A 56,644-nucleotide genomic window follows, 5' to 3' on the forward strand; every position below is an offset into this window, starting at 1 on the left:
CCGCGCGCACCCCGTCGTCGTACACGAACAGCGGCACGACCTCGTCGGCCTCGCGGACGGCGGCGTGCAGGGCGGGGTTGTCGTGCAGCCGCAGGTCGGCGGTGAAGAGCACCACGGAGACGGTCATCCGCTCATCCTCCGCGAGCGCCGCCGGGGAGGAGGGGAAGCGCGGCCGGTGGCCTCGGGCGAGCCGCCCTCCGCGAGTCCCGCCCGCGAGGGCGAGTCCCCCTCCGCGAGTCCCGCTCCGAGGGGGGCGCGCGGCCGGGGCCCGGGCCGCGCCACGGACCGCGCGGGCTCTCAGCCCCGCCACCCCTGTTCGCGCAGCACCGCCGCCACGTCCGGGGCCCGGTAGTGCTCGCCCTTGAGGACCTTGCCGTCGGCGCGCAGCACGGGGCGGCCGTCGGGGCCCAGCTTGGTCATGTTGGCGCGGTGGATCTCCGCGAGGACCGCGTCGAGGTCGATGCCGTGGACCAGGGCGGTGCCGTACGCCACGTACACGACGTCCGCCAGCTCATGGGCCAGGTGGTCCAGGGGGCCCTCCACCGAGACCTCCGCCGCCTCGGCCGCCTCCTCCACCAGGAGGTCGCGGCGGTGGGCGGCCAGGTCCGCGGGGACCTCGGCCGGGGTGGCGCGGGCGTCCAGGCCGAAGGCGGTGTGGAATTCCCGGACGAGGGACGCGGGGCTCGGCGCGACGGAGGAAGCGGAGGCTTCGGTTCGCTGTACGGGGGTGCTCATCCGTCCCACTTTACGTTCCCCGGCCCACCCCAACCGGTCCCGGCGGTACGCCCGTTACCCGCTGGTCAGGAGGGAGGAGATCTGTGCATCTGCTATCGGTGCGGGCCGCCTCGCGGTCCCCCGCTGCCCGGTTCGGCGGGGCCGGGAGGAGGGCCGCCGCGTACACACGTACGCACGCGCTATCGGCGGGGCGACTGTTCCTGGCGCCTGACTCGGTGTCATAATGTATGGGTAGCCCTTCGTGCATCCCCCGTCGCGAAGGGCTACATCCCTGTCCGGGCACCGCCGAGCACGGCCGTGCGCACCTCTGCCCGGTTCCGGGCATGGCGTGGCCTTCACACGGGCAAGGGACTCCCCTCGTGGCCCCCTGCCCGTGTTTTTTCGAGTTAACAGTGGCGTAGAGTGTTTGTGCAAGCCCAGTTCCGACCAGACGGGGTGGGGGGACAGATGGAAGACCGCACGCCTGAGTTGACGACCTTGCAGCAGAAGGTCGCCTACATGGTGGAGAAGACCTTCCCCGGCGAGAACGTCTCGGGGCGGGCGTTCTCCGACCTGGTGAAGGAGCGCGGCGGGCATCTGTCGCACAGCTACTTCTCCAACATCCTCGCGGGCAAGGTCACCCACCCCTCCGAGGACATCCTCAAGGCGCTCGGGCTCGGCTTCGGAGTCGACTGGCGTTTCTTCAAGGAGGAGTCCGAGGTCGTCGACGACGTGGTGGCCGGGCTCCAGTTCCTCGCCAAGCGGCGTACGGGCGAGATCAGCGGCCTCGCGGGGCGCGGGCTCGACGACGAGGGCCTCTCCGCCGAGCTGCTCCAGTTCGCCCTCTCCCTCCTTGAGGAGACCAAGGAGGGCAAGGAGACGAAGGGGAGCCGGGGGGCCACGGGGAACCAGGAGCCGGGCGGCCCCGGCGCCACCGGCCCCGCGCGGTAGCGGCGGCCCCCGGCAGCCCTGGGCGGCAGCCACGACTTACCCCCGGTCACCCGGTCCTGACCATGGCCGTGTTCATGCCCGTTCGTTAAGATGCGCCGATCCATCGCATGCCATACGACCGCGTGACCACGCCCCAGAGGGACCCAGAGGCCGACATGTCCATGCGCGAGCTGCGGAGAGAGTGCGAAGCGGGGCTGGCGGACCTGCCGATCCCCGCCCCGTTCAGCATCCCCGCCCTCGTCGCCAACATGGAGAAGGCCCGGGGCCGGACCATCGTGCTGCGGGAGCTGCCCGAACGCCTCGCGCGCGTCAACGCCGCCTGCGGACTGCGGCTCAAGGCCGGCGGGACCAGTCTCGTCCTCTACCGGCGCCGCCCCACCGACTACCAGACCCAGCACGTCATCCTGCACGAGCTGTGCCACGAGTGGTTCGACCACGGCACCTCACTCGACGCCGACCGGCTCGCGGCGCTGCTCCCGGTCTTCGACAGCTCCCTGGTCGACCGGATGCTGCAGTCCGGCGCCACCGTCCAGGCCCGTGCCCAGTACGACACCCACGACGAGCGGGTCGCGGAGTTCGGCGCCTCCCTCATTCCCCGGATGGCCCTGGACGTGACCAGCGACGACATGGTCGGACGGCTCTCCGACTCGCTCTCGCGGCCGGTCGCCCACCGCCGCCGGGGCTTCTTCCGCCGCGACTGACCCCGCGACCGCCGCCACGGCCGGCCCCCGATCGGCCCCGCCCGGCCCCAGCCACCCCGACCGGCCCGCCCGGCGCCCTGGAAGTCCCGCTCTCCCCGCCCCCGCCCCCCCCCACGAAGGAACCCGTGAGCCCCCTCGACCTCGCCGGCTACCTCATAGCCGCGCTGATGACCGCCGTCGCCCTGTGGCGTATGCCCGCAGCCCTGTGGGGCGACGAGGAGGACAAGCGCCGACGCGCCCTGTGGGGCTGCTACGCCGGGTTCGCCGTCGCCCTGTGGACCAAGACGAGGTTCGTACGGATCACCCTCAACGACAGTGAGGTCACCGACCTCGCCGTCCTCATCAAGCACTACACCGCCACCATCGCGATCCTGGCGATCCTCAGCTACATCGTGGCGATCTACGGCCACTTCCCGGACGAGGGCGCCGTCCCCCGGCACGTACGGTTCGCGCGGACCGTGCAGCGGGTCGCCGCCAAGGCGTCGGCGGCCACGCTGGTCCTGCTGACCGTGCTGTTCTTCACCGTCGTCGACCGGTCCGTGCCCTCCGACCGGTTCGTCTCCGACCACGCGGGCCAGTGGGGCGCGACGCTCTACATGAGCGTGTTCTACCTGTACTTGGGCGCTTCCTCGGCCGTCTGCGCCTACCAGTGGGCGCTCGCCACCGGCAACGCCAAGGCGCGCCATCTGCGCCTCGGGCTCGGCATGATGACGTTCGCGATGTTCATCGGCGTCGCCTACACCCTCAGCCGGACGCTCTTCCTGTGGGTGAGCGTCGTGGACCGGCCGGGCAAGTCGTTCGCGCTGCGCTTCGACGAGATCACCGAGGCCTCGCAGATCGTGCTGTTCGCGTTCTTCGCGCTGGGCGCCTCCATCCCCGCGTGCCACAAGGGCTGGCGGCGGGTGCGGCTGTGGCGGGCGCAGGCACGGCTCCACCCGCTCTGGTACGAGCTGATGACGGCCTTCCCCGACCAGCCGTTCGAGCCGCCCCGGCCCTTGGTGCGGGAGCTGACGCGCTTCGACACCCCGGCCGACCTGCGGATCGACCGGTGGGCCGCGGACATCGCGGACGCGGTGGAGAAGCTGCGCCACTATGTGCCGGACGAGCTCCTCGACGCTGCGAAGCGGGCCGCCGGGGCGGGGGCGGCGAGGGCCGGGACCGGGGGCGCCGGGAGCGAGGAGGCCGGCGTGAGCGAGGCCTCCGGTCCGCTGGCCGACGCCTACTGGATCAAGGCGGCGCTCGCCGCCAGGACCGACGGCTGCCCGGCCGGCCGGGCAGCCGCCATCGAGCCGCAGCACGCCACCGACCAGGACGGCGAGGTCGCCTGGCTGGTGCGGGTGGCCGCCGCGTACCAGACGATTCCGCACGGCCGGGCCCGCGAGGTCCTGGCGTCGGCGCGGACCGAGACCCGGGAGAGCACCGCGTGACCGGCACCACCGAGAGCAGCGCCATCGAGAGCCGCACCGCCGGTCTCGACGACCCGACCCGGCGGCCCGTCGCCCTGGCCGTCACCAACGTCCTCCAGCCCCGCAACTGCCTGCTCGTCGGCATGCTCGGCATCGGGTTGGCGGCGGCGGGCGACTGGACCGGACTGCTCTGGGGGTTCCTGGGGGCGCTGTGCGCGGGTCTGATCCCGGCCGGCTACATCGAGTGGGAGCGCGGGCGCGGCACCTGGGGCGACCGGCATGTGGTGGACCGTACGAAGCGGGCGCCGATCTTCTTCGTCATCCTCGGCTCGATCGGCACCGGCTCGCTGGTCATGGTCCTCGGGGACGCGCCCGTCGGCATCCTCGCGGCGATGCTCGCGCTGTGGGTGATGACGATCGGGCTGCTCGCGGTGAACACGGTGTGGAAGATCTCGGTGGACGCGTCGGTGGCGTCGGCGGTGGTGGCGCTGCTCGCGGCGGTGCGGCAGGAGCCGTTGTGGCTGCTGGGGTATGTCCTCACGGTCGCGGTGTGCTGGTCGCGGGTGGCTCTGCGGTATCACACGGTGGGGCAGGTGGTGGCGGGGGCGGGGCTGGGGGCGGCGACGGCGCTGGCCTTCATTTTCACCTGACCGCACCCCGTTTTGGCCCGGTCTTTGTCTGCGGGTTGGTGGGGGCCGGTCGCGCAGTTCCCCGCGCCCCTGGGAGCCTGGGGCCGAGCTGCGCTGTTGGGTGCAGGCGTACTGCCCAGGGGCGCGGGGAACTGCGCGGGCAACCCACCACCACCCGCAGACGAACACCGGACACCACAGCCCCCTACCCAGGGGCGCGGGGAACTGCGCGGGCAACCCACCACCGGCCCGCGGGCAAAACTCCGCGGGGTCACATATGAATGGGACCCGCGTCCCCGCCCTCCGTGGGAGGCGGCCGCGGCGGTCCCTTGCGGTACAGGATCACCGTGACCAGCAGCCCGAGCGCGAAGAAACCCGCCGACCACCAGTACGCCGTGGCGTAACTGTGCAGCTGGGCCTTGGCCAGGACCGGCGGGGTGGGCCGCCTGCCGACGAGGTAGTGCGTGGCCGCGCTCGTGGCCAGCGTGTTCAGGAGCGACGTCCCCACCGAACCCCCCACCTGCTGGCTGGTGTTGACCATCGCGGAGGCCACACCCGCGTCGTGGGCCGCGACCCCGGCCGTGGCCAGGTTCATCGCCGGGGCGAAGATCAGACCCATGCCGCACCCCATCACCAGGAGCGGCGGCAGGACGTGCGGCGCGTACGTGCTGTCGACGTCCAGCGCCGTCATCCACACCAGGCCCGCCGCGCCCAGACCCATGCCCAGCGGCACGATCGGCTTGGCGCCCAGGCGGGGCACGAACCGGTTCTGCGCGATCACCGAGGACGCGATCATGATCACGACCATGGGGATGAAGGCGAGCCCGGTCTTCACGGGCGAGTAGCGCAGCACCTGTTGCAGGTAGTACGTCAGGAACAGGAACACCCCGAACATCCCGGCGCCGGAGATGAACATGGCCAGGAACGAGGCGCCCCGGTCCCGGTCGAGGACGACGCGCAGCGGCAGCAGCGGATGCGCGGCGCGCAGCTGCCACAGGACGAACGCCATCAGCAGGACCCCGCCCGCCACCAGGAAGCCCCAGGTCTGCGGGGAACTCCAGGAGTGCTTCTCGGCGTTGGAGAAACCGAAGACGACGCAGAACAGGCCCGCCGAGACCAGGAGCGTGCCGGGGATGTCGAGCTTGGGGCGGTCGGCCGGGGCCCCCGGGTGCAGCAGCCGCAGGGCGCCGAGGAAGGCGAGCGCCGCGAAGATGAGGTTCACGTACAGACACCAGCGCCAGTTGAGGTACTCGGTGAGCAGACCGCCGAGCAGCAGCCCCACAGCGCCGCCGGTGCCCGCGATGGCGCCGTAGATCCCGAAGGCCTTGGCGCGTTCCTTCGGGTCGGTGAACGTCGTGGTGAGCAGGGAGAGCGCGGCCGGTGCGAGCAGCGCGCCGAAGACGCCCTGGAGGGCGCGGGCGAGGACGAGCACGGTGAAGCTGGGCGCGGCGCCGCCGATCGCGGAGGCCACCGCGAAGCCGACCAGGCCGGTCAGGAAGACGGCCTTGCGGCCCACCAGGTCCGCGACGCGCCCGCCGAGCAGCAGCAGCGAGCCGAAGGCCAGGGCGTACGCGGTGACGATCCACTGGCGGTTGCCGTCGCTGAAGCCGAGATCGCTCTGCGCGGAGGGCAGAGCGATGTTCACGATGGTGGCGTCCAGCACCACCATGAGCTGGGCGAGGCCGATGACGGCGAGGACCAGCCAGCGGTGTTCATGGGCGGCGCCCTGGTGGCCGGTGCGCCCGGCGGCAGCGGCGGCGGCCGTGGCCGCGCCCTCACCGCGCCGGGGCGGCCCCGCGGGACTCGCCCCGCCCGCCGCCGCTCCGGCACTCTCCCGGGGTGCCGAAGCGGCGGCGATGCGCTCCGCCCTGCCCTCTTCGACGGCATCCTTGGTGTGACGACCCATGGCGTACGTCTCCTTACGAGGGGATACGCGCCCTTCATCACGCTAAGGGGAGGTACGGGGTTCCGCCACGCGAGTGACGCGGGAGGCCGGAGGGGTGAACACCGAGCGCGGCCGATCCCGCGCGCGGAGCGACGCCGCCCCGTCCCGGAGCGACCGCGAGCCGTTACGGGGCCGCCGCCAGGCCGCCACCCGCACCCGGGACCGAGCCCGGGACCGAGTCCGGGCCCGAGTCCGAACCCGCACCCAACAGCCGGGCGCGCAAAGCCACTTCAAGCTCGAAACGGGCGTCCGGGTCCTCCAGCGCGGTCCCGAAGAGCTGTTCGATCCGGCGCAGCCGCTGGCGTACGGTCTGCGGGTGCAGCTCCAACCGCTCCGCCACCTCGGGCGCGCTGCCCCGGTGGCACTGGAGCCACACCAGGAGGGTGGTGGCGAGGCGGGTCGCCTGCTTGGGCGTGAGACCGTCCAGCGGTCCGAGGCGCCGGTCGGCGAAGAGCCCCACCAGCGGCCGGTCCCCCAGGAGCAGCAGCTCCGGCAGCCGTTCCTCGCAGCGGACGATGCCGCGGGGCCGGTCGAGGCGTGCGAGCAGGGTGCGCGCCCAGCGCAGCGAGTCCGCCGCCATCACGAGCGGCACGGCCGGCCCGACCACCGCGCCGCGCGCGTCGAGCGCCCCGGCGAACACCTGGTCCCGGAAGGCCGTCCCCGGCTCCGGGACCAGCAGGAACGGCTCCGGTCCCTCCAGATCCGCGAGGACGTCGGGCAGCAGCCTGCGGTGGATGCGGTCGCGCTCGGCGGGCGGCCCGAGCGCGACGCACGCCACCGCCTCCGGCAGCGTCCACCCCGCCGCCGCGGCGGCCTGTTCGAGGGCGGCCCCGGTGGCGCGGGAGACGATCCGCTCCAGCAGATGGTGGCGCCGCCGCCCGAGCGCGCCCGCCTTGTCGGCCTGGGCCTCGGCGTAGCCGCGCACGGAGACGGCGGAGATCTCGTCGATGTGCGCGAACACCGCCTCGGCGAGCAGGACGACCTGGTCGGCCCCGACCCCGGCCCGCCGCGCCGCGCGCGCGTACCGCCGCCAGGCGACGCGGGCCCCGAGCCGGTACGCGGCCTGGAGCGCGTCCAGACTGCGGCCCTCCGCGAACTCGCCGCGCCCCAGCACCCAGTAGACCCGCCACCGCTCGCCGCCCCGGTCGGCGGAGGCGCTGTCGCCGCCCTCCACCAGATCCGCGAATTCGGCGAGAGCGGTTTCCACGCCCATCTGGATTCCGTGCCCGAATTTCCCGTGCAGCGGCCTGGAGAATTCCGGCACGTGCTGGCGTATCTGCCGGATCACCTCGGCCGCCGTGGAACTCTGTTCCTTTCGCAGCTCCGCGGCGAGCGTACGCGGCAGAGCGGCCCATGGCCCGGCCATGCGTGCGAGTATGAGTGGTGGTTACTGGCCAGTCAATAGCCCTGACGTGCCGGTTCGTTGGCCGCGACGTACGGTCCGTCAGCGGTGACGTGCCGGTTCGTCGCCCGTGACGTGCCGGTTCGTCGCCGTGACGTACCTATTGGTCGAGGGCCGGGGGGAATACCTTTGGCGAATTACCCACCCCACGACCCTCCCCCCACCCCTCATCGCGGCGCGGCTTCCCGAGAGGGAATTCTTGAAATCGGCAGGTGAATGCCCGCCTCCTAGCGAAAACCGCCCATCGCGGCCCGCACTTCGTCGAGGGTGGTCTCGGCGACGGCATTGGCGCGTTTGTTGCCCTCGTGGAGGACTTCTCGTACGTACGAGAGGTCGCGCGCGTACTCGGCCCGGCGCGCGCGGAGCGGGGCCAGCCGGGTGTTGACGGCCTCGGTGACGGTCCGCTTGAGCGCGGCGGCGCCGCCGTCCCCGATGTCGGCGGCGACGGCGTGCGGGTCGCGGTCCTGGCAGAGCGCGGCGAGCTGGAGCAGGCCGGAGACGCCGGGGCGGGCCGCCGGATCGTAGGTGATGCGGCGGTCGGCGTCGGTGGTGGCGCGGCGGATGAGGGCGGCGGTCTCGTCGGCGGTGGCGGAGAGCGGGATGGAGTTGGAGCGGGACTTGCTCATCTTCGTACCGTCGGTGCCGAGGAGGACGGGCGCGGCGGAGAGCATGGCCTCGGGCTCGGGGAAGACGGCCCCGTACCGGTCGTTGAAGCGGCGGGCGATGGTGCGGGTGACTTCGAGGTGCGGGACCTGGTCCTGTCCGACGGGGACGACATCGGCCTTGCAGAAGAGGATGTCGGCGGCCTGGTGGGCCGGATACGTGAACATCAGCCCGCTGACGGCGGACTGGCGGGAGTGCGCGATCTCGTCCTTGACCGTGGGGTTGCGGCCGAGCTCGGCGACGGAGACGAGGCTGAGGAAGGGGAGGAGGAGCTGGTTGAGGGCGGGGACGGCGCTGTGGGTGAAGACGGTGGCGCGGCCCGGGTCGATGCCGGCGGCGAGATAGTCGAGGACGAGGCGGTGGGTGTGGCCGAGGAGGTCGTCGGCGATGTCGCGGTCGGTGATCACCTGGTAGTCCGCGATGACGACGAAGATCTCGGCGCCGCTGTTCTGGAGCCGGACGCGGTTCTGGAGGGTGCCGAAGTAGTGGCCGAGGTGGAGGGGGCCGGTGGGGCGGTCACCGGTGAGCATGCGGGTCATGTGTCCGTGCCGTTCTGGGGAGGTGGGTGGCGGCCGTCGCCGCGGCGGACGGCCGTCTCCCTGCCTCTTCGCCGCCTCCTCGCCGCCTCCTCCCGGGAGGGGCGGGCGGGCGGGGCGGGGCGGGCATGCGAAAGGGCCGTCCGAGTGACGAACGGCCCTTTTCGTAAACCCGCGCGCGCAGGTCCGATGGCCGCTCCTAGGAGGAGCGCCAGCAGGTGCGGGGGTGCGCGGGGGGCATGGGGAGAGTGTATCGGGGAGTGGGGGGTTGGGACGGGAGGATTTTCGGCTTCCGCCTGCCTGCTGGGGGGGAGAGGGATACGCGCGGAGTTTCTGCCCCCGCGCCCCTACAGGGCGGGCACACCGGACTTCGAGGCACGGCCGGCCGACCCGAGGGCGCGCAATTCCCCGCGGATCGTGGGGGGTTGCTCGCGCAGTTCCCCGCGCCCCTGTAGGACACCCCGGACCTCACGGCGCGGCCCGGCCCGCCCTGGCCGCCCAATTCGGCTGCGGACCGTGGACGGTTGCTCGCGCAGTTCCCCGCGCCCCTGTAGGGCACCCCGGACCTCACGGCGCGGCCCGGCCCGCCCTGGCCGCCCAATTCGGCTGCGGACCGTGGACGGTTGCTCCGCCCCTTGAGCAGGGGACCGTGCCCGAGCTGGATGTTCCGGCTGCGGGGACCACCCCAGGGGCGCGGGGAACTGCGCGAGCAACCCCCACCGGCCCGCAGCCGAAGGACTGTCCGACGACGGTGGCGCGCCGGACGGCGGAAGTTAAGGCAGGCAACCCCGCAGCAGGCGGGCGGGTGGGCAAGTGGGGTCGCCGACCACCGGCCCGCAGACGCCCACGGCCGGAACCACCCCGTAGAGGCCCGGGCCCACGCAACCCCGCCGAACGGGTGGGCGGGTGGGCAAGGCAAAGCTGGGCACCCCGGGGGCCCGCCCCCCTAACCCCCCGGTGACGCAATCGCCCGAGCCGCCCGGACCTCCTGGCGAAGTGGTCCGAGCACACTCTCCTCCGGCCCCGTCAGCGACGCCCGTACCTCCACCAGCGTGGACGACGCCCGCAGCCCGTCCGCCAGCCCGCGCAACTCCCGTACCGCCGCAGCCACTTCCGCTCCCGAGGGCGGGGCCGCGCCGTGGTTGACGCGTACCCGCGCCGCCGTCGTCGCGTCCACGATCCGCTCCACCGCCACCACCAGCGGCCACCACGCCGCCGCCCGCGCCCCCGTCGGCGGCGGCTCGGTCAGCGCGCGCTGGAACTCCGAGCGCACCACCGACAGGTCGCGGTAGATCCGGCGGCGACGGCGGACCCGTTCCGCGTGGTCCTCGCCCGCCCCGGCGAACGCGCACTCCACGTACCCCGCCGCGTCCTGCACCGCGTCCGCCAGCCGGTCCCCGATCCGGGTGTGCCAGCTCTCCGGCCACAGCAGATAGCCCGCCACCAGCGAGATCCCGCAGCCGATCAGGCTGTCCCACAGACGCGGCAGCACCAGACCGAAGCCCTGGTGGTTCAGGAGGTCCGACAGGAGCAGGATCACCGGGGTGATGGCCGCGGTCTGGAAGGCGTACCCCTTCGCCGAGAACGCCGGGATCAGGGCGGCCAGCACCACCATCACCGGCACGTCCCACCACCCGCGCGGCACCTCCGCCAGCACGGCCGCCGCCGTCACCAGCCCCACCGCCGTCCCCAGCGCGCGCAGCACCGCCCGCGAGAAGACCGACCCGAAGTCCGGCTTCAGGATGAACGTGATGGTCAGCGCCACCCAGTACGAGCGCTCCACCGCCACCAGCGACACCAGCGCCTGGGCGAGCCCGATGCAGAGCGCGAGCCGCAGCCCGTACCGCCAGGACGCCTGGGAGAACAGCACGTTGCGCGCACCCCGCCGCACCCGGATGCGCAGCGCGGCCGGGCGCCCGAGCCGGTCGTCGACGTTGTACGGGTCGGGGTCCGGCTTGTGGACCACCACCGCCGCGTGCCGCAGCGCCGCGTCCACCGCCCGCTCCGAGGGCGCGGCGGCCTCCGGGAGCGCCAGGTCGGGCACCGGCCCGGTGTGCGCCCGCTCCACCGCCGTCGCCAGCTCCCGTACGGCCGAGGGGATCGCGGGCGGCAGCGGGCGCCCGCGCAGATGCGCCGCCGGGGCCGCCTCCACCAGCGGGATCACCACGTTCAGCTGGGCGAGCAGCCGCACCAGCGGGCTGCGCCGTCCGTGGTCGCGGGTGCGGCGCGCGAGCACCAGGTCGTACGCCGTGTTGAGCGACTGCGTGACCGTCTGCCGTCTGGCGTCGTACGCCGGGGTGCCCGCGGCTTCGAGGAGGTCGGCCACCGCCCGGTAGGTGGAGGCGACGGCCGTACGCTCCGGGACGCGGTTGCGCAGCGGCCAGCCGAGCAGGGTGAGCAGGAGGACGAAGAGGCCGCCGAGGGAGAGCAGCAGCGGCGCCTTCCACCAGGGCGAGGGCATCGGCAGCCCGGCCCCGACCACGGCGTTCAGCAGGAGCAGCAGCCCGGACACGGACGCCACCGCGCCGATGGACGAGATCATTCCGGAGACGAGCGCGACCAGGGTGAGCGCGGCGACCGCGAACCAGCCCTCGCCGTACACCAGGGTTCCCAGGGTGACCCCGATCGCGCCGAAGAGCTGCGGCACGGCGATGTTGAACACCCGCATCCGGTACGCGTCGGCGGTGTCGCCGATGACTCCGGAGAGCGCGCCCATGGACACCAGCGCGCCGTACGTCGGCTGGTCGGTGGCGAAGCCCACGGCCAGCGGGGCCGCCAGCGCGATGCCGGCCCGGGCGACACCGGGCCACACGATCGGGGTGCTCTGCGGGCGCAACCCGCTGACCAGCCACTGCGGCGGCGCGAGCCGCCCCCGTCCCCGGCCGCCCGGGCCCTTGTCCACGTCGAGCTGTGCACCCATGGCATCAGTATGCGATCACGGTGAATAGAACCTTTTGGGTGGGTCTTCCACTCAGTGGCTCTTGAGGTGGCGCACACCCTTCCGCGCCACCGGCCCAGCTATCGCCACCCACCCGCCGAATATTTATCCACACCCTGTGGACAACATTTCGCCACCGAGACCACAGGACAAACACCCACAAACCAGTCCCACCCCCTACGGCAGGAACAGCGTCTTCCCCCGCGCCCCACCCACCCGATTCCGCTCCATCGCCTCCGGCACCTTCTCCAACGGGTATTCCGCCTCCACGGGTACGTGCACCTCGCCCGCCAGTGCCGCGGCCGCCAGCGCGTCGAGCAGCGCGCCCGACGCCCTGAGCTGGAAGTTCACGCCCCTCCCGGACGGGGCCGCGCCCCGGGTGCTCACCGCCGCGCCACCCGGACGCATCAGCCGGGCGTACGCGTCGAAGGCCTCCGCGTCCGCCGACACCAGGTCCACCACCGCGTCCACCCCGCCGGGCACGGCCCGTTCGCACGCCTCGCGCACCGGCTGCTCGGTGGAGTCGATCGCCAGGGCCGCGCCCAGCGCCCGCATCCGCTCCCGCTCGTCACCCCGCACCACCGCCACCACCCGGACGTCCCGCGCCGCCGCCAACTGGGTCAGCGCGCTGCCGACCCCGCCCGCCGCACCCACCAGGAGCATCGAGTCGCCCGGTTCGAGGGCCACGCCCGTGCGCAGGATCTGGAGCGCGGTCATCCCGGCCGTGGGCAGGGCGGCGGCGGCCCGCAGCGCGAGCCCGTCCGGCACCCCGGCGATGGTCGAGTCGTGCGGCACCGTCACGTACTCCGCGAACGTGCCGGCCCCCACCGGCGGCCGCGCCGCCTGCCCGTACACCGCGTCGCCCACCACGAACCGGTTCTCGCCGGGCCCGACCACGTCCACGCGTCCGGCGAAGTCGACGCCGAGGACCAGCGGGAAGACGTGCGGGGCCCGGCCGTCGAGGAGGCCGTCCGCGACCTGCCAGTCGAACGGGTTGAGGGCCGCGTACTCGACCTTCACCAGCACTTCGCCGGGGCCGGGCTCCGGCTTGGGGACATGGATGACCTCCGGCATGGCCCTGAAGGCCTGGACCGCGACAGCGCGCATACCTTGACGCCTCCTGCTCGGCCCCCCTGCAACCAGGCTTCCGGACGGTCCGATCCTCACCCAGGAGCGCGCCGCGCGCACCCCGGGAAACCCCGCCCGGACCCGTCGCGGACCGGTGGCCGCCGCCGGGGAGCGGTGCGCGGCGGGCTCAGCCCGTCAGCCGGTCGCGCAGGGCCGCGTTGAACTCCTCGGGCCTTTCCAGGTTGGGCAGATGGGCCGCCCCTTCCACGACCACCAGGGCGGACCCGGGGATCGCGGCATGCATCGCCTCGGCGTCGGCGACCGGGGTGTACGTGTCGTCGCGGCCCACCACGATCAGGGTGGGGACGGTGACGGTGGTGAGCAGCTCCCGGTAGTCGGGCCGCTCGGCGCGCCCGCGCAGCGCGGCGGCGGCGCCCTCGGGGTCGGTCGCGGTCATCATCCGGTGCGCGTGCGCCTTGACCGCCGCGTCCGCGTACGGCGCCACCATCTTCTCCAGGACCTCGTCGGCGTACGGCTTCATGCCCTCGCGTACGAGCCGGTCGGCCGCCTCGCGGCGGGCGGTGCGCCCGGCCGGGGTCTCGGCGGCGGGGAAGGTGTCCGCGAGGAGCAGACCGCTGATCCGCTCGGGGAAGAGGCGGTAGCACTCCATGACGATCTGGCCGCCCATGGAGAGCCCGCCGAGGATGAAGCGGGCGAGCCCGAGCCGGTCGGCGAGGTCCAGGACGTCCCCGGCGAAGTCGGAGAGGAGGGTGGTGGTGGCCCCGGGGGCGACGGGCGCGCTGCCGTAGCCGCGCAGATCGGGGGCGACGACCCGGTGCGAGCGCGCGAACTCCTCGGTCTGCGGGTCCCACATCGTGCGGTCGAAGGGGTGGCCGTGGACCAGGAGCAGGGCGTCGCCCGTGCCCCGGTCGGTGTAGGTGGTGGGCATGTCAGGAGGCTAGGCGGGCCCAACTGCTCGGTGCAATAAGATCTTTGCTCTCGGTGCAATGTGGTCGGGCGGGGCTCTGGAGGCGGGATGGACTATCTGCGGCTGGCGGACGGGGTCGCGGCGGCGATTGCCGACGGAAGGCTGCGGCCGGGCGACCGACTGCCTCCCCAGCGGACGTTCGCGCGCCGGCACCGGGTGGCGGTCTCCACCGCGATCAGGGCGTACGGGGAGCTGGTGCGGCGGGGCCTGGTCGTGGGCGAGGTCGGGCGCGGCACGTTCGTACGGGCGGCCCCGCCGCATCCCGGGTCGGTGCTCGCGGAGGACAGCGGCCGCACACCGGTGAACCTGGAGCTCAACTACCCCGTGGCGGAAGGCCAGTCGGAGCTGATGGGGCGTGCTCTCGCGGGGCTGGCCCGTCCGGACGTGCTGCTGGAGGCCACGCGTCCGGCGGCGGCGGACGGTACGCCCGGGACGCGGGCGGCGGCGGCCCGTGCGCTGGCCCGCCCCGGCTGGCGCCCGGACCCGGACCGGCTGCTGTTCGCGGGCAACGGCCGCCAGGCGATCGCGGCCGCGCTGTCCTCGCTCGCCGGGCCCGGGGCCAGGGTGGGCGTGGAGGAGCTGACGTATCCGCTGGTCAAGGCGGTGGCGGAGCGGCTGGGGATCTCCCTGGTGCCGATCGGGACGGACGGGTCGGGGATGCTGCCGTCGGCCCTGGAGGCGGCGCACCGGCGGACGCCGCTGAGCGCGGTGTACGTACAGCCGACCCTCCACAATCCGCTGTCGCTGACGATGCCGGGAGAGCGGCGGGCGGAACTGGCGGCGGTGCTGCGGGAGTCGGGGCTGACCGCCGTCGAGGACACGACCTGGGCGTTCCTGGCGGACGGGGCCGGGGTGCCCGCGCCACTGGCCGCGTACGCCCCGGAGCGGACCCTCCTCGTCGACAGCCTCTCCAAGCGGCTGGCACCGGGCCTGACGGTGGGGTTCCTGAGCGTGCCCGAGGCGTACGGGGAGGAGGTCGCGCGGGCGCTGCGGTCGGGGGCGTGGACGGCGGGCCGGTTCAACCTGGAGGCGGCGGCGCGGTGGGTGGAGGACGGGACGGTGGAGGCGGTGGCGGCGGCCAAGCGGGCGGAGGCGGCGGCGCGGCAGGCGCTGGTGGCGCGCCACCTGGGCGGCTTCTCCGTCGTTGCGGACCCGAGCTCCTTCTACTGCTGGTGGGAGCTGCCCGCGCCGTGGCGGGCGGAGACCTTCGCGGCGGCGGCGGTACGGGAGCTGGGGATCGCGGTGACGCCGGGGGCGGCGTTCGCGGTGGGCGCGGGGTCGGCGCCGGACGCGGTCAGGGTGGGTCTGGCGTCCCCGCCACGGCCGGTGCTGGACACGGCGCTTCGCCGGCTGGCGGAGCTCGCCGCGCGCGACCGCTGAGCCAGGCCGTCAGCGCCAGCGCGAGACCGGCGGCGACGGCGCCCCAGGCGGTGGTGCGCAGCAGGGCCGTGAGGGCGTCGTACACGCCCGCCGCCGTGCCGGGGTCGGCGCGGGGCGGGAGGTCGGCGAGGGTGAGGACCCGGCCGAGGGCGACCAGCGCGCGCAGCCCGAGCCCGCCTGCGGCGATGCCGAGGCCGACGGCGGTGACGTGGGTACGCACGGGTCCAGCCAACCCCGGGTTGCCGGGTGGGGCGCGCGGGTGTGGGCTGTATGGGGGAAGTGTCGTGGAAGGAGCCCGCCATGTCCTCACACGCAGCGATGCCGAGGAGGCACCCGTCGTCGGGGCGGAGCCCCGCCTCCACCCGGCCCGCCCGGCGCGGCCTGCCGCGCGCCCTGATCGCGCTGCCGATCGTGATCGGCGTCTTCTACGGCTTCTGGGCCGCGTCCATCAGCCGCAGGGGCGGGGAGGTGACGGGCGGGAACATCGCGCTGGGCCTGGTGTCCGGGGCGGTGATCGCGGCGCTGGGCCTGGGCCTGCTGCTGATCCAGGGCCGCCTGCCCCGCGAACTGCGCGCACTGGCGTACGGAACGCTGTTCGGCGCGGGGACGGGGTTCCTGTACGCGCAGTCGGGCGAGAGTGTGCTGGGGGCGGCGGGGATGGGGGCGGTACTGGGGGGCGGGATGGGGCTGGCGGCGTTTTACGTGTTCTACACGCGGGAGTAGGGGTGTTCCGGCCCCGGTGCTCGTGTGCGGGTGAGGGGGTGGCTGGTCGCGCAGTTCCCCGCGCCCCCAGGGGGTCCCCGATAGCCGAAGACCCAAGCTGAGCCACAGCCCCTCAGGGGCGCGGGGAACTGCGCGAGCAACCCACCACGGCCCGCAGACGAGTGACGGCCCCTTCAGGGGCGCGGGGAACTGCGCGAGCAACCCCCCACGGCCCGCAGACGAGTGACGGCCCCCTCAGGGGCGCGGGGAACTGCGCGAGCAACCCGCCACGGCCCGCGGACGAGTGCCGGCCCCTTCGGGGGCGCGGGGAACTGCGCGACCAGCCACCCCCTCACCCGCAGACAAACACCGAGCCAAGAAGGGGCGCGGGGAACTGCGCGAGCGACCCACCACCCGCCCGCAGACGAACACCGGGCAACCAGCCAACCCCCGCCCACCCCACGTCAGTGCCCCCCTCAGAACAGCGGCAGCTGCCCCGGGAACGGGGCGACCTCGTAGCCGTCCAGGGTCGGCCGGCCCGGGCCCGGCGGGGCCGGCCGCTTCGAGCCCGGGCACAGCGTCAGCTCACCCCCGCCCGCCACCCGCGCACGCGGATCGTGGCGCACATACCGCCCCGCCACCACGGCCACGGCACGGCCGCACGACGGACACGGACGGCGGGGGGAGACACTCGGCATGCGGCCATGCTGCCAGAGGGGTACGACAACCGGGGCGGAGCGGACCCGCCGGGCAGCCGGCCGCATGCCGGGCCAGGACCTACGCCGCCGGCTTGAACGCCGACGCCAGCCCGTTGCGCCACAGGCTGTTCACCCGCGAGCGCTCCGTGCTGTTCGGGTACGCGTTCCGGCACGACGTGCCCGGCCCGCCGCCGGACATCAGCTCGCTGCACGGACCCGAGTAGTGGTCCGGCAGCCCGAGGACGTGCCCGGTCTCGTGGGCGACCACGCGGACCGAGTAGTACTGCTGGTTCTGCTGGTAGTCCAGGAAGATGTACCCGCTGCCGTGCCCGTCCGTGGACGCGTACGAGCCCTGCGGGTCGTTGCCCTCGTAGTACGAGAAGTCCGCGCCGGAGGACGACTCGGCGAGGCGGACGTTCTGCACCGAGGAGTTCCAGATCTGCGTGGACTGCGATATCTGGGAACGGAAGCTCGGCGCGTTGCGGGTGCTGTAGTAGACGGTGACGGAGGCCGCCAGCGGGTTGGCGGCCCGCTTCTTGGCCACGGACTTCATCACGGCCTCGTAGAACGCCTTGTTGTTGGCGGCCTCCTTGGCGGACCCGGCGTACGACGCGCCGTGCACGTACGCGGACGAGGAGGCGATGGAAGAGGAAGCGGCGGACGGGGACGCGGAGGGGGCGGCGGCCGTGGCGGGGATCACGCCCAGGCCGGCGAGCGCCAGACCCAGGGCGGTGGACAGGACGACAGTCCTCTGGTGTCTCATGGGGGGCTCCTGCTCGTTCATTCGTGGGGGTGGCCCCGGTGGGTTGCCGGGGGCAAGGGCGAGTGTCGGGGAGCCGGACGCACCCGGGGATGATGACAACCGGCGATAACCCCGCGTTATCGGCGGGGATTCGGCCGTCTAGTGCGGGACATGACAAGCGCTTTACGCTCGGCCCATGGAGCTCGACGTGAGGCATCTCCGCGCCCTCTGCGCGATCGCCGACACCGGCAGTCTGCACAGGGCCGCGCGGCAGCTCGGAACCAGCCAGCCGGCCCTGACCACCCAGCTCCGGCGGATCGAGCACTCACTGGGCGGTCTGCTCTTCTCCCGGGAGCGCACCGGCTGCCGCCCGACACCGCTGGGCCGGACGGTCCTCAGCCGGGCCCGGCCGCTGCTCGCGGGGATGGACGCGCTGCTCACGGAGGTGCGCGCGGCCGTCGACGGCGTGGACGGGCGCCCCCGGCTGCGGATCGGGTCCACCGCCAGCCGGGCCATTCCGGGGTGGTTGCGGCGGCTGCGCGAGAGGCTGCCGGGCACGGAGACGCAGCTCCATGTCGACGTCTCCGCCCACGCGTTGCTTGGCCTGGTCGCGGCGGGCGAGCTCGACGTGGCCTTCGTCCACCAGGTGGAGGGGTGCCCGCTGCGGATGCCGGAAGGACTCGACGTACGGGTGCTCGTCGAGCGCGAGCCGCAGTTCATCTCACTGGCGGCCGACCATCCGGCGGCGACGGAGGACGTGGTGGACCTGGCCGATCTGGCGGGGGACCGCTGGATGGTGGATCCCAGTGTGGACGGGGAGTGGGACGGGCTGCGGCGGGTGTTCGCGGCGGCCGGGCTCAACCCCCGGGTGCTGCACGGCGATTACCTGACGGCGGCGTCCCTGGTGGCCTCCGGCGAGGTCGTCACGCCCTGCCAGCCCACGTCCCGGCCCCGCGCGGACATGGCGATCCGCCCGCTGAGGGGAGACCCGCTGGCGGTACGGCTGCTGCTGGCGGCGCGGGCGGGGGCGTACGAGTCGGGGGTCTACGGGACGGTGCACTCGGCGCTGGACGCGGCGTACTGGGAGGCGGCGCGGCAGTCCGCCCCGTACCGCACCTGGCTGTCGCGCCCGCTGGCCCTGCGGCCCTGACGGGGCCCGGCGCCCCGAGCCGTTGGCGGGCCACGGGCCGGCGGGCCCCGCTCGGCGGGCGTGGCGCGGATCTTCGTGGGTGCACACGGGCGATCCGGGGCAGCAGACCGAGCGGAGAGGGATCCGTCCGGGGCGTAAGCGGTACGGCGTCGTCCGCCCCCTGCCGAGGTTGACCGGATCGGATCGCTAACCTTACGTGTCCACGCTCGTGCACCCGCTCACGCGGCGTGGGTACGCAACGCCCTGCACCACCCTGCACCGCACATCGCACCCAACTCATGCGAAAGGCCTCGCCCATGGGCATTCGGAGCTTGCTGCGCAAAGTGTTCGGACGCGATCGCGACGCGGAGAGCGCCGACCTGACGGCGGCTCCGGCTCAGGAGTCGGCCCCGGCCGCGGCGGCCGTACCGGCCCCCGCCGAGGAGTCGGCCCCCACCGCGTCCACGACCCCGACCGTGCCGGCGCCCGCCCGGCGCGACCTGTCCCCCGCGGAGGAGCTGGTCGCGGCGGCGTTCGACGCGACGCCGCGGGCCGCCGTACCGGCGCCGACGCGACCGGTGGAGGACGCGTCCACGGCCGAGCCCCCGGCACAGGCCCCGGCCCCGGATGCGAAGAAGCCTGACCCCGACCAGGAGTCCGCCGCCTCCGAGGTCCCGCAGCCACGGGCGGAGTCCCCGCTGAAGGAGAAGACCCCGGAGGCCGAGCCGAAGACCGCCGAGCCGAAGGCCGAGGCCGTCGAGCCCGAGCCGGAGGCGGAGCCCGTCGAGTCCGAGCGGGAGCCGAAGGCCGCCGAGCCGAAGGCGGAGGCCGAGGCCGAGGCCGAGCCGGAACCTGCGGCGATGGCCGCCGAGCCCGAACCCGAGCCGAAGCCCAAGGCCCAGCCGAAGCCGAAGGCCGCGGAGCCGAAGACGCAGCCCGAGCCGAAGGCCACGGAGCCCGAGCCGAAGGCCGCCGAACCGAAGCCGAAGGCCGCCGAGCCGAAGCCGGAACCCGCACAGGCCGAGGCCAGGCCCGCCCCCGTGAAGGCGGAAGCCGAACCCCCCGCCAAGGCCGCCCCCGCCATCCCCCTCCCCCGGCTCAAGTCCCGCGCCCCCGGGCTCGTCGACCACTACAAGGCCGCCGGGGCGCAGCTGCGCAAGGCCGGGCTGAACGGGGCGCGGGCCACCGTGTACCTCGTGCTGGACCGGTCCGGGTCGATGCGGCCGTACTACAAGGACGGCAGCGCCCAGCACCTCGCCGAGCGGGTGCTCGCGCTCGCCGCGCACCTCGACGAGGACGCCGCCGTCCGCACCGTGTTCTTCTCGACCGAGCTCGACGGCACCGCAGACCTCTCCCTCACCTCGTACGAGGGCGTCATCGACGAGACGCACGCCGCGCTCGGGCACATGGGGCGCACCAGCTACCAGTGCGCGGTCGAGGCGGTCGTGGAGCACTACGAGAAGCACCGCGGCGACGGCCCCGCCCTGGTGGTCTTCCAGACCGACGGCGCCCCGGACGCCAAGGTGGCGGCCCGGGAGGCGCTCGCAGACGCGGCCGGGAAGAACCTGTTCTGGCAGTTCGTGGCGTTCGGCGAGGACGACAGCAAGGCGTTCGACTTCCTGCGGAAGCTGGACGCGCCGAACGCCGCGTTCCTGCACGCGGGGCCCGCGCCCAAGGACCTGCCCGACACCGCGTTCTACCAGGGCCTGCTCGCCGGGTTCGCCCAGCGGGACTGATCCCCGGCGGCCGGGAAGCGCGAGGGGACCGGTCACACGGCCCCCCGCGCCCCCACCCGCCCGCCCGGGCAGCAACGCGGGTGAGTGGATCTCCCCGCGGCCGTTAGGATTTCGACCATGGCGGCCACTGGATCCGAGAAGCAGGGGGCGAACGACGTGAAGTCCTTCTACGTTTCGACCCCCATCTACTACGTCAACGACGCTCCTCACCTGGGCCACGCCTACACGACCGTCGCAGGCGACGTGCTCACGCGCTGGCACCGTCAGCGCGGCGAGAAGGTGTGGTACCTCACCGGCACGGACGAGCACGGTCAGAAGATCATGCGCACCGCGGAGGCGAACGGCGTCACCCCGCAGGAGTGGTGCGACAAGCTCGTCGAGGAGGCGTGGAAGCCCCTCTGGGAGCACCTGCGGATCGCGAACGACGACTTCATCCGTACGACGGAGAAGCGGCACACCGACCGGGTGCAGGAGTTCGTCCAGGACCTGTACGACAAGGGCGAGATCTACAAGGGCGGCTACGAGGGCCCGTACTGCGTGGGCTGCGAGGAGTACAAGCTCCCCGGGGACCTCGTCGAGGCCGAGGACGGCACCAAGCTGTGCCCCGTCCACAAGAAGCCGGTGGAGATCCTCAAGGAGGAGAACTACTTCTTCAAGCTGTCCGAGTACGGGCCGAAGCTGGTCGAGTTCTACGAGGCCAACCCCGGCTTCATCCAGCCCGAGTCGGCCCGCAACGAGGTCGTGAACTTCGTCAAGCAGGGCCTTCAGGACCTGTCGATCTCCCGCTCCACCTTCGACTGGGGCGTCCCGGTCCCGTGGGACGACAAGCACGTCATCTACGTGTGGATCGACGCCCTCCTGAACTACGCCACGGCCGTCGGCTACGGCTCGGACCAGGCGAAGTTCGACGAGACGTTCCCGGCCGACGTCCACCTCATCGGTAAGGACATCCTCCGCTTCCACGCGGTGATCTGGCCCGCGATGCTGATGGCGAACGGTCTGCCGGTGCCCGGCAGGATCGCGGCCAACGGCTGGCTGATGGTCGGCGGCGAGAAGATGTCGAAGTCGAACCTGACCGGCATCAAGCCGCAGGACCTCACCCTCCACTTCGGCGTCGACGCCTACCGCTGGTACTTCCTGCGGGCCATCGCCTTCGGCCAGGACGGCTCGTTCTCCTGGGAGGACTTCACCGCCCGCTACACCTCGGAGCTCGCCAACGACTACGGCAACCTCGCCTCGCGGGTGGCGGCCATGGTCGGCAAGTACTTCGGGGGCACGCTGCCCGCCGCCACGGCCGCCGGCGAGGCCGAGCGGGCGATCGCCGACGGCCTGGCGAAGGCCGTGGCCGAGGCGGACCGGAAGATCGGCGAGGAGCTGGACTTCCAGGGCGGCATCCTGGCCGTCTTCGACTTCGTGAAGCAGGTCAACGGCTACATCACGGAGCAGGAGCCGTGGAAGGTGGCCAAGGACGAGTCGGAGGAGGGCCGGGCGCGCCTGGCGACCGTCCTCTACACCGCCGCCGAGGCGCTGCGCGCGGTCGCGGTCCTGCTGAACCCGGTCATGCCGGACACCTCGCAGAAGCTGTGGGAGTCGCTGGGCGCCGAGGCGGCCGGCCTGGGCCCGCTGGCCGACCAGCGGGTGGGGGACGCCGGCACCTGGGGTCTGCTCCCGGCGGGCGCGACGGTGACGAAGGGCGCGGTGCTGTTCCCGCGCCTGGAGGAGAAGCCCGCGTAACGCGTGTGTCCAGGCGCGCGCGTCCAGCGCGTGCGCCGTGTGTGTACGGGTGCGTACGCACGTCGGGCCCGGAACCCTCCCCGAGCTCTCCAGGAGCACGGGGGCGCACGGTTCCGGGCCTTCCGTCTGCCCTCCCCGGGTTGCGGGCCGCGTCCCCGGCGCGCACGCTGCGCACATGGAGGACGTACTGAGGGGGTGCGCGCAGTGACGAGGAGTACCGACCAGTCGCAGGCGGAGGAGGAGCGCCGCCGCGAAGAGCTCCTGGCCAAGGTCCGGGAGGCGAACCGGCAGAGCACCAGCCGCCCGCACGGGCCGCCGTCGCCGGACCCGGTGGACCCGGCCGACGACTGACCCGGGACGGGCTCAGCGGGCCAGGGCGCGCCGCGTCCCCCTCACGGCCACCGGGGTGCGCTCCGGGTCCGGCGCGGGGTGCTCGCGGGGGCGTACGGTAGCCCCGGGGGAGCGTACGGGTGCGGGCGCGGCCCGTCCGGCAGCGCCCACAGCGGCAGCAACAGGTCCCGGGGGTGGGCCGGTCCACCGGCTCGCACAGCACCCCGGCACCGTGGGACTTCTCCGGCGCCGAACAGGCCGCTCACATCTGCCGAACGCGGTGGGGTGCCCGGCTGGGCGCCCCGGACGCGCCGAAGGGCCCGGATCCGTTGCGGATCCGGGCCCTTCGCCGTACGTCCGCGGCCCGGTGGGGGCCGTCCGTGGCCGAAAGTCAGCGCACTCGCCGCGCCTACTTCTCCGCGGCCTTGGTGGCGACCGGCTTGCGCAGCTGGATGTTGAGCTCGCGCAGCCGCGTCTCGTCCAGCTCGGTGGGCGCGCCCATCATCAGGTCCTGCGCGTTGCCGTTGAGCGGGAAGGCGATGGTCTCGCGGATGTTGGGCTCGTCGGCGAGCAGCATCACGATGCGGTCCACGCCCGGGGCGATGCCGCCGTGCGGCGGGGCGCCGAGGCGGAACGCCTTGAGCATGCCGCCGAACTCGCGCTCCACGGTCTCCCGGTCGTACCCCGCGACCTCGAACGCCTTGAACATGATCTCGGGCTCGTGGTTCCGGATCGCGCCCGAGGACAGCTCGATGCCGTTGCAGACGATGTCGTACTGCCAGCCCAGGACGTCCAGCGGGTCCTGGGTCTCAAGGGCCTCCAGGCCGCCCTGCGGCATCGAGAAGGGGTTGTGGGAGAAGTCGATCCTGCCGGTCTCCTCGTCCTTCTCGTACATCGGGAAGTCGACGATCCAGCAGAACCGGAAGACGCCCTCCTCGAAGTGGCCGGCGCGCTTGGCGGCCTCGACGCGGACCGCGCCCATGATCTTGGAGACCTCGTCGTACTCGCCCGCGCCGAAGAAGACGGCGTGCCCGGCGGCCAGCGACAGGCGCTTGGTCAGCTCGGCGACGTTCTCCTCGGTGAGGAACTTGGCGATCGGGCCGCTGAACGCGCCGTCCTCGCCGACGCGGATCCAGGCCAGACCCTTGGCGCCGTGCTCCACCGCGTACTCACCGAGGCCGTCGAAGAACTTGCGGGACTGCCCCGCGACGTCCGGCACCGGCAGCGCGCGCACGTGCTTGCCCGCGAACGCCTTGAACTCCGAGCCCGCGAAGACGTCGGTGATGTCGACGAGCTCCAGCTTGGCGCGCAGGTCCGGCTTGTCGTTGCCGTACTTCAGCATCGACTCGCGGAACGGGATGCGCGGGAACGGCGAGGTGACGTGGCGTCCGCCGCCGAACTCCTCGAACAGCTCGGTCATGAGCTTCTCGATCGGCTGGAAGACGTCCTCCTGCTCGACGAAGCTCATCTCCACGTCGAGCTGGTAGAACTCGCCCGGCGAGCGGTCCGCGCGCGCGTCCTCGTCGCGGAAGCAGGGCGCGATCTGGAAGTAGCGGTCGAAGCCGGAGATCATCAGCAACTGCTTGAACTGCTGCGGGGCCTGCGGCAGCGCGTAGAACTTGCCGGGGTTCAGCCGGGAGGGGACGACGAAGTCGCGGGCGCCCTCGGGGGAGGTAGCGGCGAGGATCGGGGTCGCCATCTCGTTGAAGCCGAGCGCGGTCATCTTGTGGCGCATCGCCGAGATGACGGCCGAGCGCAGCATGATGTTGCGGTGCATGCGCTCGCGGCGCAGGTCGAGGAAGCGGTACTCCAGGCGCCGCTCCTCGTTGACGCCGTCCTCGGCGTTGATCGTGAACGGCAGCGGGCCGGCCGCGCCGAGCACCTCGACCTCGCCGACCTCGATCTCGATCTCGCCGGTCGGCAGGTCCGCGTTCACGTTCTCCGCGCCGCGCGAGACGACCTTGCCGTCGACGCGGACGACGGTCTCCTTGGAGAGCTTGTCCAGGACCTCCGCGCCGGCCGTGCCGGGGCGCGCGACCAGCTGGGTGATGCCGTAGTGGTCGCGCAGATCGATGAAGAGGATGCCGCCCAGGTCTCGGCGATTGTGCAGCCAGCCGCTCAGCCGGACGTCGGCGCCGACGTCGGAGGCGCGGAGCTCGCCGCAGGTGTGGGACCTGTACCGATGCATTTCTTCATCCAGTTCTTCGCGTGACAGGCGGGAAACAGTCCCTCCAGGTTACCGGCCGGGCCGTACACCTCTCGCCGGTACATATCGGGCTGCCTACAGTGGGGATCATGCGCACCGAGGACGTCCTGGCTGCGATCGCCACCGGGCTGTGGCGCTGGGACAACGCGTCCGGAACGGTCACGCTCGACGCCGAGGCCGCCCGCCTCCTCGGCCTGCCCCCCGAGCGGGTGGCGCTCAGCGAGGCCGCCGTGCGCTCCCGCTTCCACCCGGTCGACTGGAACGAGGTCGACCAGATCGTCGCCCTGGCCGTCGCGGAGGGCACCCTCGCCGAGGCCCGGATGCGGATCATGGACGAGAACGGGCGGGTGCTGCGGACCGTGCGCAGCCGCTCCAAGCCGCTGCGCAAGGAGACCGCCGAGGGCGTGGACTACGTCCTGGTCGGCACCCTCCAGGAGGTGGCCGAGCCGCAGCCCTCCTTCGCCGCGCACACCCCGATCACCGGCGACTGGCGCCGCTCCCGGGAGGCGTTCCTGCTGGACGCGGGCCGGGCGCTGGCCGAGGCCCGCTCCACGGCCGAGGTGCTGCGGGTGGCGGCCTCGCTGTCCATGCCGGGCTTCTCGCCCGACGGCCTCGCCGTCTTCGGGGTCGCCGGGGACCGCCTGTCGATCATCGGCCACCACGGGCACGACCCCGGCGACGACGGCCCCTTCGCGGACATGCCGCTGGACACGGACTACCCGGCGACGGACGTCGTACGGACCGGGCGGGCCATCTACCTCTCCAGCCCCGAGGAGTACCGCCGCCGTTATCCGGCCACCTGGCCGCTGGCCCGGCGCTTCGACCGCCGGTCCTGGGCGTTCCTGCCGCTGATCGTGGCCGGGAAGACCATGGGCACCTGGATGGCGGCGTTCAAGCACGCGGTGGCGTTCACGCCCGACGAGCGGTCGGTGCTGACCACGGTGGCCCGGATGCTCGCCCAGGCGCTGGCCCGCGCGGGCGAGGCCGAGTCCGAGCGCGAGCTCTCCCTCGGCCTCCAGCGCTCGATGATGCCGACGCTGGGCCCCGAGATCCCGGGCATGACGGTCGCCGCGCGCTATGTGCCGACCGGCGGCGGCCTCCAGGTGGGCGGCGACTGGTACGACATGATCCCGCTGCCGTCCGGCCGGTTCGCCCTGGTCATCGGGGACGTCCAGGGCCATGACGTACGGGCCGCGGGGCTGATGGGGCAGCTGCGCATCGCGCTGCGGGCGTACGCGAGCGAGGGCCACCGCCCCGACGCGGTCCTCTCGCGCGCCTCGCGCTTCCTCTACGGGATCACCGAGTCGTACGGGGAGTCCTACGAGGCCGACGACGATCACCCGCGCTTCGCGACCTGCCTCTACATCGAGGTCGACCCCGCCACCGGCACCCTCGACATCGCCCGGGCCGGGCACCCGGACCCCGTCATCCGTACGGCCGAAGGCACGGCGCTGATCCGCCAGACCTCGGGCGGGCTGCCGCTGGGGATCGAGGCGGACTCGGACTACCCGACCACCCGGCTCGTCCTGGAGCCGGGCGAGACGATGATGCTCTGCACGGACGGGCTGATCGAGACCGGCGGCCACGACATGGCCTCGGGCTGGACCCGGCTGCGGCCGGTCCTGGAGGAGGACACCGGGGACGGGCTGGAGAAGCTGGCGGACGCGCTGGTCCAGGCGGTGCACGGCCCTCCCTCGCACCACACGGTGGGTCCGCTGGCCGACCGCCGCGAGGACGACATCGCGGTGCTGCTGCTGTGCCGCAACAGCGACGTGTGCGGCTGCGGCACGGTCCCGGGGCTGCGGACGCCCCCGGCCCGCCGCACGGCCGTGACCGTCGCCCAGACCGAGCCGCACCGGATCGCCGGGGTCCGCCGCCAGCTGCGCGAGCTGCTGCACGACTGGGCCGACGACGAGCAGGTGGACTCGGCCGTCCTGATGGTCTCCGAGATGGTCACCAACGTCCTGGTCCACACCGACGGCGACGCGCTCCTGGTCGCGGAGGCCACCGGCACGCCCGGCGCCCGCTGTCTGCGCGTGGAGGTGGCCGACACCAGCGACGACCTGCCGCACAGGCGCCGCCCCGGCGAGATGGCGTCCAGCGGGCGGGGCCTGGTGCTGATGGAGATGCTGGCGGACCGGTGGGGGGTGGACCCGCGGGGCGAGGGCAAGTCCATCTGGTTCGAGCTCTACGAGGGGCCCGACGGGGCCTCCCCTTCGGCGTAACGCTTCCGGAGCTCGCCGAGGACGCCGAACGCGGCGGCCGCGACGGGCACGGCGAGCAGCATCCCGAGCAGTCCCGCGACGCTCGCCCCGGCCGTGATGGCGATCATGACCATGGCCGGGTGCATCTGCACGGTCCTGCTCTGGATCACCGGCTGGAGGATGTGCCCCTCCAACTGCTGTACGGCCAGGACGACCCCGAGCGTCCACAGCGCGACGGCGAACCCCCGGTCGGCGAGGGCCACCAGGACCGCGACCGCGCCCGAGACGAAGGCGCCCAGGTAGGGAATGTACGCGCCGATGAAGACGAGGGCGCCCAGCCCCACCGCTCCGGGCACGCGCAGGACGAGCAGCCCGACGGTGATGCACAGGGCGTCGATGAGGGCGATGATCGTGGTCCCCCGCATGAACCCCTCGACGGCCTCGAAGGCCCGCCGGGCCATGGCCTCCACGACCGGCCCGGTGCCGCGCGGGGCGAGGGAGTGGGCCAGGTGGACGGCCCGGTCGGAGTCCTTCAGGAAGAAGAAGGTCAGCAGCAGCGACAGCACCCCGGTCGCGATGAGCGAGCCGACGATGCTGAGCCCGGTGAGCAGTCCCGACGCGGCGGTGGCGCCGAACTTGCCGAGCAGCGGCTTGGCGTTGTCGGCGAGGCTGGAGACGCCGTCGCCCCCGGCGATCCCGAAGTGGTCGGCGAGCCACCGTCCGGCCTGCCTCAGCGACTCGACGATCTGGTCCCCGGTGTCGATGAGGGCGCTGACGACGACGTAACCGGCGCCGCCGACCACCGCCACGAGGGCGACACAGGTGAGCCCCGCGGCGAGCGACCGCCTCATCCGCAGCTTGAGCAGCCGCCGGAAGACGGGCCCGAGCAGGGCGGTGCCCAGCAGGGCGAGCAGGACGGGGGTGACGGCGGTCTTGAACACCACACAGAGCCAGACGGCGACGGCGCCGACACCGGTGACGAGCAGCACGACGACACACCACGCGGCGAGGCGGCGGGCGGGCTCGGGCAGGAGGGGTTTTCCATGCTCCACGCCTACACGCCACCACGCCCCGCCCCCACCCGCGCCCGCTGTACACCCGCCCGGGGCCCCTGCGGGCGGCCGGGCGTACTCCGCCCCCGTCCCGACCCCGGGTTCGTCTGCGGGAAGTGGACAGCCGGCCGCGCCCCTCCGGGGGGGACTCCGTCAACCGGGAGACGAAGCTCAGCCCCAGGCTTCCAGGGGCGCGGGGAACTGCGCGGGCAACCCCCACCACCCCGCGGACGAACACCGGCCCCTTCAGGGGCGCGGGGAACGGCGCGACCAGCCCCCACGGCCCCGCAGACGGGGAACCATCACATCCCGTGGACCGCCGGAACCGTCCCCAGCCGCCCCTTCTGGAAGTCCTCGAACGCCTGCTGCAACTCGTCCCGCGTATTCATCACGAACGGCCCGTAATGCGCCATCGGCTCGCGAATGGGCCGGCCGCCCAGCAGCACGACCTCCAGATCCGGCGTGTGGGAGTCCTGCCGCTCGTCCGCCCGCACGGTCAGCGACCCCCCGTCCCCGAAGACGGCCGTCTGCCCCATCCGCACGGGCCGCCGCCCCGCCCCCACCGACCCCCGCCCGGCCAGCACGTACGCCAGCCCGTTGAAGTCCGGCCGCCACGGCAGCGTGACCTCCGCGCCGGGCCGGACCGTCGCGTGGATCATCGTGATCGGGGTGTGCGTGATCCCCGGCCCCTCGTGGCCGTCCAGCTCCCCCGCGATCACCCGCAGCAGCGCACCCCCGTCCGGCGAGGTCAGCAGCTGGACCTGGCCGCCCCGGATGTCCTGGTAGCGCGGGTCCATCATCTTGTCGGCGGCGGGCAGGTTCACCCACAGCTGGAGGCCGTGGAAGAGGCCGCCCGAGGTGACCAGCGACTCCGGCGGCGCCTCGATGTGGAGCAGGCCGGACCCGGCCGTCATCCACTGGGTGTCACCGTTCATGATCGTGCCGCCGCCACCGTTGCTGTCCTGGTGCACGAAGGTGCCGTCGATCAGATACGTCACCGTCTCGAAGCCCCGGTGCGGGTGCCAGGGCGTGCCCTTGGGCTCGCCGGGCGCGTACTCCACCTCACCCATCTGGTCCATCATGATGAACGGGTCCAGGTACTGGTAGTTGATCCCGGCGAACGCGCGCCGCACCGGGAACCCCTCCCCCTCGAAGCCGGCCGGCGCCGTGCTCACGGCGAGCACGGGACGCGGCACCGCACCCTGCGGCGCGGCCACGCGCGGCAGGGTGAGCGGGTTTTCGACGGTCACAGCAGGCATGGTGCCCTCCTCGGGGGATGCTCAGCATCCAAAGTAGTTGAATGGTGAACAGTCGGCAAGGCGTGCCGATTCCCGAGGGGTCTCACAGAGGGGTCCGGGGGCACCCACCCCCGTGAAAAGACGGCCGAAAACGCCTTAGCCGCACCCCGGACGCACGACGCGCCCCGGCCGCCTCAGCCGTACATCCGCCGCATGGCGAAGTCCACCATCTGCTCGACCGCCTTCGCGTCGAACACCATCCGGTGGTCCCCCTCCATGTCGAGGACGAAGCCGTACCCGGTCGGCAGCAGGTCGATCACCTCGGCACCGGTGATCACGAAGTACTTGGACTCCTTGCCCGCGTACCGGCGCAGCTCCTTGAGCGAGGTGAACATCGGGATGACCGGCTGCTGCGTGTTGTGCAGCGCCAGGAACCCGGGGTTGTCGCCGCGCGGGCAGTACACCTTCGAGCCCGCGAAGATCTGCTGGAAGTCCTCCGCCGAGAGCGAGCCCGTGGTGAACGCCCGCACCGCGTCCGCGAGCGAGGGCGGCGACGGCTCGGGGTACAGCGGCTGCTCCCCGTAGGAGGGCTGCGGCTGGGAGTACTGCGCCTGAGCACCCTGGTTCTGGTCGTAGCCGTACATGGGCGCAAGAGTAGTGCGCCACATATGGGCCCAGAGGGGTTGCGTCTTATTACCGACGGGTAGCATCATCGTAGCTACTTGCTGGTAGAGATGTAACCGATCTGCTTACGGAGTCCGTCGCCATGGGGCACTACAAGTCGAATCTCCGCGACATCGAGTTCAACCTCTTCGAGGTCCTCGGACGCGACAAGCTGTACGGCACCGGCCCGTTCGCCGAGATGGACGTCGACACCGCCAAGACCATCCTCGACGAGATCGCGCGTCTCGCCGAGAACGAGCTGGCCGACTCCTTCGCGGACGCCGACCGCAACCCGCCGGTGTTCGACCCGGAGACCAACACCGCGCCCGTCCCGGCGTCCTTCAAGAAGTCCTACAAGGCCTTCATGGACAGCGAGTACTGGCGCCTGGGCCTGCCGGAGGAGATCGGCGGAACCGTTTCCCCGCGCTCCCTCATCTGGGCCTACGCGGAGCTGCTCCTCGGCGCGAACCCGGCCGTCTGGATGTACTCCTCGGGTCCCGCCTTCGCGGGCATCCTCTTCGAGGAGGGCAACGAGGTCCAGAAGAAGATCGCGCAGATCGCCGTCGAGAAGCGCTGGGGCTCCACCATGGTCCTCACCGAGCCGGACGCCGGCTCGGACGTGGGCGCCGGCCGCACCAAGGCCGTCGAGCAGCCCGACGGCTCGTGGCACATCGAGGGCGTGAAGCGCTTCATCACCTCCGGTGAGCACGACATGGAGGAGAACATCCTCCACTACGTCCTCGCCCGCCCCGAGGGCCACGGCCCCGGCACCAAGGGCCTCTCCCTCTTCCTGGTCCCGAAGTTCCACTTCGACTTCGAGACCGGCGAACTGGGCGAGCGCAACGGCGTGTACGCGACGAACGTCGAGCACAAGATGGGCCTCAAGGCGTCCAACACGTGCGAGATGACCTTCGGCGACAAGCACCCCGCCAAGGGCTGGCTGATCGGCGACAAGCACGACGGCATCCGCCAGATGTTCATGATCATCGAGTTCGCCCGCATGATGGTCGGCACGAAGGCCATCGCCACGCTCTCCACGGGCTACCTCAACGCGCTGGAGTACGCCAAGGAGCGCGTCCAGGGCAGCGACCTCTCGCAGTTCATGGACAAGACCGCGCCCAAGGTGACGATCACCCACCACCCGGACGTGCGCCGCTCCCTGATGACGCAGAAGGCGTACGCCGAGGGCATGCGCTCCCTCGTCCTCTACACCGCCGCCGTCCAGGACGCGATCCAGGTCAAGGAGGCCGCGGGCGAGGACGCGAAGGCGCTCGTCGGCCTCAACGACCTCCTCCTGCCCATCGTGAAGGGCTACGGCTCGGAGAAGTCGTACGAGAAGCTCTCGCACGAGTCGCTCCAGACCTTCGGCGGCTCCGGGTACCTCCAGGAGTACCCGATCGAGCAGTACATCCGCGACGCCAAGATCGACGCCCTCTACGAGGGCACCACGGCGATCCAGGGCCAGGACTTCTTCTTCCGGAAGATCGTCCGCGACCAGGGCGCCTCGCTCAACCTCCTCTCCGAGGAGATCAAGAAGTTCCTCGCCGAGCAGTCGGGCCACGAGGAGCTGGGCGGCGCGCTGGACTCGCTGGCCAAGGCCGCGGTGGACCTGGAGGCGATCGTCGGCACGATGATCACCGACCTGACCGCCACCGGTGAGGACGTCAAGAACATCTACAAGGTGGGCCTCAACACCACCCGCCTGCTGATGGCCTCCGGTGACGTCGTCGTCGGCTACCTGCTCCTCAAGAGCGCGGCCGTCGCCGCCGAGAAGCTGCCCACGGCCTCCGCCAAGGATGTCGCCTTCTACACCGGCAAGATCGCCGCCGCGAAGTTCTTCGCCGCGAACGTCCTGCCGGGCGTCGGCACCGCCCGGGCGCTGGCCGAGGCCGTCGACAACTCCCTGATGGAGCTGGACGAGGCGGCGTTCTAGCCGACGCTCCCGCTCGTCCACGAGCCTCCGGCGGCCTCCTTCCAGGCCGCCGGACCAAGGGCCCGCTTCCCGCCAGGGGAGCGGGCCCTTGTCAGTCGGTTCCCGCCCGGGGAGCGGGCCCTGGCCCGGCGGTCTCCGCCCGGGGAGCGGGACCTGGCCTGTCGGACCCCCTCGTTAAGGTTGAACGCATGAGCACACCCTCCCGCTTCGACCGCGGACACACCGACGACCTGATGTCCTTCCTCGCGGCGAGCCCGTCGCCGTACCACGCGGTGGCGAACGCGGCCGCGCGGCTGGAGAAGGCCGGCTTCCAGCAGGTGCGGGAGACGGACGCGTGGGAGGCGTCGGCGGGCGGGAAGTTCGTGCTGCGCGGCGGTGCGATCATCGCGTGGTTCGTGCCGGAGGGCGCGGCGGCGCACACCCCGTTCCGGATCGTCGGCGCGCACACCGACTCGCCGAACCTGCGGGTCAAGCCGCTGCCGGACGCCGGGGCGTTCGGCTGGCGCCAGGTCGCGGTCGAGGTCTACGGCGGGACGCTCCTGAACACCTGGCTCGACCGCGACCTGGGCCTCGCGGGCCGCCTCACCCTGCGCGACGGCTCGCACGTCCTGGTCAACGTCGACCGCGCGCTGCTGCGCGTCCCGCAGCTGGCCATCCACCTGGACCGGTCGGCCAACGACGGGCTCAAGCTGGACCGCCAGAAGCACCTCCAGCCGATCTGGGGCCTCGGGGACGTCGCCGAGGGCGACCTGATCCGCTTCCTGGAGGAGGAGGCGGGCCTGGCCGAGGGCGAGGTCACGGGCTGGGACCTGATGGTCCACTCGATCGAACCCCCCTCCTACCTGGGCCGCGACGAGGAGCTGCTGGCGGGCCCGAGGATGGACAACCTCATCTCCGTGCACGCGGGCACGGCGGCGCTGGCGGCGGCCTCCACGGAGGCGGACCTCCCCTACATCCCGGTCCTGGCCGCCTTCGACCACGAGGAGAACGGCTCCCAGGCCGACACCGGCGCGGACGGCCCCCTGCTCGGGACGGTCCTGGAACGCTCGGTGTTCGCCCGCGGCGGTACGTACGAGGACAAGGCGCGGGCCTTCGCGGGCACGGTCTGCCTCTCCTCCGACACAGGCCACGCGATCCACCCCAACTACGCGGAACGCCACGACCCCACCCACCACCCGCGCGCCAACGGCGGCCCGATCCTGAAGGTCAACGTCAACCAGCGGTACGCGACGGACGGCTCGGGCCGCGCGGTCTTCGCGGCGGCGTGCGAGCGGGCCGGGGTGCCGTGGCAGCACTTCGTCTCCAACAACGCGATGCCGTGCGGCACGACGATCGGCCCGATCACGGCGGCGCGCCACGGCATCCAGACGGTGGACATCGGGGTGGCGATCCTGTCGATGCACAGCGCCCGCGAACTGTGCGGGGCGGACGACCCGTACCTGCTGGCGAACGCGCTGCACGCGTTCTTGCAGGGCTAGCCGCCAAAGGCGGCGAAGGTGTTTGTCTGCGGGCCGGTGCTGGGTTGCTCGCGCAGTTCCCCGCGCCCCCGAGGGGGCTGTGGCTCAGCTTGGTTCTTCGGCTGTCGGGGATGGGGGGCGCGGGGAACCGCGCGGCCGGCTCCCACCCGCCCGCAGACGAACACAGGGGGCAGGGGCCGCGGGCCAGGCAACAGGGCCGGGGCCCGGGGCCGAGACCCGGCGGGGCCCCCACCCCACCCCGAAGGGTTTGGGGAAGGGGCGGGGAGGGGCTACCCGTCCAGCCCGGCCAGCACCAACGGCAATCGGGTCGCCCCGCCCGCGGTGAGACGCACAGGCACCCCCCAGTCCTGCTGATGCACATGACACGCCGGATACTCGTTCGCCGGATCGTCGTCGCACGACGCCGCCATCGCGGAGACGTGCAGGACGCCCTCCGCCACCTCCGCGTTCAGCGAAAGCGACCGCGACAGCTCCGTCCCCGTCCCCTCCCCGGACACCAGCAGCTCCGCCGGCGTGGAGGAGACGATCAGACGCGTCGACGGACCGTAACGGGTGTCCAGCTTCTGACCCGCGGGCGCCTGGAAGACCACGTCCAGCTGGAACGGCCCCGGCGCGACCTCGGTCGCCTCCCGCCGCGTACGGTGCGCCACCGCGTCCACCCGTACCGCCTCCTCCGGCAGCCGCAGCCGCGTCAGCCGGTGCCGCGCCGACTCCACCACCACGATGTCGTCCCCGACGAGCACCGCGTCGCTGGGCTCGCGCAGATCCGTGGCCAGCGTCGTGACCTCGCCCGAGGCCGGGTCGTACCGGCGCAGCGCGTGGTTGTACGTGTCGGACACCGCCACCGACCCGTCCGGCAGCGCCGTCACCCCCAGCGGATGCTGGAGCAGCGCCTGCCCCGCCTCCCCGTCCCGGTGCCCGAAGTCGAACAGCCCGGTCCCGACGGCCGTCCCCACGACGTACCCGGAAGCGGACCCGGAACCGGAAGCGGACCCGGAATCCGAGCGCTCCACGTACCGCAGCGCCGAGTTCTCCGCGTCCGCGACCCACAGCCGCTCCTCGGTGGCCGCGAGGCCGGACGGCTGCGCGAACCACGCCTCGGCGGCCGGTCCGTCCACCAGGCCCTCCTGCGTCGTCCCGGCCGCGACCTCGACGGTCCCGCTCTCCGGGTCGTACGTCCACAGCTGGTGCACCCCGGCCATGGCGATCCACACCCGGCCCTGCCACCAGGCGACGTCCCACGGCGAGGAGAGGTCGACCTCCAGGGCCGGCCCGGACGTGGGCGAGCCCTGCCACCACTGCCTGCCGGTGCCCGCGACCCGCTGCACGGTCCCGCTCTCCGGGTCGAAGACCCGCAGCGCGTGGTTGACGGTGTCCGCGACGACCACCCGCCCGTCCGGCAGCAGGGCGAGCCCCTGCGGCTCCTTGAACGCGCCGCCGCCGATCCGCCGCACGACGCTCTCGCCGTCCGGCTCCAGCTCGACCAGCTCGTGCCGGGTGGAGTCCGAGACCAGGAAGTTCCCGCTGCCGGGCAGCACGACCGCCTTGCCCGGGAAGCGCAGATCGCTCGCCACCGGCTCCGGCGGCACATACGGCCCGTCCCCGCGCCGCAGCGTCCCCTTGGCCCCGTGCTCGGCCTCCAGCTCCTCCACCAGCTTCGCGATGGCGTGGGCATGGCCCTCACCCGCGTGCTGGGCGACGATGTACCCCTCGGGGTCGATCACGACGAGCGTGGGCCAGGCCCGTACCGCGTACTGCTTCCAGGTCGCGAGCTCCGGGTCGTCCAGGACCGGGTGGTGCACCTGGTAGCGCTCCACGGCGTCCACCACGGCCCGGTGCTCGGCCTCGTGCGCGAACTTCGGCGAGTGCACCCCGACGATCACCACGGTGTCCCGGTGCTTCTCCTCCAGCTCCCGCAGCTCGTCGAGGACGTGCAGACAGTTGATGCAGCAGAAGGTCCAGAAATCGAGGATCAATGTGCGACCTCGGAAGTCGGCGAGCTTCAGGTCCTTCCCGCCGGTGTTGATCCAACCGCCCTTGCCGATCAGCTCGGGGGCACGGACACGGGCACGCTTGCGGGGTGCGGGCGCGGGGGTGGGCGCCGGGGCAGCATCGTTCATCCTTCAAGCTTGCCATTGGCCCATGAACACCGGATCACGACCGTACGACGCCGTTGCCCTGCGCAGCTACGGGATCCGCTCCACCACGGACTAGCCTCCTTGGACGCCCCGGACGAACAGGGTTCCTGTACGCCGACTCCCGGCGGGTGGGGCAAGCACGGACGCTGACACGTCCACGAAGCCGTGTTCCTTGAGAATCAGCGCCCACACATCGGGTTCGTAGTCCCACCGCTTGACGACAGCGGGGTCTTCTTCGGGCCCGCGCGGGATGTATGACGCCTGGCAGCCGTAGCACCCTTCAACCGGGGGACGCTGGGAGAAGGCGAAGACGCCACCCGGCTTGAGGTTCGCGTGAACCATCGGCAGCAGAAGACCGGGGTCGGTGAACCAGGCAGCGCCGAACACGCTGTAGACCGCATCGAAGATCCTGAACGCGTCTCCGAGATAGGTGAGCGCGTCGGCCTGGTGGAGTTCCATCCCGTCCACGCCCGGCCACCGCTCGCGTGCCTTGTCGAGCTGCTTGGCGGAGAGGTCGATCCCGACGGACTTCATGCCGAGCGTTGCGAGATGAGCGGCGTTCCCTCCAGACCCGCACCCGAGATCGAGCACGCGGTCTCCCGGGTTGAGGTTGAGCACGTCGGCCCTGGGGCCGTGGTCCGGGTACTGGGTCCAGTTGAACCATGTGGTCTCGCCCTTGGCGTTGGTCTTCCGCCGCTGGGGCTTGCTCTGCGAGTAGGCGTCCCATGCGGTGCTGCGAGCGTCAGTCACTATCTGTCCGTTCTCGTTCACGGCGACAGCCGCCCGGCACGATACCGGGCGGCTGAAGCTCTCGTGGATCAGTCGCTCCGCTTGAGTCGGAGCTATTTGGCAACGGGGCTGTCGGAGCAGCCCGCGTAGCTCTGGGTGCAGTCGGCTGCGCCGTTGATCGGCCAGAACTCCGGGTCCACGTCGAAGCCGGCCGATCGGATCACCTCGGCCGTCCGACGCATCGCGGCCCGGCCCTCGGCGGGGTCGTGGCCGTTGTTGCGGTCGGGGACGTGGTGGATGAATCCGCCGCCGAGCGCGTCGCAGACCCTGGCGTAGTCCTTGGTGTGGAGCACGAGTGCGTGCCAGAAGAGGTCCACGCGAAGGCTGGGCGTGGCCCTCTCCGTGGTGTTCGCGGCGACGGCGAGGAAGGCCGCCACCTGGTTGACGCCGCGCTGGCCCTGGTCGTCGGTCATCTCCGACCAGGAGTCCTCGCGGACCATGGTGATGAGGTCGGCCCTCAGCTCCGGGGTGATGAGGTCGTACACGGTCTTCGTCGTGTCGGTGATCGTCACGTCTGTGCCTTCCTGGTCTGTGAGGAACATCGGGGGCACTTGCAAGGGGGCCAGGCGGCGGAGGCCATGGGGGTCAACGGCTTCTCGGCTCTGCTGCTGGGGTAGATCACCTCAGAGCCGAACGTCTGGCCGGAGTCGCGAGACACCCGCACGGTCATGGTCATCGTCGGCCTTCCGCTTGCCCGGTCCGGTTGGTGAAGCGATGTTCCCGCCGCCGGTCGGTCGGAACGACGACGCTTCGGGCGTCGCCTGGGCGTCACTCAGTGGGGTGTCAATGACGCCCTCCAGGGCGTCAAACCGGTGTCAGTGCATGGCTGTTCGGCCTAGCTTTGACGTCATGACGACGACCGCCGTGGTGCCGAATGATGTGCTGCGGGCCGTGCGTATCGGCCTGCGCTTAAGCCAAGACGACTTCGCCAAGGCGCTCCGCCGGGCAGGTGCGGAACTGGGGGAGCCGAACGAGGCTTCCAAGCGGCTGGTGCAGCGCTGGGAGTCCGGCACGAGCAAGACGCCTCGGGGCGTGTACGCCAGGGCCTTAGAACGGGTCACTGGGCGTCCGGTCGAGGCACTGGGGTTCGCCCTGCCGGTGCCGACGGCACGAGTCCACGCAGACGGGAAGGGAGGGCATGACATGGAGACCGGCACAACCGGTGTCGCGTCTGCCTCTGTAGGCGCGCAGCCCACCGCGCAGACGGGTGAGGAGACGTTTTCGGGAGTGTGGCTCAGCCGCTACGAGTTCTTCTCTTCGAGCCGGGGCGACTCGCACGAGGGCAAGCACTACGTAGTGATCGTCCAGCACGGGAACCGGCTGACCGTTCAGAGTCTGCCCGGGGCGGGCAGCAACCCGGACAGCCCGCTCACGCTGGATCTCACTGTCGATCGCAACGTGGTCACGGGTACGTGGGTCGAGCAGACTGCCGCAGACGGCTACTACAACGGGGCCCGCTACCACGGGGCCATCCAACTCCTGGTCGAGCCGACCGGACGGCGCATGGCCGGAAAGTGGGTCGGCTTCGGCAAGGACTTCGACGTGAATACCGGCCCCTGGGAACTGCGGCTGGTGGACCGGTCCACGAGCAAGGCGACGCTGGAGAGGTACAGCCAGCCGCCGGAGTGACATCCGACGGGGCACCTGATGGGGCGAAGACCCCACGGGGTGGGGCCTTCCGCGGGCTTTGCAGGGCGTTAACCGTGCCGATCTCGCGCCTTCGGCGGTCGATATGCGCTGGTCAGAGGCCACGATGGGCCCGAAAATCGGGTCACACCCAGCGTGCGCGTTCCGAGGCTGCGGCCGGGGTCGGGATGGTGACCACAGCGCAACTTCGCGCCGACCCTCGGGCCGCCCCAGTGACGAAGTGACGGAATGACGTTTAGTTCTATTCCATCCATAGAGACTCAGAACATCTCTAAAAAGGTAGTGGACTTCGACCGTCATTCCGTCACTTCGTCACCCGCCGACTCCGCCCCAGCACCGTCTCTCGTCGCCCAGACGATCCGGCAGCGCTCGTCACCGTCGAACCTCACGCCCACCCTGCCTCGCCGGACTTCCACTCGATCGATTGCGAGGCCAAGGCGTCCACGTCTTCCGGCCGCATCATCGGCTTCCCAAGCTTCACGAAGCAGACCCGCATCCAGGAGAGGAGAGATGTCCACGGAAGGAGTCGGCATCCGCAGTAGATCTGCGCGCAGTCCCTCAATCCGGGTACGAAGTCGTCCTGCGAGCCGGTTGTACCGGTCGATCGCGTCTGCGCCGGTGAACTCGCCGCGGACGTACCTGGCCTCCTCCAGGTCCGCCAGGCGGGCCCCCTCGTCCGCGATCTCCGCCTCGATCGCGTCCCTCTTCGCGAAGACCTCCGGGTCCTCCCTCTGCACCCAGCGGTCGGCGATCACTGCAAGCAGCGGGTCCTGGGGCTCCAGGGATGGCAGGCGGGAGAGAAACGCCCGGGTCACGTAGTCGTCGATACTCTCCACCCGAGCCGATACGCCGGAGCACCCTCGCCCCATCCGGTGGCTGGAGCACTGGTACGACGTGCCGGCCTTGCTCATCCGGGCCCCACAGAGCCCACAACGCGCTATCCCGGTGAGCAGCGACTTTCCCTGCTTGTGACCGTGACGCTTCCCCGCCAGAGGAAACGTGCGTGCTTCGAGCTGGCGGAGGATGAGCTCACGCTCCCCGACCGTGATGATGCCCTCGCCGATACTCACGGTTTCGAGCGTCTCGGGGTCCCGGTAAGGAGAGACCCGGTTCATGTACCTGCGTGTCCCATCCGGCTGCTCCTCGAACTCGGTCTGCGGCATGAGACCGGCGAAGGCCGGTGAGCGAAGGAGTTGCATGACGCTGGACGAGTTCCACTCGCCGCCACGGGCGGACTCCACCCCGTGCTCGTTCAGCAGCCGGGCGATGTGGACGAGGGCCTTCCCGGACAGCGCCTCGTCGGCGATCAGGCGGGCGTAGACGGCGGTCTCGGGGTCGTGGACGAGCTTCTTCGCCTCCGGGTCCACCAGCAGCCCGTAAGGCGGCTGTCCGCCGATCCACTGGCCCCGCTGCCGTAGGTACCGCTTGGCGTTGCCGACGCGCATCCCAAGGTTGCGCGACTCGTTGCGCGCCAGTTCCGCCAGCATCGCGATGGTGACCCGGGCGCTGTCGTTCCTCGTGTCGAGGCCGTCCATGACGGAGACCAGCCGTCCGCCGACCCGTCCTATGTCGTCCAGCGCCTTGCCGACCTCGCCGATGCCCTTGCGGGACAGGCGGTCGAGCTTCCAGACGATCAGAACGCCCACGACGCCGGCCGTGGCTGCTGTGATCGCCGCATCGAACCCCTTGCGGCTGACGTTCTTGTAGCCGGAACGTCCACGGTCGATGTGGACCTTGCGGACGGTCAGTCCGTTGCGCTCCGCCCATGCGCGGCAGTCGGCTTCCTGGCGGTCGATCGCGGTCTTGCCCTCCCGGTCCAGGGAAAGGCGCAAGTACAGGTCGGCAGTGGTGTGTTGGTGCACGTACCCCACGCTAGCGAGGAGTGCTCACATTGGTTCAGGAAATCCAGAAATCGAGGATGACGATCCTCCCCCGCAGATCGGCGAGGGTGTACTCCTGATCACCGGTGTTCAGCCAGCCGCCCTTGCCGATCAGCTCGGGGGCCCGAACGCGTGCACGTGTAGCCATACCCCCATCCAACCCCAAAAGCAGGGGTACGCATTCCGCCATGAAATATCTGGTGCGCGACAAGATCTTCGCGATCGGGGACGACTACTGGATCGAGACCGAGGACGGCCGGCAGGCGTTCCTCGTCGACGGCAAGGCGCTGCGGCTGCGGGAGACCCTGGAGCTGAAGGATCCGGGCGGCCGGGTCCTGGTGACGCTGCGGAAGAAGATGTTCGCCCTGCGGGACGCGATGACGATCGAGCGGGACGATCGGCCGCTCGCCACCGTCCGCCGCAAACGGCTCTCGCTCCTGCGCAACCACTACCGCGTCAGCCTGGTCGAGGGCACCGAGCTCGACGTCTCGGGCAGGATCTTCGACCGCGAGTTCACCGTCGAGTACGAGGGTGAACTGCTCGCGCACGTCTCGCGCCGCTGGTTCCACGTCCACGAGACGTACGCGGTGAACGTCGTCCGCGAGGACGCCGACGCCGCCCTGCTCATCGCCGTGGTGGTGTGCGTGATCCGGATGGACGAGCGGGAGCGGGAGCACGACGGGGACGACGGTGACTGAGGCAGCGCCCCGGGACTGTGGCCGAGACAGCGGGCCGGGACGGTGACTGGGCCGGCGGGTCGGGCCGGCGGGCCGCTCAGCGCAGTCTGCGGTCCTTCAGTGCCGGGAACTGCTCCCGGGTCGACGCCACCTTCTCCGGGTCCAGCTCCACCGTGAGGACCTCCTCGCCGTCGCCCGCCTCTCCCAGGACCTCGCCCCAGGGGTCGACCACGATGCTGTGGCCCGCCTGCGGGACGCCCGCGTGGGTGCCGCCGGTGCCGCAGGCCAGGACGTACGCCTGGTTCTCGACCGCGCGCGCCCGGGCGAGCAGCGTCCAGTGCGCCAGGCGCCGGGCGGGCCAGCCCGCCGGGACGACGAAGGTCTGCGCGCCCGCGTCCACCAGGCCCCGGAACAGCTCGGGGAAGCGCAGGTCGTAGCAGGTCGCCAGGCCCAGGGTGGTCTCCGGGAGCGCGACCGTCACCAGGTCCTCGCCCGCGCTCATCAGGACCGCCTCGCCCTGGTCGAAGCCGAAGCGGTGGATCTTGCGGTAGCGGGCGGCCAGTTCGCCCTCGGGGGAGAAGACCAGGGAGGTGTTGTAGAGGCCGCCGTCCTCGCCGCGTTCGGGGACGGAGCCCGCGTGCAGCCAGACGCCCGCGTCCCGCGCGGCCGCTGACATGGCCTCATGCGTCGGCCCGTCAGCCGCCTTCTCCGCCTCGGCCGCGAAGCTCTCGTACGCGAACGCCCCCACCGTCCACAGCTCGGGCAGGACGACGAGGTCGCTGCCCGACTGCTCCCGTACCAGCGACGCCGCTCGCAGCCTGCGGGAATCCACCGATTCCTGGGGGTCTACACCGAATTGGATGAGGGAGGCGCGCACACTACCACCGTCCTGGCATTCGAGTTGTCAACACGGGCCTACGATCGTCACACGAAAGCACTGCCGGGGTGCCTTTCGGCAGCGTAACTTAACTGCCACAGCGCCCAGCCCGCGTACGTACAGAACCGCCGAGGGGTCCCGTGACCGTCCATCCCAGCCTCCAGACCTACGCCGATGCCTGGACCCATTCCATCGAGGCGATATCCGAGCTGGTGATGCCGCTCGTCGAGGGGGAGTGGAACCGCGCCACGCCATGTCCGGCGTGGTCGGTGCGCGACATCGTGTCGCACATCATCGGGATGGAGTGCGAACAGCTCGGCGACCCGCGTCCGATCCACACCCTGCCGCGCGATCTCTACCATGTGCAGAGCGAGTTCGCGCGCTACATGGAGATGCAGGTCGATGTGCGCCGGCACCACACCGCGCCGGAGATGACCTCGGAGCTGGAGTACACGGTCATCCGCCGGGCGCGCCAGCTGCGCAACGAGACCCGCGACCCGGAGACCATGGTCCGCGCTCCGCTCGGCGCCGAGCAGACCCTGGAACTGGCGCTGCGGATGCGGGCGTTCGACGTGTGGGTGCACGAGCAGGACCTGCGGTGGGCGCTGGGCAAGCCGGGCAACCTCGATTCGCCGGGCGCGTACGTCGCCCGCGACATCCTGCTGCACACCCTGCCCAAGGTCGTCGCCAAGGACGCGGGCGCCCCGGCGAACTCGGCCGTCGTCCTCGACATCCACGGGCCGGTGGAGTTCCTGCGTACGGTACGGGTCGACGCCGAGGGCCACGGCACGATCGACGGCGCGCCCTCGCTGGGCCCGCTGGTGACGATCGCGATGGACTGGGAGACGTTCGTACGGCTCGCCTGCGGCCGGGTGCGTCCGCACGCGGTGGCGGACCGGGTGAAGACCGAGGGCGACCAGGAGCTGGCGGCGGCGATCCTGCGGAACTTCGCGGTCACGCCGTAGGCACTTGGGCCGCCCGTCCGCCCCCCGGCCGCCCGCGCTCGTCGGCGCTGGGCGCGTCACGCCGGTACGTGGACCGCCTCCACCCGGCTCGCGACCAGCCGCTCCCGTTCGCGGTGCGCCGCCCGGCCGCGCAGCCGCAGGATCTGGGCGACGCCCAGCGCCTGGAGGACGAAGACCGAGGCGAACGCGATCCGGTAGTTCTCGCCGGTGGCGTCGAGCAGCACGCCGATCGCCAGCAGCGTCGTCATCGAAGCCGTGAAGCCGCCCATGTTGACGATGCCGGAGGCCGTGCCCTGGCGCTCGGGCGGGTTGGCCGGACGGGCGAAGTCGAACCCGATCATCGAGGCCGGTCCGCAGGCGCCCAGCACCACGCACAGGACGATCAGCAGCCACATCGGTGTGTGCGGCGCGGGGTAGGCGACGGCGGCGGCCCACAGGGCGGCGGTCGCCCCGACCGTGCCGAGGGCGAGCGGCGCGCGGGCGGCGTGGTGGCGGGCGATGACCTGCCCGTACACCAGGCCCACCACCATGTTGGAGAGCACCACCAGGGTCAGCAGTTCGCCCGCCGTCCCGCGCGAGTGCCCCTGCGCCTCGACCAGGTACGGCATCCCCCACAGCAGCAGGAACACCATGGCGGGGAACTGCGTGGTGAAGTGCACCCACATGCCCAGGCGCGTCCCCGGCTCGCGCCAGGACTCGGCGATCTGGCGGCGTACGTAGGCGGCCCCGGCGTGGGTCGCGGGCGGGGGTTCGTGGCCCTCGGGGTGGTCGCGCAGGAAGAGCAGCAGCAGGACCAGGACGGCGACGCCCGCGAGGGCGCTGCCCGCGAAGGTGGCGGTCCAGCCGATCCCGTGCAGCGCGCGGGAGATGACGATGGTGGAGACGAGGTTGCCCGCCATCCCGAAGAGCGCGGCGACCTGGGCGATCAGCGGTCCGCGCCGGACGGGGAACCAGCGTGAGCCGAGCCGCAGGACGCTGATGAACGTCATCGCGTCGCCGCAGCCGAGCAGGGCGCGGGAGGCGAGGGCGGTGCCGTAGGAGGGCGAGAGGGCGAAGCCGAGCTGCCCGGCGGTGAAGAGCACGACGCCCAGGGTGAGCACCTTCTTGGTGCCGAGGCGGTCGACCATGAGGCCGACGGGTATCTGCATCCCCGCGTACACCAGGAGCTGGAGGATGGAGAAGGTGGAGAGCGCGGAGGCGTTGACGCCGAAGCGGTCGGCGGCGTCGAGTCCGGCGACGCCGAGGCTGGTGCGGAAGATGACGGCGACGAAGTAGACGCTGACGCCGATGCCCCACACGAGGGCCGCGCGGCGTCCGCCGAGGGGCGCGCGCACAGGCCCAGCACAGGAGGCGGAACTCATCGTTCCTCCCCCCGGACCAGGACCTTGACCCAGCTCAGGTGCTGGCGCACACAGTGCGCGGCGCGCTCGGCGTCCCCGGCCCTGATGGCGTCCAGCATCTCCTGGTGCTCGGTGATGTTCTTGGCGATCCGGTCGGGCTGGGCGTGCATCACGGCGACGCCCATCCGCAGCTGGCGGTCGCGCATCTGGTCGTAGAGGCGGGAGAGGATCTCGTTTCCGGCGTTGCGGACAATCTCGGCGTGGAAGCAGCGGTCGGTGACGGCGACGGCGGCGAGGTCGCCGGCTGCCGCGTTCTCCTTCTGCTCCGCCAGCAGCTCCTCCAGGCGGGCGATCAGGCGCGCGGACGCGGGCACCGCCCTGTGGACGGCGAACTCCTCGACCAGCAGCCGCGTCTCGACCACGTCGGCGGTCTCCTGCGCGGAGACGGCGAGGACGAGAGCGCCCTTCTTGGGGTAGAGCCGGATGAGCCCTTCCACTTCGAGCTTGAGCAGCGCCTCGCGCACGGGTGTGCGCGACACCCCGACGGCCTCGGCCAGCTCGCCCTCGGTGAGGAGGGTGCCGCCCTCGTAGCGCCGGTCCAGGACGGCCTGCTTGACGTGCATGTACACGCGGTCGGCTGCGGGAGGCCGCTTGACGGGGGCCGGTACGGGCGGGGCGGCGGAGGCGGGAGCGGACGGCATGCGCACAGGATAGATACAACAGATGTACGGGAGAAAGGGGCGTCCGGATGGCGGAACACCCCCTCCTGGTTCCCCTCGTCCCCGCCCGGGACCGTGACGCACGCGGCACGGCTGCGACACCGCCGCACGAACCGCCCGCCGCGCGACCGCGCCCTCGGCCCGCCGCACGCCCGTGCCCCCGGGCGCCGAGGCGGCCGGGGGCACGGGGATGCGTTCAGGACAGGGTTACGCCCAGGTGATCAGCCGCTTGGGCTGCTCCAGGATCGCCGCCACATCGGCCAGCACCTTGGAGCCCAGCTCGCCGTCGACCAGGCGGTGGTCGAACGACAGCGCCAGGGTGGTGACCTGACGGGGCTTCACCTTGCCCTTGTGGACCCACGGCTGGAGCTTGATCGCGCCGACCGCCAGGATCGCCGACTCGCCGGGGTTGAGGATCGGCGTGCCGGTGTCGACGCCGAAGACGCCGACGTTGGTGATGGTGACCGTGCCGCCCTGCATCGCGGCGGGCGAGGTCTTGCCCTCACGGGCCGTCGCGACCAGGTCGCCCAGCGCCGCCGCCAGTTGCGGCAGCGTCTTGTCGTGGGCGTCCTTGATGTTCGGGACGATCAGGCCGCGCGGGGTGGCGGCCGCGATGCCCAGGTTCACGTAGTGCTTGAGGACGATCTCCTGGGCCGCCTCGTCCCACGACGCGTTGACGTCGGGGTTGCGCTTGATGGCGACGAGCAGCGCCTTGGCGATGATCAGGAGCGGGTTGACCCGCAGGCCCGCCATCTCCTTGTCGCCCTTGAGCTCCTCGACCAGCTTCATCGTGCGCGTCACGTCGACCGTCACGAACTCGGTGACGTGCGGCGCGGTGAACGCCGAGCCGATCATCGCCTGCGCGGTCGCCTTGCGCACGCCCTTGATGGGGATACGGGTCTCACGCGCGCCCGGGGACACAACCGCCGCGACGGGCGCGGGAGTTGTTTCACGTGAAACACCGGCGGGCGCGGCCTGCGCGGCCTGCTCGACGGCCGGGGCGGCCGCCGCGTGGACGTCCTCGCGGGTGATGACCCCGTCCGGGCCGGTGGGGACCACGCTCGCCAGGTCGATGCCCAGGTCCTTGGCCAGCTTGCGGACCGGGGGCTTGGCCAGCGGCCGGGCGACGGGCGCGGAGCCGTGGCCGTTGAGCTCGCCCTGCACCGCGGCCGTGGCCTGCCCGGGCACCGGGGCGCCCTTGCGCGGACGGCGCTTGGTCGAGGACTCGGCGACGCCGTATCCGACGAGGACGGGCTGGCGGCCCTTGGGCTTCTCGGGCTCGGCGGGCGCCTCGGCGACCGGGGTCTGGGCGGGAGCGGCCGCCTCGGGGGCCGGCTCGCCGGAGCCGGGAGCCACGTCCACCGAGATGATCACCTCGCCGACGTCCACGGTGGTCCCCTCGGGGAAGCGCAGCTCGTGCACCACCCCGTCGAACGGGATCGGCAGCTCGACGGCCGCCTTCGCCGTCTCCACCTCGCACACGACCTGGCCGTCGGTGACGGTGTCACCGGGCTGGACGTACCACTTGAGGATCTCCGCCTCGGTGAGCCCCTCGCCGACGTCCGGCATCTTGAACTCGCGGAAGCGGGCAGAAGTTTCAGTCATGGTCACGGGACTCCTCAGTACGCCAGCGAGCGGTCGACGGCGTCGAGCACCCGGTCCAGACCCGGCAGGTACTCCTCCTCCAGGCGCGCCGGCGGGTACGGGGCGTGGTAGCCGCCGACCCGGAGCACCGGTGCCTCCAGGTGGTAGAAGCTGCGCTCGGTGATCCGCGCGGCGATCTCCGCGCCCGCGCCGTAGAACACCGGCGCCTCGTGGACCACGACCAGGCGGCCGGTCTTCTCCACCGACGCCTGCACCGCGTCGAAGTCGATCGGGGACATCGAACGCAGGTCCAGGACCTCGATCGACTTGCCCTCCTCGGCGGCGGCCGCGGCGGCCTCCACGCAGACCTTCACCATCGGACCGTACGCCACGAGGGTGAGGTCCGAGCCCTCCACGACCGTACGGGCCTTGTGCAGCGGGCCCGGGATGGCCTCGGTGTCGACCTCGCTCTTGTCCCAGTAGCGGCGCTTGGGCTCGAAGTAGATGACCGGGTCGTCGGACTGGATGGCCTGCTGCATCATCCAGTACGCGTCGGCGGCGTTGGAGGGCGAGACCACCTTGAGGCCCGGCACGTGCGCGAAGAGCGCCTCCGGGGACTCGCTGTGGTGCTCGACCGCGCCGATGCCGCCGCCGTAGGGGATGCGCACGACGACCGGCAGCTTGATCTTGCCGAGCGCGCGGGCGTGCATCTTGGCGAGCTGGGTGACGATCTGGTCGTACGCCGGGAAGACGAAGCCGTCGAACTGGATCTCCACGACCGGGCGGTAGCCGCGCAGGGCCAGGCCGATCGCGGTGCCGACGATGCCGGACTCGGCGAGCGGGGTGTCGATGACCCGGCCCTCGCCGAAGTCCTTCTGGAGCCCGTCGGTGACCCGGAAGACACCGCCGAGCTTGCCGACGTCCTCACCCATGATGAGGACCTTGGGATCGGTCTCCATCGCCTTGCGCAGCGACTCGTTGATCGCCTTCGCGATGGGAAGCTTCTGTACGGTCATGGCTACTTGCCCTCCCCGTCGGCGAAGGACGCCTGGTAGGCCGCGAACTGGGCCCGCTCCTCGTCGACGAGCGCGTGCCCGTCGGCGTAGATGTTCTCGAAGATGGCCATCCGGTCCGGGTCGGGCATCGCGCGGACCGCCTCGCGGACCCGCTTGCCGAGCGTCTCGGACTCCTCCTCCAGCGAGGCGAAGAACGCCTCGTCGGCGTGGCCCTCGTTCTCCAGGTACGTCCGCAGACGCAGGATCGGGTCCTTGGCCTCCCAGGCTTCGCGCTCCTCGTCGGCCCGGTACTTGGTCGGGTCGTCGGAGGTGGTGTGCGCGCCCATCCGGTACGTGAACGCCTCGACCAGCGTCGGGCCCTCGCCGCGCCGGGCCCGCTCCAGGGCGGACCGGGTGACCGCCAGGCACGCCAGCACGTCGTTGCCGTCGACGCGGACGCCGGGGAAGCCGTAGCCCTGGGCGCGCTGGTAGAGCGGCACCCGGGTCTGCTTCTCGGTCGGCTCCGAGATCGCCCACTGGTTGTTCTGGCAGAAGAACACGACCGGGGCGTTGTAGACGGCGGAGAAGGTGAACGACTCCGCGACGTCGCCCTGGCTGGAGGCCCCGTCGCCGAAGTACGCGATCACGGCCGAGTCCGCGCCGTCCTTGGCCACGCCCATGGCGTAACCGGTCGCGTGCAGCGTCTGCGAGCCGATGACGATCGTGTACAGATGGAAATTGTTGCTGTTGGGATCCCAGCCGCCGTGGTTGACGCCACGGAACATGCCGAGCAGGTTGGTGGGGTCGACCCCCCGGCACCACGCGACGCCGTGCTCCCGGTAGGTGGGGAAGACGTAGTCGTCGTCGCGCAGGGCGCGGCCGGAGCCGATCTGGGCGGCCTCCTGGCCGAGCAGCGAGGCCCACAGGCCCAGCTCGCCCTGGCGCTGCAGGGCGGTGGCCTCGGCGTCGAAGCGCCGGGTCAGCACCATGTCGCGGTAGAGCCCGCGCAGCTCTTGCGGGGTCAGGTCGACGTCGTAGTCAGGGTGCTCGACCCGCTGGCCCTCGGGCGTCAGCAGCTGTACGAGCTGGGGGTCGGCGACAGCCTTCCCGGCGCTGCTACCGGTGCGCTTGCTGCTGCGTCGCGGTTTGCGCGCGGCAGTGCTCTCCACGGTCACGTGCGTGCTCCTCCGTCTGTCCGGCCCCCGGGTTCGCCGGTGTGGCCAGTTGCGGCTCCTCGCCTGCTTCCGGTCGCGGTGCACGGGGGTGGGTGCGCCTCACCGGGAATCAGGCGTGACAGGTGCCCCGGCGAGCGCCCTGTCATAGGCACGTTACCCAGTGCTGCGCATTCCTGCGAAACCCCATTTGACCTGCGATTTTGCTTGGATTTCCAAGTAAATCGAGAAAGCGGGGAACAACCACTGGTCACAGCACTGATGACAGCCTTGCAGGCCGCCGGAACAACGGCACGTTATCCCGGTGACCTACGACACGGGAAGAGCGAATGTGTGAGACTGATTCCGTGCGCGAACCAGGCAAAATCACCGTATTCCTGCTCGACGACCACGAAGTGGTCCGCCGCGGCGTCCACGAAATGCTCTCCGTCGAGGACGACATCGAGGTGGTCGGCGAGGCCGGCACGGCGGCGGATGCCCTGGTCAGGATCCCGGCGACCCGTCCGGACGTCGCCGTCCTCGACGTCCGGCTCCCCGACGGCAGCGGTGTGGAGGTCTGCCGCGAGATCCGTTCGCAGGACGAGTCCATCAAATGCCTGATGCTGACCTCCTTCGCGGACGACGAGGCCCTGTTCGACGCGATCATGGCGGGTGCGTCCGGATATGTCCTGAAGGCGATCCGGGGCAGTGAGCTGCTCTCGGCGGTACGGGACGTGGCGGCGGGCAAGTCCCTGCTCGACCCGGTCGCCACCGCCCGTGTCCTGGAGCGGCTGCGCGACGGCGGCGCCAACAGGGGCGACGCCCGCCTGGCGAGCCTCACGGAGCAGGAACGCAAGATCCTCGACCTGATCGGCGAGGGCCTCACGAACCGGGTGATCGGCGAGCGTCTGCACCTGGCGGAGAAAACGATCAAGAACTACGTCTCCTCGCTCCTGTCCAAACTGGGAATGGAACGCCGAAGCCAGGCAGCGGCCTACGTAGCCCGCCTCCAGGCAGAACGCCACTAACCAGCAACCCCGTGAAGGGCAGGGGGCACCCCCGGCCAGACCGTCCCGAGCACCCCGCAACCCGCGAGGGGGGCGCGGGGAACCCCGTGGATGGCAGACCGACCCGGAGCACACGCAACCCCGCGAAGGGGCGCGGGCAACCCCCTGGATAGCTGACCGACCCGGAGCACACGCAACCCCGCGAAGGGGCGCGGGGAGCCCCGGGGGGGCTGACCAATCCCGAGCACGCGCAACCCCGCGAAGGGGCGCGGGCAACCCCCTGGAGGGCTGACCAACCCCGAGCACGCGCAACCCCCTGAGGGGCGCGGGGAACTGCGCGACAAGCCCCCCACCGTCCCGCACCCGCGATACAGCCCCTCGGGCTGACCACGCCCCGAGCCGTCCCGCAACCCGCCAGGGGCGCGGGGAACTCCTGGAGGGCTGACCAACCCCAAGCACACGCAACCCCCTGAGGGGCGCGGGGAACTGCGCGCGCAACCACCACCCGCCCGCAGACGCCCCCCGGGCCAAAACGGTTACCACCCCCACGCACCCCCCGTCCCCCGATTCCCCAGAGCCACACCCTCACCACCCCCCGTGATCTAACATCTGGCGCGTGCCGCGCTCATATGCAACACCGCCCGTGAGGAACCTGCTACGTCGATACAGCTCCCTCGGCGAACCCCTCACCTGCGAACCCGTCGCCCAGGGCCTCCTCAACCGCGGCTACCGCCTCGCCACCACCCGCGGCGAGTTCTTCCTCAAGCACCACCTCGACGGCGACCGCGAAGCCATCGTCCGCCAGCACGACGCCACCCGCCGCCTCCAAGCACTGGGCGTCCCCGTCGCGCCACCCGTCCCGGACGCCGACGGCGACACTGTCACCGTCCTGGGCGGCCACTGCTACGCCCTGCACCCCTGGGTCCACGGCCGCCACCGCGACGGCGCCCAGCTCGGCGCCATCGGCTCGGGCCGCCTCGGCGCACTGCTCGGACTCGTCCACATCTGCCTGGAGCAGGTCATGGAGGGACGGGTCGGGGAGGGACGGGTCACGCAGGGACGCGCCTCCACCCACCACAGCCCCGGCCCCGGCCCCGAGCCGACCACCACCACGCACCCCAGCGCCGACCCCACCGACACCTTCGCCCTCATCGACGACCTGCTCACCCGCGCCCGCCGGCGCCGCCCCCGCGACTCCTTCGACGAACTCGCCGAGCACCGGCTGCGCGAGCGCCGCCGCCTCATCGAGCAGCACGCCCACCGCCGCCCGCCCCCGCAGCAGACCGGGGCCTGGGTGCACGGCGACTTCCACCCGCTGAACCTGCTCTACCGCGGCAAGGAGCCCGCCGCGATCGTCGACTGGGACCGCCTGGGCGTGCAGCCCCGCGCGGAGGAGGCGGTACGGGCCGCGGTCATCTTCTTCGTACGCCCGGCGGGGGAGCTGGAGCTGGAGAAGGTGCGCGCGTACTCCCGCGCGTACCGGCAGGCGACCGGTGCGGACCCGGCGGAGCTCGCCGCCGCCGTCCACCGCGTGTGGTGGGAGCGGCTCAACGACTTCTGGATCCTGCGCTGGCGCTATCTGCTGCACGACCGAAGGGCCGACCCGCAGTTCCCCGCGGCGTCGGCCCTGGCGGTCTGGTGGACCCGCGAGTACGAGGCGGTGTGCGAGGCGTTCTCGGGCTAGCCCCGGCCGGTGAGCCGACCCGGCGGGCCCGAGGCCGACCCCGCGGGGGGCCGGAGCCGACCCGGCCCCGGCCTCCCGCCCGCGAGGCGGTGGGCGCCACAGCCGACGGTGGCCCAGGGACCGCCCCCGGGACCGCTCCCGTCAGGTCTTCGGGGAGGGCCCACCCGTCGTCGCACCGGTCGTGGTGCCCTTGGTGTCGCCGTTCCCGCCGTCGGTCGTCCCGGCGGTCGTGCCCGCGCTGGTCCCGGTGGTGGTGCCGGTCGTCGTGCCCTGGCTCGTCCCCGAGGTGGTGCCCGTCGTCGTCCCCTGGTCGGCGCCCGAGGTCGTCCCGGAGGTCGTCCCCTGGTCGGTGCCGGAGGTCGTCCCCTGGTCCGTGCCGGACGTCGTGCCCTGGTCCGTGCCCGAGGTCGTGCCCTGGCTCGTCCCGGACGTGCTGCCCTGGTCGGTGCCGGGCGAGGGCGAGCGCTTCTTGGTGTGCCTGGGCGACGGCGTGTACGGCGGCGGGTAGTTGCCGCCGGTCGTCGACGTCTGCTCCTGGCCCCGGCTGGCCTCGTCGTCGGGCGACGGCGACGTCTTCGACTCGTCGGACGGCGACGGGGAGTGCGAGACCGTCGGCTTCTTCGGCGTCTGGTCGCCGTCCTTCTTGTCCCCGGCCTTCATCGCGAACGCCACGCCCGCCGCGATCGCGATGATCGCGAGCACCACGAACAGGATGACCTTGCCCCGGCCGCCGCCCGGGCGCGTCCCGTTGCCGTTGTAGCCGCCGCTGTTGTAACCGCCGGAGCCGTAACCCCCGTCGTAGCCGCCGTCGTCCGGGTTCATCGGCGGCAGGATCGGGCCGCGGAACTGCGAGGTCTCCCCGTTCCCGGGGTGGCCCATGGCGCCGGTCTGCGCGGTCATGCCCATGGCCGCGGTACGTCCGGCGTCGTGCATGATCTCGACCGGACCGGTGTTCCAGGTGCCGGTGTGGCCGCCCTGCGCCTGGAGCATCTGCAGTCCGTACTGGACCAGGCCGCGCATCTCCTCGGCGGACTGGAAACGGTCGTCCGGGTCCTTGGCGAGAGAACGCATGACGAGGCCGTCGAGTTCCGGCGGCGCCACGGAAGCCACCTGCGACGGCGGCACCGGGGTGTCCTGCACATGCTGGTACACCACCGACAACGGTGTCTCACCGGTGAAGGGCGGGCGCAGCGCGAGCAGTTCGTACAGCAGGCAGCCCGTCGCGTACAGGTCGGAGCGGTGGTCGACGGCCTTGCCGAGCGCCTGCTCCGGCGACAGGTACTGCGGCGTGCCCATGACCATGCCGGTCTGCGTCATCGTCGACTGCGCGCCGTGCAGGGCGCGCGCGATGCCGAAGTCCATCACCTTCACGGCGCCGGTGTGCGTGATGATCACGTTCGCGGGCTTGATGTCGCGGTGCACGATGCCGTGCTGGTGCGAGTACGCCAGCGCCTCCAGGACACCGGAGACGATGATCAGCGCCTGCTCCGGCGGCGGCGCCTCCGCCTGCACCAGCAGGTCGCGGATGGTGCGGCCCTCGACCAGCTCCATCACGATGTAGGGGACGGTCCGGCCGCCCACCACGTCCTCGCCCGAGTCGTACACCGCCACCACCGCGTGGTGGTTGAGCCCGGCCACCGACTGCGCCTCGCGCGTGAAGCGGGCCTTGGAGACGGGGTCCTCGGCGAGGTCGGCGCGGAGCAGCTTCACCGCGACCGTACGGCCCAGACGCACGTCCTCCGCCGCGAAGACCTCCGCCATGCCGCCACGGCCGAGCCGGTGCGTCAGCCGGTAGCGGCCGTCACCGACGAGTCCGCCGACCCACGACTCGTGGTCCTGCGCATCGGGCATCCCGGCGCCGCTTCCCTCGGGTTCGGGTGCCATCAGTCCTCGCCGTCGTGTCTGGCCGCGTCAGCGGTGGTTCCTTAGGGTCTTACGGTTGTGCAGTAGTGCACGCTACAGCGTTCGTACAGGACGCCGGTTCGGGATGGACCGGCCATCCAATCGGTTCCGCGTGTACCCATGCAAATTCCATGCGATTCCTGTAACGCTTACGAGACGCTTCTTGCGCGTACGGTCACGGAACGGGCACCCGGCTTGACGTGTCGTACCCCTCGGGCAGACTTGGCTCGAAAATTCGCAGGATCATCGCTGGCCACCGCGGCCAAGGGGGATGCACAGTCATGAGCCAGGACGGCGCACAGGGCCGCTATGCGGGCGGCTCCATCGCGGGCGGGCGCTACCAGCTGCGCGACCTCCTCGGCGAAGGCGGCATGGCCTCGGTCTACCTGGCGTACGACGCCGCGCTGGACCGCCAGGTCGCGATCAAGACCCTGCACACCGAGCTCGGCCGGGAGGCGTCGTTCCGCGAGCGCTTCCGCCGCGAGGCGCAGGCCGTCGCCAAGCTCCAGCACACCAACATCGTCTCCGTCTTCGACACCGGTGAGGACGAGCTGGGCGGCGCGACGATGCCGTACATCGTCATGGAGTACGTGGAGGGCCAGCCGCTCGGCTCGGTGCTGCACGCCGACATCCAGCAGTACGGCGCGATGCCCGCCGACAAGGCGCTGAAGATGACCGCCGACGTGCTCGCCGCCCTTGAGGTCAGCCACGAGATGGGCCTGGTCCACCGCGACATCAAGCCCGGCAACGTGATGGTGACCAAGCGCGGCGTGGTCAAGGTCATGGACTTCGGCATCGCGCGCGCCATGCAGTCCGGTGTCACCTCGATGACGCAGACCGGCATGGTCGTCGGCACCCCGCAGTACCTCTCGCCGGAGCAGGCCCTGGGCCGGGGCGTGGACGCCCGTTCCGACCTGTACTCGGTCGGCATCATGCTCTTCCAGCTGATCACCGGCCGGATCCCGTTCGACGCCGACTCCCCGCTGGCGATCGCGTACGCACACGTCCAGGAGGAGCCGGTCGCGCCCTCCTCGGTCAACCGGTCCATCCCGCCGGCCGTGGACGCGCTGGTGGCCCGCGCGCTGAAGAAGAACCCGAACGAGCGCTTCCCGAGCGCCGCCGCGATGCGCGACGAGATCGCCCGGATCACCGCCAGCGGCCAGACGGGAGCCGCCCCGGTGATCACCGGCGGCGGCCCGGTCTCCAGCGGCCAGGGCGTCGGCTCCACGGTCTTCCCGCCGCTGGACGCCTCCGCCGCACAGCACGGCTACCCGGGCAGCGTGCAGACGCCGTACCAGCCGAGCCCGTACGGCCCACCGACGCCGGCCCCCACGCCGCAGCCCTCGTACGGCTACCCGCAGCAGGGCCCGATGCCGGCGCAGCACACCCCGCCGCCGTACACGATCTCCCCCGCCCCGGCGCCCGGCGGCTCCTCCTCGAACTCCTCGAACTCCTCGAAGAGGAACACCCCGGTGATCGTGGGTGCGATCGCGGTGGCGCTGCTCGCGGTCGGCGGCCTGATCACGGCGCTGGCGCTGAACAAGGACGGCGACTCGGAGGGCGGCGGCGACAAGCCCACGGGCGCGGCCGTCGCCGGTCACAAGGGTCCCGAGCGCAGCCGCACGCTGGACACCACCAAGTGCACCAGCCCGCAGAAGTCCGCCCTCGACCCCTCGAAGGTCCAGGCGCCGGACTTCACCTACAAGGACATCCTCTCGGTGAAGCTGTGCATCCAGGCGGCGGGCTGGAAGGTCGACACCACCACCGTGGACAACGGCCAGTGGGGCCAGGACACGGTGGTGACGCAGTTCCCGGCCTCGGGCACCGACGTCGACCCCAAGTCGGCCCAGTTCACACTGACACTCTCCTCGGGCAACCCGCCGCAGCAGTAGGAGGCGTACGGGGGGGCAGCCACCTGGCGGGGGCCGTCCCCGTACGGACGGGCTCACCCGCCCGACGCAGGCCCCGTATCCGTATCCGTATCCGTACGGGAGGGTGCACCCGCCTGACGCACCCGGGGTGCCGGCCCCGCCGCCCCATGTGACGCTGACCGCATGGCTTCAGGGCTCCGGACGCGGCTCCGGGCGGTGCTCGGGCCGCTGGGCGCGGGTGCGGCGCTGGCGGGCCTGCTGCTCGTGACCCCTCCCGCACCCGCGTACGCGGCGCAGGACCCGACGCCCCCGTCCGCCGCCCTCGACCAGCGGTTCGCGGGCAACCTGGCGGGGGAGGGCCGGGCCCGACCGGGCCGCCCGCCCGGGACGCTCCCCTACGTACCGGACGAGTCGGCGCAGCCGATCGCCGACGCGTTCTCCTCGCTGACGCCGATGCCGTCACCGCCGCTGCCGAGCGCGCAGCCCGCGATCGCCCGCAGGGGCCAGTCATCGGGGCTGTCCAGCACGTCGGACCTACGGGTCCACGTGCTGTCGATGGGGGCGGGCCTGACGCTGACGGGTCTGGGCCTGGCGTTCCTGGCCCTGCGCCTGCGCCGTATGTGACGCGGCTCCCACTCCGCCGCTCTTCAGGGGGTGGATCACCGCTCCCCGGGGGCACAACGTGATGTGAGGCACGTGTGCGAGAGAATGGACGGCATGGAGATGCCGAGGAACGAACAGTCGCCGGACAGCCCCCACATCCTGGTCGTCGGACAGGACGGCATGGCCATCGGCGGCGGTGACGACGAGTCGCGCGAGGTCCCGGTGACGGAGATGGTCGAACAGCCCGCCAAGGTCATGCGGATCGGCAGCATGATCAAGCAGCTTCTGGAAGAAGTGCGCGCGGCACCTCTGGACGAGGCGAGCCGTGTACGCCTGAAGGACATCCACGCCTCCTCGGTCAAGGAGCTGGAGGACGGCCTGGCCCCCGAACTGGTCGAGGAGCTGGAACGCCTGTCGCTCCCGTTCACGGACGAGGCGATCCCCTCCGAATCGGAACTGCGTATCGCGCAGGCCCAGTTGGTGGGCTGGCTGGAGGGCCTCTTCCACGGTATCCAGACGGCCCTGTTCGCCCAGCAGATGGCAGCCCGAGCCCAACTGGAACAAATGCGCCGAGCTCTCCCTCCCGGCACCTCCCACGACGACGAGGAGGGCCCGGGCGTACGGACGGGGGGCCCGTACTTGTAGGGCTGCCCGTACTTGCCGGGCTGCCCTTGCAGGGCTGACGGGAGCGGGGCCGGAGGAACGGGGCACGACCCCGCCCGGGGCGCAGCCAACGGGAAACCCCATTCCCCACCCACCCCGAACCCATCCAGGGCGCGGGGCGGCGCAACCGCAAACGGGGCGCCGGGGCGCAGCCCCCGCCCAGGGGCCCGGGGACGGAGTCCCCGGGAAAACCACCTTTCCGCAACCACTCCACCCCCGGAGGGTTCAGGGAAGGGGCGGGGATGGGGTCAAACCACCAACAACACCTTCCCCACATGCCCCCCCGCCTCCAACACCCGGTGCCCCTCCCCCGCCTCCCGCATCCCCACAACCCGATCCACAACCGCCCGCACCCGCCCCGCCCCCACCAGCGGCCACACATGCTCCCGAACCGCCGCCACGATGGCCGCCTTCTCCCCCGCCGGCCGCCCCCGCAGCGTCGTCGCCGTCACCGCCGCCCGCTTCGCCATCAGCGCCCCGAGGTTGAGCTCGCCCTTCACCCCGCCCTGCATCCCGATGACGGCCAGCCGCCCGTTGACGGCCAACGCCCGTACGTTCCGCTCCAGATACTTCGCCCCCATGATGTCGAGGATGACGTCCGCCCCCGCCCCGTCCGTCGCCTTGCGGACCTCCTCCACGAAGTCCTGCTCGCGGTAGTCGATGAGGATGTCCGCCCCCAGCTCCGCGCACCGCGCGAGCTTCTCGGGGCCGCCCGCGGTGACGGCGACCCGCGCCCCCACCGCCTTGGCCAGCTGGATCGCCATCGTGCCGATCCCGCTCGCACCGCCGTGCACCAACAGCGTCTCTCCGGGCCGCAGATGAGCCACCATGAACACGTTGGACCACACCGTCGCGACGGCCTCCGGCAGCGACGCCGCCACCGTCAGCTCCACCCCTTCGGGCACCGGCAGCAACTGCCCCGCCGGCACCGCCACCTTCTCCGCGTACCCGCCACCGCTCAGCAGCGCGCACACCTCGTCGCCCAC

49 protein-coding genes (2 of these 49 only partly in view) are annotated in these 56,644 nt (G+C 71.9%); 21 read left to right on the forward strand and 28 right to left on the reverse strand.

The window, feature by feature from the left end; genetic code table 11:
• Positions 1–127, reverse strand: partial view of a cryptochrome/photolyase family protein gene (locus tag ACZ4MU_RS02595; protein ID WP_467869948.1) — the 5' end (the start) only. 1,238 nt of this gene lie to the left of the window's left edge; 127 of the gene's 1,365 nt are visible here — the first part of the coding sequence; it begins with the start codon at positions 125–127; its stop codon lies beyond the left edge, outside the window.
• 170 nt (positions 128–297) lie between these two features.
• Positions 298–735 carry a pyrophosphohydrolase domain-containing protein gene (locus ACZ4MU_RS02600; RefSeq protein ID WP_467869950.1) on the reverse strand — a complete coding sequence of 146 codons (438 nt, stop codon included), beginning with the start codon at positions 733–735 and terminating at the stop codon, positions 298–300.
• Between the two features lie 447 nt (positions 736–1,182).
• Between ACZ4MU_RS02600 and ACZ4MU_RS02605 the strand changes: the two genes are divergently transcribed.
• The 4 genes from ACZ4MU_RS02605 to ACZ4MU_RS02620 all read left to right on the forward strand — a co-directional run bounded on the left by ACZ4MU_RS02605 (position 1,183) and on the right by ACZ4MU_RS02620 (position 4,422).
• Positions 1,183–1,665, forward strand: coding sequence for a hypothetical protein (locus tag ACZ4MU_RS02605; protein WP_467869952.1), 483 nt, complete (start codon positions 1,183–1,185; stop codon positions 1,663–1,665).
• Between the two features lie 155 nt (positions 1,666–1,820).
• Positions 1,821–2,366: a toxin gene (locus tag ACZ4MU_RS02610; RefSeq protein WP_467870615.1), complete on the forward strand. Its 546-nt coding sequence runs from the start codon at positions 1,821–1,823 to the stop codon at positions 2,364–2,366.
• A gap of 125 nt (positions 2,367–2,491) precedes the next feature.
• Entirely contained in the window at positions 2,492–3,793 is a 1,302-nt protein-coding gene (locus ACZ4MU_RS02615; RefSeq protein WP_467869953.1) for an MAB_1171c family putative transporter, read from the forward strand.
• The gene (locus ACZ4MU_RS02620; RefSeq protein WP_467869955.1) at positions 3,790–4,422 is read left to right on the forward strand and encodes a hypothetical protein; all 633 of its coding nucleotides are present in this window, start codon (positions 3,790–3,792) and stop codon (positions 4,420–4,422) included. The genes ACZ4MU_RS02615 and ACZ4MU_RS02620 overlap by 4 nt, the downstream gene beginning before the upstream one ends.
• Before the next feature lie 250 nt (positions 4,423–4,672).
• Here ACZ4MU_RS02620 and ACZ4MU_RS02625 read toward each other — a convergent pair whose 3' ends face one another.
• The 6 genes from ACZ4MU_RS02625 to ACZ4MU_RS02650 form a co-directional block, all read right to left on the reverse strand.
• Positions 4,673–6,070 (reverse strand): MFS transporter, encoded by a 1,398-nt coding sequence (locus ACZ4MU_RS02625; protein WP_467870617.1) that lies wholly within the window; start codon positions 6,068–6,070, stop codon positions 4,673–4,675.
• 400 nt (positions 6,071–6,470) lie between these two features.
• Positions 6,471–7,712: a PucR-like N-terminal domain-containing protein gene (locus ACZ4MU_RS02630; protein WP_467869957.1), complete on the reverse strand. Its 1,242-nt coding sequence runs from the start codon at positions 7,710–7,712 to the stop codon at positions 6,471–6,473.
• A 263-nt stretch (positions 7,713–7,975) separates the two neighbouring features.
• Positions 7,976–8,950: a tryptophan--tRNA ligase gene (gene trpS, locus ACZ4MU_RS02635; protein WP_467869959.1), complete on the reverse strand. Its 975-nt coding sequence runs from the start codon at positions 8,948–8,950 to the stop codon at positions 7,976–7,978.
• 943 nt (positions 8,951–9,893) lie between these two features.
• Positions 9,894–11,867, reverse strand: a complete 1,974-nt coding sequence (locus ACZ4MU_RS02640; protein ID WP_467869961.1) for an FUSC family protein — start codon at positions 11,865–11,867, stop codon at positions 9,894–9,896.
• A gap of 195 nt (positions 11,868–12,062) precedes the next feature.
• Positions 12,063–12,992 (reverse strand): NADP-dependent oxidoreductase, encoded by a 930-nt coding sequence (locus ACZ4MU_RS02645; RefSeq protein ID WP_467869962.1) that lies wholly within the window; start codon positions 12,990–12,992, stop codon positions 12,063–12,065.
• A gap of 148 nt (positions 12,993–13,140) precedes the next feature.
• Positions 13,141–13,902 (reverse strand): alpha/beta fold hydrolase, encoded by a 762-nt coding sequence (locus ACZ4MU_RS02650; RefSeq protein WP_467869964.1) that lies wholly within the window; start codon positions 13,900–13,902, stop codon positions 13,141–13,143.
• 87 nt (positions 13,903–13,989) lie between these two features.
• On the opposite strand from ACZ4MU_RS02650, the gene ACZ4MU_RS02655 reads away from it, so the two are divergent.
• A complete protein-coding gene (locus ACZ4MU_RS02655) occupies positions 13,990–15,321 on the forward strand; it encodes an aminotransferase-like domain-containing protein (protein WP_467869966.1) in 1,332 nt (443 codons plus the stop codon).
• Here the strand turns inward: ACZ4MU_RS02655 and ACZ4MU_RS02660 are convergent.
• Positions 15,236–15,541 (reverse strand): hypothetical protein, encoded by a 306-nt coding sequence (locus ACZ4MU_RS02660; RefSeq protein WP_467869968.1) that lies wholly within the window; start codon positions 15,539–15,541, stop codon positions 15,236–15,238. The two genes, ACZ4MU_RS02655 and ACZ4MU_RS02660, sit on opposite strands and share 86 nt — an antisense overlap.
• Positions 15,542–15,621: 80 nt before the next feature.
• Here ACZ4MU_RS02660 and ACZ4MU_RS02665 point away from each other — a divergent pair, with 80 nt between their 5' ends.
• Positions 15,622–16,044, forward strand: a complete 423-nt coding sequence (locus ACZ4MU_RS02665; RefSeq protein ID WP_467869970.1) for a hypothetical protein — start codon at positions 15,622–15,624, stop codon at positions 16,042–16,044.
• Positions 16,045–16,499: 455 nt separating this feature from the next.
• On the opposite strand, the gene ACZ4MU_RS02670 is transcribed toward ACZ4MU_RS02665, so the two are convergent.
• Both ACZ4MU_RS02670 and snpA read right to left on the reverse strand, forming a co-directional pair.
• Positions 16,500–16,721, reverse strand: coding sequence for a hypothetical protein (locus ACZ4MU_RS02670; protein ID WP_467869972.1), 222 nt, complete (start codon positions 16,719–16,721; stop codon positions 16,500–16,502).
• Between the two features lie 79 nt (positions 16,722–16,800).
• Positions 16,801–17,484: a snapalysin gene (gene snpA, locus ACZ4MU_RS02675; protein ID WP_467869974.1), complete on the reverse strand. Its 684-nt coding sequence runs from the start codon at positions 17,482–17,484 to the stop codon at positions 16,801–16,803.
• Between the two features lie 175 nt (positions 17,485–17,659).
• Between snpA and ACZ4MU_RS02680 the strand changes: the two genes are divergently transcribed.
• From ACZ4MU_RS02680 to ACZ4MU_RS02695, 4 genes are all read left to right on the forward strand, one after another.
• Positions 17,660–18,613: a LysR family transcriptional regulator gene (locus tag ACZ4MU_RS02680; RefSeq protein WP_467869976.1), complete on the forward strand. Its 954-nt coding sequence runs from the start codon at positions 17,660–17,662 to the stop codon at positions 18,611–18,613.
• A 323-nt stretch (positions 18,614–18,936) separates the two neighbouring features.
• Positions 18,937–20,328, forward strand: a complete 1,392-nt coding sequence (locus ACZ4MU_RS02685; RefSeq protein ID WP_467869978.1) for a VWA domain-containing protein — start codon at positions 18,937–18,939, stop codon at positions 20,326–20,328.
• A gap of 117 nt (positions 20,329–20,445) precedes the next feature.
• Positions 20,446–22,062, forward strand: coding sequence for a methionine--tRNA ligase (metG, locus tag ACZ4MU_RS02690; protein ID WP_467869980.1), 1,617 nt, complete (start codon positions 20,446–20,448; stop codon positions 22,060–22,062).
• Positions 22,063–22,266: 204 nt separating this feature from the next.
• On the forward strand, positions 22,267–22,413 hold the full coding sequence (locus ACZ4MU_RS02695; protein ID WP_467869982.1) for a hypothetical protein: 147 nt from the start codon (positions 22,267–22,269) through the stop codon (positions 22,411–22,413).
• 388 nt (positions 22,414–22,801) lie between these two features.
• Here the strand turns inward: ACZ4MU_RS02695 and aspS are convergent, their stop codons facing one another.
• Positions 22,802–24,580, reverse strand: a complete 1,779-nt coding sequence (aspS, locus tag ACZ4MU_RS02700; RefSeq protein WP_467869984.1) for an aspartate--tRNA ligase — start codon at positions 24,578–24,580, stop codon at positions 22,802–22,804.
• Between the two features lie 107 nt (positions 24,581–24,687).
• Here aspS and ACZ4MU_RS02705 point away from each other — a divergent pair, with 107 nt between their 5' ends.
• A complete protein-coding gene (locus ACZ4MU_RS02705; RefSeq protein WP_467869986.1) occupies positions 24,688–26,823 on the forward strand; it encodes a SpoIIE family protein phosphatase in 2,136 nt (711 codons plus the stop codon).
• Here ACZ4MU_RS02705 and ACZ4MU_RS02710 read toward each other — a convergent pair.
• From ACZ4MU_RS02710 to ACZ4MU_RS02720, 3 genes are all read right to left on the reverse strand, one after another.
• Entirely contained in the window at positions 26,787–27,854 is a 1,068-nt protein-coding gene (locus ACZ4MU_RS02710; protein ID WP_467869988.1) for an AI-2E family transporter, read from the reverse strand. The genes ACZ4MU_RS02705 and ACZ4MU_RS02710 overlap by 37 nt on opposite strands.
• A gap of 302 nt (positions 27,855–28,156) precedes the next feature.
• Complete coding sequence (locus tag ACZ4MU_RS02715) at positions 28,157–29,113, reverse strand: pirin family protein (RefSeq protein ID WP_467869990.1); 957 nt, start codon at positions 29,111–29,113, stop codon at positions 28,157–28,159.
• A gap of 173 nt (positions 29,114–29,286) precedes the next feature.
• Positions 29,287–29,736 carry an SseB family protein gene (locus ACZ4MU_RS02720; protein ID WP_358833726.1) on the reverse strand — a complete coding sequence of 150 codons (450 nt, stop codon included), beginning with the start codon at positions 29,734–29,736 and terminating at the stop codon, positions 29,287–29,289.
• A 122-nt stretch (positions 29,737–29,858) separates the two neighbouring features.
• On the opposite strand from ACZ4MU_RS02720, the gene ACZ4MU_RS02725 reads away from it, so the two are divergent.
• Complete coding sequence (locus tag ACZ4MU_RS02725; RefSeq protein WP_467869992.1) at positions 29,859–31,688, forward strand: acyl-CoA dehydrogenase; 1,830 nt, start codon at positions 29,859–29,861, stop codon at positions 31,686–31,688.
• 188 nt (positions 31,689–31,876) lie between these two features.
• Positions 31,877–33,166, forward strand: a complete 1,290-nt coding sequence (locus tag ACZ4MU_RS02730) for a M18 family aminopeptidase (RefSeq protein ID WP_467869994.1) — start codon at positions 31,877–31,879, stop codon at positions 33,164–33,166.
• A gap of 269 nt (positions 33,167–33,435) precedes the next feature.
• Here ACZ4MU_RS02730 and ACZ4MU_RS02735 read toward each other — a convergent pair whose 3' ends face one another.
• The 3 genes from ACZ4MU_RS02735 to ACZ4MU_RS02745 all read right to left on the reverse strand — a co-directional run bounded on the left by ACZ4MU_RS02735 (position 33,436) and on the right by ACZ4MU_RS02745 (position 36,605).
• Complete coding sequence (locus ACZ4MU_RS02735) at positions 33,436–35,286, reverse strand: NHL domain-containing thioredoxin family protein (protein WP_467869996.1); 1,851 nt, start codon at positions 35,284–35,286, stop codon at positions 33,436–33,438.
• Between the two features lie 90 nt (positions 35,287–35,376).
• Positions 35,377–36,075: a class I SAM-dependent methyltransferase gene (locus tag ACZ4MU_RS02740; RefSeq protein WP_467869998.1), complete on the reverse strand. Its 699-nt coding sequence runs from the start codon at positions 36,073–36,075 to the stop codon at positions 35,377–35,379.
• Positions 36,076–36,146: 71 nt separating this feature from the next.
• On the reverse strand, positions 36,147–36,605 hold the full coding sequence (locus tag ACZ4MU_RS02745; RefSeq protein ID WP_467870000.1) for a glycine-rich domain-containing protein: 459 nt from the start codon (positions 36,603–36,605) through the stop codon (positions 36,147–36,149).
• Positions 36,606–36,942: 337 nt separating this feature from the next.
• On the opposite strand from ACZ4MU_RS02745, the gene ACZ4MU_RS02750 reads away from it, so the two are divergent.
• The gene (locus ACZ4MU_RS02750) at positions 36,943–37,722 is read left to right on the forward strand and encodes a helix-turn-helix domain-containing protein (protein ID WP_467870002.1); all 780 of its coding nucleotides are present in this window, start codon (positions 36,943–36,945) and stop codon (positions 37,720–37,722) included.
• A 314-nt stretch (positions 37,723–38,036) separates the two neighbouring features.
• Here ACZ4MU_RS02750 and ACZ4MU_RS02755 read toward each other — a convergent pair whose 3' ends face one another.
• Positions 38,037–39,602 (reverse strand): recombinase family protein, encoded by a 1,566-nt coding sequence (locus tag ACZ4MU_RS02755; RefSeq protein ID WP_467870004.1) that lies wholly within the window; start codon positions 39,600–39,602, stop codon positions 38,037–38,039.
• Positions 39,603–39,636: 34 nt separating this feature from the next.
• On the reverse strand, positions 39,637–39,768 hold the full coding sequence (locus tag ACZ4MU_RS02760) for a hypothetical protein (protein WP_467870666.1): 132 nt from the start codon (positions 39,766–39,768) through the stop codon (positions 39,637–39,639).
• Between the two features lie 40 nt (positions 39,769–39,808).
• Between ACZ4MU_RS02760 and ACZ4MU_RS02765 the strand changes: the two genes are divergently transcribed.
• Positions 39,809–40,318, forward strand: coding sequence for an LURP-one-related/scramblase family protein (locus tag ACZ4MU_RS02765; protein WP_467870006.1), 510 nt, complete (start codon positions 39,809–39,811; stop codon positions 40,316–40,318).
• Positions 40,319–40,394: 76 nt separating this feature from the next.
• Here ACZ4MU_RS02765 and ACZ4MU_RS02770 read toward each other — a convergent pair whose 3' ends face one another.
• The gene (locus ACZ4MU_RS02770; RefSeq protein WP_467870008.1) at positions 40,395–41,174 is read right to left on the reverse strand and encodes a carbon-nitrogen family hydrolase; all 780 of its coding nucleotides are present in this window, start codon (positions 41,172–41,174) and stop codon (positions 40,395–40,397) included.
• A gap of 140 nt (positions 41,175–41,314) precedes the next feature.
• Between ACZ4MU_RS02770 and ACZ4MU_RS02775 the strand changes: the two genes are divergently transcribed.
• Positions 41,315–42,139, forward strand: a complete 825-nt coding sequence (locus tag ACZ4MU_RS02775) for a maleylpyruvate isomerase family mycothiol-dependent enzyme (RefSeq protein WP_467870010.1) — start codon at positions 41,315–41,317, stop codon at positions 42,137–42,139.
• Positions 42,140–42,195: 56 nt separating this feature from the next.
• Here the strand turns inward: ACZ4MU_RS02775 and ACZ4MU_RS02780 are convergent, their stop codons facing one another.
• The 5 genes from ACZ4MU_RS02780 to pdhA all read right to left on the reverse strand — a co-directional run bounded on the left by ACZ4MU_RS02780 (position 42,196) and on the right by pdhA (position 47,952).
• A complete protein-coding gene (locus ACZ4MU_RS02780) occupies positions 42,196–43,500 on the reverse strand; it encodes an MFS transporter (protein WP_467870012.1) in 1,305 nt (434 codons plus the stop codon).
• A complete protein-coding gene (locus ACZ4MU_RS02785; protein WP_467870014.1) occupies positions 43,497–44,180 on the reverse strand; it encodes a GntR family transcriptional regulator in 684 nt (227 codons plus the stop codon). The genes ACZ4MU_RS02780 and ACZ4MU_RS02785 overlap by 4 nt, the downstream gene beginning before the upstream one ends.
• A gap of 225 nt (positions 44,181–44,405) precedes the next feature.
• Positions 44,406–45,803: a dihydrolipoamide acetyltransferase family protein gene (locus tag ACZ4MU_RS02790; protein WP_467870016.1), complete on the reverse strand. Its 1,398-nt coding sequence runs from the start codon at positions 45,801–45,803 to the stop codon at positions 44,406–44,408.
• Between the two features lie 14 nt (positions 45,804–45,817).
• On the reverse strand, positions 45,818–46,798 hold the full coding sequence (locus tag ACZ4MU_RS02795; protein ID WP_365113666.1) for an alpha-ketoacid dehydrogenase subunit beta: 981 nt from the start codon (positions 46,796–46,798) through the stop codon (positions 45,818–45,820).
• A gap of 2 nt (positions 46,799–46,800) precedes the next feature.
• Complete coding sequence (pdhA, locus tag ACZ4MU_RS02800; RefSeq protein WP_467870020.1) at positions 46,801–47,952, reverse strand: pyruvate dehydrogenase (acetyl-transferring) E1 component subunit alpha; 1,152 nt, start codon at positions 47,950–47,952, stop codon at positions 46,801–46,803.
• 344 nt (positions 47,953–48,296) lie between these two features.
• Here pdhA and ACZ4MU_RS02805 point away from each other — a divergent pair, with 344 nt between their 5' ends.
• A complete protein-coding gene (locus ACZ4MU_RS02805) occupies positions 48,297–48,956 on the forward strand; it encodes a response regulator (protein WP_467870023.1) in 660 nt (219 codons plus the stop codon).
• Positions 48,957–49,551: 595 nt separating this feature from the next.
• Positions 49,552–50,619 carry a phosphotransferase gene (locus ACZ4MU_RS02810; RefSeq protein WP_467870025.1) on the forward strand — a complete coding sequence of 356 codons (1,068 nt, stop codon included), beginning with the start codon at positions 49,552–49,554 and terminating at the stop codon, positions 50,617–50,619.
• A gap of 141 nt (positions 50,620–50,760) precedes the next feature.
• Here the strand turns inward: ACZ4MU_RS02810 and ACZ4MU_RS02815 are convergent, their stop codons facing one another.
• On the reverse strand, positions 50,761–52,503 hold the full coding sequence (locus ACZ4MU_RS02815) for a protein kinase domain-containing protein (RefSeq protein WP_467870028.1): 1,743 nt from the start codon (positions 52,501–52,503) through the stop codon (positions 50,761–50,763).
• A gap of 299 nt (positions 52,504–52,802) precedes the next feature.
• Between ACZ4MU_RS02815 and ACZ4MU_RS02820 the strand changes: the two genes are divergently transcribed.
• The 3 genes from ACZ4MU_RS02820 (at position 52,803) to ACZ4MU_RS02830 (ending at position 55,640) form a co-directional block, all read left to right on the forward strand.
• Positions 52,803–54,413: a protein kinase domain-containing protein gene (locus ACZ4MU_RS02820; protein WP_467870031.1), complete on the forward strand. Its 1,611-nt coding sequence runs from the start codon at positions 52,803–52,805 to the stop codon at positions 54,411–54,413.
• Between the two features lie 162 nt (positions 54,414–54,575).
• Positions 54,576–55,016 carry a hypothetical protein gene (locus ACZ4MU_RS02825; protein WP_467870034.1) on the forward strand — a complete coding sequence of 147 codons (441 nt, stop codon included), beginning with the start codon at positions 54,576–54,578 and terminating at the stop codon, positions 55,014–55,016.
• 93 nt (positions 55,017–55,109) lie between these two features.
• Positions 55,110–55,640 (forward strand): bacterial proteasome activator family protein, encoded by a 531-nt coding sequence (locus ACZ4MU_RS02830; RefSeq protein ID WP_358833742.1) that lies wholly within the window; start codon positions 55,110–55,112, stop codon positions 55,638–55,640.
• Positions 55,641–55,906: 266 nt separating this feature from the next.
• On the opposite strand, the gene ACZ4MU_RS02835 is transcribed toward ACZ4MU_RS02830, so the two are convergent.
• Positions 55,907–56,644 carry the 3' portion of an NAD(P)H-quinone oxidoreductase gene (locus ACZ4MU_RS02835; RefSeq protein ID WP_467870037.1) on the reverse strand. 240 nt of this gene lie beyond the right edge of the window, so 738 of the gene's 978 nt are visible here — the last part of the coding sequence; the start codon falls outside the window, past its right edge; its stop codon occupies positions 55,907–55,909.

The organism is Streptomyces sp. NPDC026377, from assembly GCF_055567715.1.

What these genes read in the sequence shown, in the direction of transcription:
- ACZ4MU_RS02720 (WP_358833726.1), bottom strand. Translation starts at nt 29,736, where the DNA reads ATGTACGGCTACGACCAGAACCAGGGTGCTCAGGCGCAGTACTCCCAG.
- ACZ4MU_RS02680 (WP_467869976.1), top strand. Translation starts at nt 17,660, where the DNA reads ATGGAGCTCGACGTGAGGCATCTCCGCGCCCTCTGCGCGATCGCCGAC.
- ACZ4MU_RS02630 (WP_467869957.1), bottom strand. Translation starts at nt 7,712, where the DNA reads ATGGCCGGGCCATGGGCCGCTCTGCCGCGTACGCTCGCCGCGGAGCTG.
- ACZ4MU_RS02665 (WP_467869970.1), top strand. Translation starts at nt 15,622, where the DNA reads ATGTCCTCACACGCAGCGATGCCGAGGAGGCACCCGTCGTCGGGGCGG.
- ACZ4MU_RS02670 (WP_467869972.1), bottom strand. Translation starts at nt 16,721, where the DNA reads ATGCCGAGTGTCTCCCCCCGCCGTCCGTGTCCGTCGTGCGGCCGTGCC.
- ACZ4MU_RS02795 (WP_365113666.1), bottom strand. Translation starts at nt 46,798, where the DNA reads ATGACCGTACAGAAGCTTCCCATCGCGAAGGCGATCAACGAGTCGCTG.
- ACZ4MU_RS02785 (WP_467870014.1), bottom strand. Translation starts at nt 44,180, where the DNA reads ATGCCGTCCGCTCCCGCCTCCGCCGCCCCGCCCGTACCGGCCCCCGTC.
- ACZ4MU_RS02655 (WP_467869966.1), top strand. Translation starts at nt 13,990, where the DNA reads ATGGACTATCTGCGGCTGGCGGACGGGGTCGCGGCGGCGATTGCCGAC.
- ACZ4MU_RS02750 (WP_467870002.1), top strand. Translation starts at nt 36,943, where the DNA reads ATGACGACGACCGCCGTGGTGCCGAATGATGTGCTGCGGGCCGTGCGT.
- ACZ4MU_RS02605 (WP_467869952.1), top strand. Translation starts at nt 1,183, where the DNA reads ATGGAAGACCGCACGCCTGAGTTGACGACCTTGCAGCAGAAGGTCGCC.
- trpS (WP_467869959.1), bottom strand. Translation starts at nt 8,950, where the DNA reads ATGACCCGCATGCTCACCGGTGACCGCCCCACCGGCCCCCTCCACCTC.
- ACZ4MU_RS02600 (WP_467869950.1), bottom strand. Translation starts at nt 735, where the DNA reads ATGAGCACCCCCGTACAGCGAACCGAAGCCTCCGCTTCCTCCGTCGCG.
- ACZ4MU_RS02830 (WP_358833742.1), top strand. Translation starts at nt 55,110, where the DNA reads ATGGAGATGCCGAGGAACGAACAGTCGCCGGACAGCCCCCACATCCTG.
- ACZ4MU_RS02735 (WP_467869996.1), bottom strand. Translation starts at nt 35,286, where the DNA reads ATGAACGATGCTGCCCCGGCGCCCACCCCCGCGCCCGCACCCCGCAAG.
- ACZ4MU_RS02640 (WP_467869961.1), bottom strand. Translation starts at nt 11,867, where the DNA reads ATGGGTGCACAGCTCGACGTGGACAAGGGCCCGGGCGGCCGGGGACGG.
- ACZ4MU_RS02820 (WP_467870031.1), top strand. Translation starts at nt 52,803, where the DNA reads ATGAGCCAGGACGGCGCACAGGGCCGCTATGCGGGCGGCTCCATCGCG.
- snpA (WP_467869974.1), bottom strand. Translation starts at nt 17,484, where the DNA reads ATGAGACACCAGAGGACTGTCGTCCTGTCCACCGCCCTGGGTCTGGCG.
- ACZ4MU_RS02780 (WP_467870012.1), bottom strand. Translation starts at nt 43,500, where the DNA reads ATGAGTTCCGCCTCCTGTGCTGGGCCTGTGCGCGCGCCCCTCGGCGGA.
- ACZ4MU_RS02760 (WP_467870666.1), bottom strand. Translation starts at nt 39,768, where the DNA reads ATGGCTACACGTGCACGCGTTCGGGCCCCCGAGCTGATCGGCAAGGGC.
- ACZ4MU_RS02650 (WP_467869964.1), bottom strand. Translation starts at nt 13,902, where the DNA reads ATGCCCACCACCTACACCGACCGGGGCACGGGCGACGCCCTGCTCCTG.
- ACZ4MU_RS02730 (WP_467869994.1), top strand. Translation starts at nt 31,877, where the DNA reads ATGAGCACACCCTCCCGCTTCGACCGCGGACACACCGACGACCTGATG.
- aspS (WP_467869984.1), bottom strand. Translation starts at nt 24,580, where the DNA reads ATGCATCGGTACAGGTCCCACACCTGCGGCGAGCTCCGCGCCTCCGAC.
- ACZ4MU_RS02825 (WP_467870034.1), top strand. Translation starts at nt 54,576, where the DNA reads ATGGCTTCAGGGCTCCGGACGCGGCTCCGGGCGGTGCTCGGGCCGCTG.
- ACZ4MU_RS02610 (WP_467870615.1), top strand. Translation starts at nt 1,821, where the DNA reads ATGTCCATGCGCGAGCTGCGGAGAGAGTGCGAAGCGGGGCTGGCGGAC.
- ACZ4MU_RS02715 (WP_467869990.1), bottom strand. Translation starts at nt 29,113, where the DNA reads ATGCCTGCTGTGACCGTCGAAAACCCGCTCACCCTGCCGCGCGTGGCC.
- ACZ4MU_RS02645 (WP_467869962.1), bottom strand. Translation starts at nt 12,992, where the DNA reads ATGCGCGCTGTCGCGGTCCAGGCCTTCAGGGCCATGCCGGAGGTCATC.
- ACZ4MU_RS02815 (WP_467870028.1), bottom strand. Translation starts at nt 52,503, where the DNA reads ATGGCACCCGAACCCGAGGGAAGCGGCGCCGGGATGCCCGATGCGCAG.
- ACZ4MU_RS02625 (WP_467870617.1), bottom strand. Translation starts at nt 6,070, where the DNA reads ATGGTGGTGCTGGACGCCACCATCGTGAACATCGCTCTGCCCTCCGCG.
- ACZ4MU_RS02765 (WP_467870006.1), top strand. Translation starts at nt 39,809, where the DNA reads ATGAAATATCTGGTGCGCGACAAGATCTTCGCGATCGGGGACGACTAC.
- ACZ4MU_RS02725 (WP_467869992.1), top strand. Translation starts at nt 29,859, where the DNA reads ATGGGGCACTACAAGTCGAATCTCCGCGACATCGAGTTCAACCTCTTC.
- ACZ4MU_RS02705 (WP_467869986.1), top strand. Translation starts at nt 24,688, where the DNA reads ATGCGCACCGAGGACGTCCTGGCTGCGATCGCCACCGGGCTGTGGCGC.
- metG (WP_467869980.1), top strand. Translation starts at nt 20,446, where the DNA reads ATGGCGGCCACTGGATCCGAGAAGCAGGGGGCGAACGACGTGAAGTCC.
- ACZ4MU_RS02790 (WP_467870016.1), bottom strand. Translation starts at nt 45,803, where the DNA reads ATGACTGAAACTTCTGCCCGCTTCCGCGAGTTCAAGATGCCGGACGTC.